Raw genomic sequence first — 56,258 nt, forward strand, 5'->3', positions numbered from 1 at the left:
TTGCCTGGGCGAGTGGCGGCTCTCCTGTATAGTTGGCCGGGAAGTAACTGAGGTAGTTGCGCGCCGACTGGATCGCTTCTTCTTCATTGGCAGCCAGTACGTCGCCGCATCCGCTAACGGAGCAATGCATCCGTGCGCCACCCAGCTCCTCCAGGCTCACTTTTTCCCCGATAACCATTTCTGCCATGCGCGGCGAACCGAGGTACATGCTCGCATTTTTATCCACCATAATCACGATATCACAGAAAGCGGGAATGTACGCTCCCCCCGCAGCAGATGGACCAAACAGGATGCACACTTGCGGAATTTTTCCTGAAAGCTTTACCTGATTGTAAAAAATGCGTCCAGCGCCACGGCGTCCCGGGAACATTTCTAACTGGTCTGTAATCCGCGCACCCGCAGAATCCACGAGATAAATGAGGGGAACACGCATTTTTTCAGCAGTCTCTTGAATACGAATGATTTTCTCAACCGTGCGCGATCCCCACGAGCCTGCCTTCACGGTCGAGTCATTCGCCATCACGCAAACAGTCTGGCCATTTACTTTACCAATTGCCGTCACTACCCCATCAGCAGGGAGATCTCCCGCCATTACATTGGCGAACAATCCGTCTTCTACCATGAATTCATCATCAAACAACATTTTCAAGCGATCGCGGACGAATAGCTTGTTCTGCTCTTTTAGTTTTTCATGGTATTTGGCGTCGCCCCCTTGCTTTACCTGAGCGATTTTTTCTCGTAGTGTCTCTTCCATCTGCTTGTTCATCGGCGTCCCCCTATTCACTCTCCACGATAGTTCGGTTTTCGTTTTTCTTTAAAAGCTTGCAGCCCTTCCAAACGATCTTTTGTGGGAACAAGCAATTGATAAGCGTTGCTCTCCACCATCAGACCCGAGGCCAAATCGACCTCCATCCCGCAATCAATAGCAAATTTGGCCTGAGCGAGAGCGAGTGGTGCATTGGCTGAAATGCTGTGTGCCAAGGAAAGTGATGTCGTCATCAGTTGCTCCAGAGGTACGACTCGATTGACCAGACCAATCGACAGCGCTTCCTGCGGGTGAACACGTCTGGCTGTAAAAATAAGTTCCTTGGCGATCCCTTTTCCGACGAGACGAGGCAGTCGCTGCGTCCCCCCAGCCCCTGGGATAATGCCTAAGGAGGTTTCCGTCAATCCCATCTGGGCCGTATCACTCATCACCCGAATGTCGCAAGCAAGAGCCAGCTCTGTACCGCCTCCCAATGCCAAACCATTAATGGCAGCAATGACGGGCTTTGGCAGCTTTTCCAGCTCACTAAACGTATCACGGATCGTTCTAATGTATTGCTGCACTTGCTCTTGAGGCATCGTACTCCGTTCTTTCAGGTCGGCCCCTGAACAAAACGCCTTTTCCCCTGCGCCTGTCACGATCAATACCCTGATTTCTGGATCGTGTGCAATCTCACCGATCAAGCGGCACAAGGTCGCAAGCGTCTCTAGGTTGAGGCAGTTAAACACCTGGGGCCGCTCAAGAGTAAGTACGCCAATCAAGCCCTCTTTATGCAAAGAAACCGTCATGCCGTTTCCCTCCTGATTTTTCGGTAGTTATACGGACCTTGCTGCCAGTGATGCCTTCAGAACTTTCGAAGTGAGCTCTCGTCCCAACTGTTCTTGGATGTACGCCCCGGCCAGTGTGACCAGATCCAGATCTACTCCTGTTTCATAGTCCATCCCGTGCAGCATGTACACTAAATCTTCCGTGGAAATGTTACCTGCCGCTCCCGGTGCATATGGACAACCTCCGAGTCCGCCGACCGAGCTGTCAAAGGTGCGTATCCCCTCGTGCAGTGCAGCAACCACATTAGCCAAGCCAGTTCCCCTCGTATCATGAAAATGCCCGGCTAAGCGCTCAGTCGTAACATCTTTCACAAGCTCCCCAATGATCTCGTGTACTTGCTTTGGCGTTGCGACACCAATCGTATCTCCCAAAGACACCTCATACACGCCCATTTCCAGCAGGGCATGTGTCACACGCCGACTGTTTTCCACCGGCACGCGTCCTTCGTAAGGGCAGCCAAACACTGTCGAAACATAACCGCGCACTCGCAGTCCCAATGCTTGTGCTTCTCGCGCCACTTCCCGCAGGATTGGAAATGTATCGTCAATGCTTTTATTAATATTTTTTTGATTGTGGGATTCAGAGGCTGACATGAACAATGCAATTTCGGTTAGTCCAGATGCCGCAGCACGCTCTAATCCGCGAAGATTGGGAACCAGCGCGCTAAACGTCACATCAGTTCGGCGAGTGATTCCTTGCAGGACCTCTTCGGCATCTGCCAATTGCGGAATCCATTTGGGATTGACAAACGAAGTTGCCTCCACTCGTTTCAAACCCGAGGCAGCGAGCTTGTTGATCAACTGAATTTTTGCCTCTACAGGAACAATCTCCTTCTCATTTTGCAGTCCGTCCCGAGGTCCTACCTCTACGATCTGCACGTTGTTCATACACTTCCCCTCCTCTCCTAGCGGGCGCTCAGTTTGTAATCATTTTAATACTATTCCAACTCGATGATAATGTCGCCATCGTTAACGAAGTCGCCGATATTTACTTTTACCTGGGCTACCTTGCCCGCTACCTGCGTCTGAACAGGCACTTCCATTTTCATGGACTCCAACACGATTACGTCTTGACCATCGCTTACTTGATCTCCCGATTGTACGAGCACTTGAATAACGGTACCTGCCATATTAGCTGCTACTTGTTTCATATCCATATCCACTTCCTTTTTTCTTATTTCGATACTCGCTCTTGCACAAACCAGGTCGTGTAGGCACCTGAGCGGAATCGCTCGTCTCCGAGGACCTCCTGCAAAAACGGAATGTTTGTTTTAATTCCAGTAATCAGAAAGTTTTTCGCAGCTTCTTCTGCCCTTTGCAAAGCTTCTTCTCTTGTCGCACCTGATACAATCACTTTGGCAATCATCGGGTCGTAAAATGGCGTTACTTGTGTCCCTGTTTCTACCCCGTCGTCAATCCGAACGAATTCTTGTTTAGGAGGTTGATACAACGTAATCGTTCCTGGAGAAGGCAAGAATGTTACCGGATCTTCGGCATACACCCGCAGCTCAATGGCGTGTCGCAACGCTTTTACGTCTGCCTGGGCAATTCCGAGCGGGCTTCCTTTCGCGATCGCAAGCTGCATCGCGACAAGATCCAGCCCTGTCATTTCTTCTGTCACCGGGTGCTCTACCTGCAGTCGTGTGTTCATTTCTAGGAAATAGAAATTTTTCTCTTCATCCACGATGAACTCAACCGTGCCAACTCCTGAATACCCGACCGCTTTGCCTGCCTGCACAGCGGCTGCACATAATAGCTCCCGTGTAACCTGGTCCAAAAACGGAGAAGGGCTTTCCTCCAACACTTTTTGGTGACGCCGCTGGATCGAGCATTCCCGTTCCAACAGATGAATGACTTCGCCGTGTTGATCAGCGGCGATCTGTACCTCGATATGGTGAGGGCGCTCCACATATTTTTCCACGTACATCGCGTCATTTCCAAAATAGGCTTTTGCACGGCCTCGTGCGGACTGATATGCCTGACATAATTCGGCTTCGTCCCGGCATATCTGCATACCGATTCCGCCCCCGCCTGCGCTCGCCTTTAACATAACCGGATATCCAATAGACGCAGCTACCGCAGCTGCTTCCTCGGGTGACTCTACAGGCTCCTCACAACCAGGTACAACAGGCACCCCTGCTGCTTGCATAATTTTGCGGGCTGTCAGCTTGTCTCCCATTTGTCCGATTACTTCAGGTGTAGGTCCAATAAATACCAAGCCTTCTTCCAAAACCCGCTTTGCGAAACCCTCGTTTTCAGACAATAGTCCATAGCCAGGATGAATCGCATCAGCATTTGTACTCTTGGCTGCTGCGATGATTGCCTCTACATTTAAATAACTGTGAGGTACAGGCGGCGGTCCGATATGCACCGCTTCGTCCGCTTCCCTAACGAATGGCAAGTCTTTGTCCGCATCGGAATAGACTGCGACTGTAGCTACACCCTTCATCCGGCAGGTACGAATAATTCGTCTGGCAATTTCACCACGGTTTGCAATTAGTACCTTACGCATGGCAACGCTCCCCTCTTTTACAAACCTGAACGCAATAAAAAAGCGTTTTCACAATTGTTTTCCGGTTTGCTGCATGTGCTGCTACTTCCTATTGTGCCATGAGATTGAAAAGAGTTCTAGGCTGAAATTTTAAAATTTTCCAAGGAAGTGAAAACATTTCCTGAGAGACAGCATGTTTCCCGGACTTTTTCATCGTCCTTTTGCAAGAAAAACTCTACGGAATTCGCCATAATGGTGTATACTAGGTATTAGTGGCCGAAGGTGGCCCAGGTAAAGAGCTGTGAGAGGAGTGGCTAACCAATGTTTGAAGTAAGACGTTTGCAAATCAACTACAAGACACTGGAGGAATTCCAAAAGTTTCGCGAATTTGGCCTGGAGGAGCTTTCGATGAAGGAAGACCTGGAGGCGAACATCGTGGAAAACGATTCGGAATCTCCTTTTTATGGTATTTATGACAACGATCTTTTGGTAGCACGGATGAGCCTCTACAAAATTGATGGAAAATACGACCGTTATTTCCAACCTTCGCAGGATTATTATGAGCTGTGGAAGCTTGAAGTCCTGCCTGATTACCGTGACAAGGATTACGGAACAGCTCTGGTTAACCACGCGAAAAGCTTCGGTGCACCAATCAAGACAAACTCCCGCTGTCGTGCTGACCAATTTTGGCTGAAAATGGGCTTCACACCTGTGAAGTACAATCTCATGCGTGATCGTGGGGAAAACCCGTACGTTTGGTTGCCAGAAAACGTCGGACTGCAAGACTAGCGCTCTACTCATAATGAAAGCAAAAAAGAAGCGGCTGCTAAATCTCCGCTTCTTTTTATGTAAAAAAGACTGCCTCTACTTTTCTACTCGCTCCAAATTGCCGTTTTCATCCATCTTGAATATGGCTTTGGTCGAGTCTTCTTCTTGCAAAAAGGCTAGCTTGCGGGCACGATCCATGATCTGTACCAAGGCACGATAATCATCGTTGACACCTTGGACCTGCTCCAGCTCTCTTTTCGCTTTTGCATGCGCCTCTGTCAATTCTTTTATTTCCAATTCTTTTCCTTCCAACTCTTGTTCCAACTGCCTCAAGCGACGTGACATTTCTTTTTGATTGACCAGCATTCGAATCACTGATTCAATCTGCTGCTCCTCGTCCTCTGCTTGTTTGGACACCTCCGGAGTAACAGGAATTTGCCGTTTAGGCGTCAGAGCCACGACCTCCGTGTCGGCAATTCCTTGAGGCGGAGCCACCCTGCCCATTTTTTTCAATTGCTGCCTTTGGCTTTTAGCAATGGAAATCGCGGCATCATAACGCTTACGAACGCAACTGTTCCACCGGAAACCGCAAGCGGCTGCCGTTCTTCCTAACCTTTGACCCACTTCTTCAAATGCGGCAAGCTGTGTGCCGCCTTCGCGTATGTGGCGCAAGGTGACTTCCGCCAACACTAGATCGTCATCTTCGGTCCATGCGTCTTGTCTGGAAGCTACCATATGAGTCCCTCCCGTTACCTTTAAAAAGGATGATGTAGTTCATCCTATGCTTTTCCCTACTCTTGTAGAATCGCTTTCTACTAGAAAAAGTATGTCCAAGCAAATAAATGTTTAAACGGGAGAAACCTTTTCGCGCCGAAAGCTACCGTTTGGTGAGAAACTTTTCCACCACGGCAACATGTGCTTCACTGCCCCAATTCCCTGCGCACTGATCTATTTCCTTTCTAATTCGTTCGGACTGAGGAAGCCCGGCACGCTTCCAGTGCAATATCCGCATATAAGCCTCGATCCCAACAAGTGGCTGCGTTGCGATCTTGCGTGCGAAGCGATTCACTTCCTCCTCCAGTTGCGCCGCCAGATACACTTCATCGACGAAACCGTACGTCTTGGCTTCCTCTGCGGATAGCCGTTCACCAGTTAAAAGCAAAGTGAGAGCCTTGGATTCAGGTAATATATCCAACAGGCGACTTCCTCCACCCCATCCGGTTGTAATGTGCATTCCGATCTGAACAAAACCAAATACAGCCTTGTCGCTTGCAAAGCGGAAATGGCAGGCTCCAGCAAATTCGCATCCTCCTCCCACTGCTGCCCCGTTGATCATCGCAATGACTGGCTTGGTGCTTTGATCAATTGCTGACAACAGCGCACCCACCTTGCTCAAAAGCGGATATGCCTGTTCGTATCCCCTGGCAGCAATGAATTGGTTTAAGTCTCCACCAGATACGAAGCTTTTGCCTGTGCCCGTAATGATAAGAACTTTTACCGTTTCATCAGCTCCGCAATCGCGTAGTGCCTCGTGTAATTCCTCGACCAGTTCTACACTGATCGCATTATGTACTTCAGGTCGATTCAACGTAATCGTGGCGATCCCATCTTGCTTTTTTACGTGTAAGGTTTCCATCATGGCTTCCCAACCTTTTCATCCATCCTATTTGACTTTATTTTACCGTCATTTGACGAAGAATCCTATTGGGATGAGAAAAAAACCGTTCATGATGTCCCTGAAAAGTAAAAAAAGGAGGCCGTGGCCCCCTCTTCTCTTCTTTACGACAACAAATTTTTCATGGCTGAGGAATTGAAGCCTACAATCAAGTTTTCCCCGTCGGTAAGGATCGGTCTTTTCAGAAGCTGAGGCTCTTCACTGAGCATTTCCAGCAATTCTTTTACAGACATGTCGTTAACGTCCACATCCAGGTTTTTAAAGCGTTGACTTCTCGTAGACAAAATTTCATCCAGTCCATTCGAGGTCATTTTGATGATATCAAGCAGCTCTTCCGCTGTTGGTGGGTTTTTAAACAAATGACGCTCTTCATAATTTACGCCGTTCTCTGCCAACCATGCCTTCGCTTTCCGACAGGATGTGCAGCTCGGATACGTGAAAAACGTTAATTTTTGAGTATGTGTACGTTCAGCAACTGCCATCGGTTACCCCTCCATCTCATCTATACGATCTACTTTCATTGAATACAAGTGTTACCAACAATTGTTCCATATGTTAGGAACCAATACTTGCAAAAAGTTAGCTAATAAAAAAACCTTCCTTAATTGGGATTATAAATCTGCCATTAACACTGTGTCAATAGTAGTTAATCTAAAAACTTGGCGAAAAATCCGGATATATACTGTCCCTGCACACTCGAACCTTAACAATCTAAGGAAATTCGGTTACACTTATAATGATTTGTTTTGACAAGAAGGGGGTAACAGCATGGATTACGATGCGCAAAAGTTAACCAGTGCTTTAGCTGACCCCACCCGTTTTTCCATTTACCAATTTGTCGCATACAGCAAAGACCCAATCACTGTCCAGGAAGTAGCCGATCATTTTTCCATTCATCCCAATGTTGCTCGGCTGCATTTAACCAAACTGGAGGATGTCCATCTGCTTACTGCCGTCACGGACAAAAGCGGCAAGGGAGGACGTCCCAGTCGATTGTATTCATTGTCTGACCAGGTGGTGAGCCTGCAGTTCCCACCGCGTGACTATCAGTTGCTGGCCGACATCGCGATTGAAAGTCTGCTCTCGCTCGGTGAACCGGGTAAAGCCGCTCTGATCAACATGGGACATAGAATCGGTACAGAGATGGCAAAACGGGCGGTTGCCCAAAGCGGATTACAGTTACAAACGGCCACTATGGAAGAAAAATTGCATTTGATTCATCGACTCGTCGTCGCCCAAGGATTAAAGCCTGATATTGAGCTTATAACGGATGGCGTTCTCCGCTTCCGTGTAAACAACTGCACATTTTCAGATTCAGCCAAAAAATACCCTAACTCTGTATGCCACATGCACAACGCCCTTTTGATGGGAATATTCGAAACGTACTTGGGGAAAATTGAATTACGTGAGGATGATTCCATGATAGGCGGATGTAAGTCATGTAATTATACGGTGATCCAATATTGACAAAACGTTTCCTGCTTTGGATAGACGAAGTATGACAAAATTCCGTCATACCTTTTTTGGTAAGACAAAATTCCGTCATACCTTACCGTTTACACACATTCGCCCGTCCTATATAATGGGGTAGGAATCTTGTAAATCTTACCGTTCTATGCAAAAGGGGGGACAAAAATGGATCGTATGTATCGCGTGCTTGGTTTCTGGACCATCGTAATCGCGCTGATGGCGTTTTGGGGCGGTTTGTACCCAATGGCGCTCATCTTCTTCGGTCTGACTGCTTTCTTCGTAGCGCTGAGCTACATGAGCTTGACTGAACGAGTGTACTTAAACATCTTCTTTGGCTTTATGTTCCTGTCTTTCGTAGGATTCACGTACTACACTTTCTTCTTGATGCCTGTGGGACCACAAGAACACGCTTTCTTGCAAATGATTATGTAATGAAAAAAGATGCTCGCACTGAGCATCTTTTTTGTATGATTATACGGTCGAACGAACATGGTTCTCTCTATCATTCGTAGAGGGATTTTTTGATTTCCTCGTCCAGTCCCTTGGCTTGCACCATGACGCGGAATCGTCCTCCTAATCCAGCGGGATCCATGACTTGCATGATCGCCCGGTTTCGTTTCATCGCCATACTGGTGAAAGGGTCTGTATCCGTATGAGCCACGGCCTTTTCAAGCAAGCCGCTTTTGATCAGAAAACGATCTTGCCGCATATACGCCCATTCACGCAGTCCTACGTCTTCCCCATACTTGCTCCATGCCGAAAAATTGACATGGGCTGTTATATCCTGCCCTCCCGTATGTATGTACGGGTTATCATGGGCCTGATGGCGGTAGTAGCACATCAGTGTCCCCTGCTTGCGGCTCGGATGATATAATTCTTCCTGCAAGTCACCATAATCAATCGTAATAACAAATCCTTTTTTCAAGAGGCGGGAAACAGCTTTTGCAGCCTGCTGTAACGAAAGATTGACCTCGATCCGCATTCCTGCAGGCAAAGTCATGTCCAAAGATTCCAGGTATCTACCAAGCTCTGGAGTTACTTCGTTTAACCCCTCCAGGAACCCGTCCCCGCCATCCGTGACCCATACCTCCTGCCAACCCGCCTTTGTTTTTTCAGCGATGTGCACAGGGAATGCATCCAGCCATTCATTCGAGACGATGACGCCTTCTATTTGCCTTTGATTCGCAGCCTCTTCCAACGAAGTAAACCATTCCTTGGCAACATCGTGCGAGGAGAGAACTTCCTGCTGAATCTTGCGATGATAGGGGCTCGCTTCAATCATGATAACGGTAAGCAGGGGATACAAATCGGGAACGGCCTCACGAAAGCGATCCAACATGTGCCCACAAAGCGCACCTGTACCACCTCCGATTTCTACCAGGGTCGGGGCCTTTATATTTCCTGCTCTCCACATCTTTATCACAGCATCCGCTACTGTTTCTGCAAACACAGAATGAACCGTGGCGCTCGTAAAAAAATCTCCTTCCTTTCCGACTTTAGGCTTGTCTGACATGTAGTAACCGTAGGTAGGGTGGTAGAGAGCCAGCTCCATATATCGTGAAAAAGGAATGGCTTTCTTACATTCTTTCTGCATTTCCTCTCGAATCAGCGTATTCAAGTCCATTGGGCTCTTCTCCTGCTATCCAAATTCAAGCTATTAAGGCTATAATACGAAAAGAAGTCATACAATGGGAAAGAGATAAGGGAGACACTTGAAATATTTCCCATCATGAAAGCAAAAGGTGAAAACATGCGCAAATTTCTGCTCATTCTTTTCCTCTTTATATGTCCACTGACCGTACTCGCTCAGGAAGAGACTACGCTTCCATTGGAGCAGTTGATCTTGCAGCAGCATTTCACTCAAAAAGAGCTGGAGCGGACTCTCACCTTGATCAAGGCAGAAGAAACTCGGACATATGGGGAGATTGCACGTATTGATCTTGAACTGCAGCGTCAAAAGCTTGTGATTGAAGCCATGCAGCGTCATGCTGGTGAAGTAGCTAGAGCCTATTATACAGGCGAACGGGCGAATCTTCTGACCCTATTGTTAAATGCGGAAAATTTCAATGATTTTTTATTGATGCTTGACTTTATCCAAATTTTATATGAACACGATATGAATCGGCTAGAGGCCTACCAATCTGAACGGTTCAAGCTGACTACACTGCAGTCCGACAAGCAAAGCCGCTTAACTCTTCTCAGGGATACCCGTCAAAAATACGAGTTACAATTGGCCCAGATGCTTGCCATTCAAGCCGAAAAAGAAAAGAATGTGCAAAAGCTGGACGACCCGACTACAGTCGAAGCTCTCATGGACCATCTCATAGACGATTGGGAAAAACGCGGATTGCCGGCCTTCCAGACCTTCTTCAGTATGCTGGCAAAAGTCATGGTGCAGGTTCCCGAGCTGGCTACACCGGATCGCATCCAGTCAGACGGTCTCTTTTCTCACACGTTGACGATCAAGCAGGATGACTTCAATCAGTTTCTGGTTGCAAAAGACGAGTTGTTCAAACAATCGCGCTTTTCATTTGAAGAAAATAAACTGATCGTTGAAGGCACTTACGATCACATGGAGCTTCGACTCGTTGGAGCGTATGAACTCGTCTCGCCTACGCAGTTGAAATTTCACATTAACGAGCTGTCTTTTGACGGATTTGCATTGCCCAAGTCCACCGTTGAGGAGATGGAGAAAGCGTACGATTTGGGTTTCTATCCGGAACTGATTTCACCTAACATTCAGGTAGAGGGTATCTCGATGGTCAACGAAGAATTAAAACTACAGCTAAAATTGAATCTTCCGTTTGGATTCGGAAAGAAATAAGGCCAGCTCATACGTTAGCTGGCTTTTTTTACTGAAACGGCCGTGTCGACGTGGACAGGCATCTCTTTTTGCAATCGAATCATATAGTTGATGGCTTCTTTTGTCAACGTCGGATCCTTTTCCTTGTTTTGAAGCTTGGCAAGGGTCTGGGGAACTGGATAAATTACATAATGTCGTTTACCGTTCTTGCGATAAAAATGAACATAGGTCGGAATCATCTCCGCGTCTTCAATGCTTGCTTCCCCGGATTCACTCTTGTGCAGGGTGAGCTTCAGAATCGTTCCCACATCTTTGTAATCCCATCTCTGCGCTGATATGAAATTCCCCAAAGAATACGTAATTAATCCAGTATGCTCGCTTCCATCTTCCAGCTTGACCGTTTTCCACTCGTAGGGCTGAACGACGTGAGGATGTGCGCCCAAGATTAAATCGGCCCCGTACAAAAGACATAGTTCGGCTGTCTTCTTTTGGGCATCGTTTGGTAAACGCTGGTACTCTTCGCCGAAATGAAGGGCTACTGCGACGAGATCCGCCCCCTTTTCTCGGGCTCGTGCAATGTCTTTTTTAATCAGCTCGGGTGAAATCAAATTGATTAAATAATCCTTGCCCTGCGGGATCGGAATGCCGTTTGTTCCATACGTATAGGAGAGAAGTCCAAGTGTAAAACCGTCCTTATGGAGAAGAAGCGGCTCGTCACGCTCCTCTGGACTGGCAAATGTCCCCGTGTGCAAGATGCCTGCTTCATCCAGGTACTTGATCGTTTGTCGTACACCCTGTTCTTTTCGGTCCAACGAATGGTTATTGGCAGTGGATACAGCCGTGAAGCCTACCTCCTTCAAGGTTGAAGCTAGTATTTCCGGTGAATTAAACATGGGATAACCGGAATACTTCGCTCCACTCCCGCTCATCGTCGTCTCCAAATTTCCAATGATCCAATCCGCTTGTCTGAACAGCGGCTCCACATTTGTAAAGAAAGGCCTGAAATCATATGTTTTCGTAGCTTCATTCCATGCTGCATCCATCTGCTCCTGATGTACCATGATATCTCCGACGGCCATGACCGTGATGCGCTGTTCAGGAAAACGCGAAGAAGGCTCGACCAACAAAGCCGGCTTTTCCCCTACGCTTGCCTTTGTGCTGTCCTCTATTTGCTGCGCCAGAGGTGATGGTAGGGCGGGATCAGTCGGGATCACGTTTGGAGCCGGAGCTGTATAGGGCATCTCCTGTTTGGCAACAGGCTGGACACAACCTGCTGCACTGGTGCACCCTAGGGCAAGGACTACCACCCATAAACACCATTTTTTCTTCATATTTCGTAGCTCCTTTTTATTTGTGACCCCTTCCTCTTCGCCGCCTGCCATCAATATCCTTTTCTATTCCAAAAGAATCATGTCACAAGACCTACCGCAGCATTCCTGTCACGAACGGATTGTACGTTTTCTCGTAATCAATTGTCGTTTTCGGTCCATGGCCCGGATATACAATCGTCTCGTCATCCAGCTCAAACAATTTGTCCTGGATGCTGATCATCAATGTCTCATAGTCTCCGCCAGGCAAATCCGTGCGCCCGATGCTTTGTGCAAAAAGTACGTCTCCCCCAAAGCAATGCTGCCCGATCACAAATGAGCAGCTTCCAGGGGAATGGCCCGGTGTATGCAAGACTTGAATTGTGAGGCCTGCCAGCTCTAGCGTTTGACCATCTTCCAGCTCATGCTCGGCCCGCTTGCAAACAATGGGCTCCGGTAAATTCCAGCGACTGGAACCATTCAGATCCGGATTCGTCAGCCACTCTTGCTCAAGCGGATGGATGTAGACAGGCGCTTTGGTCAGTTCACGCACTTGATTGAGGCCACCAATATGATCCAAGTGAGCATGTGTCAGCAGGATCGCCACCACTTGCTTACCAGAAAGGGCTTGCAAGAGGCTTGCGGGCTCCATCCCCGGATCGATCACGATCGTCTCATTTGTCTGCGGATTTGTTAAAACATAGGCATTCGTTTGGAATCCTCCCAATGCAAAGGTTTGAATCATTAGTTGTTGGTCGCTCATAGGAACCTCCCGGATTTTTTGATACGATAGAGTAAATTGCTTTTTTCGAGGTGAATGGTATGCGCTATATGTACGGCGTGGAACTTCTTGTACCGGCTGGTAAGCTGCCTGGTTTCTATGCTCAAGTCATACATAAAATTGGTGATCATGTCAATGTCTTTGACCGAGACAAACTGCTTTTTATCGTGGAAAACGACGCTGAACGAGAAAAGCTGGAAGCTGTATTGACCAAATCTTCCATGCTGGGGGACGTATTTCCCCTCCTGCTGCTTCCTCCCACTACGGAGTGGGAGCATCTGGACGATTTAGGCTTTGTCAGTCAAAATGAACATCTTTACTTGTATGCAGAAAGAGTTTCTTTGTTCACCGTCCCTCCCACATCTGGCTCTGCACAAGACCGTTGGGCCGCTTCTGAACAGTGGAGGGAGCATTTACTCGGCAGCGTTCCTCAAACAGCGGATGAATCAGCGATTTATATCATCGACAGCAGTTTGGCTGAGCTGGCCGAAGGAATTGCGCGCGCCTATCAGATAACGCTTACCTGGCTGCACCGTGGATCGTAAAAACTACTACCGATGACCTTGGACCGCTCATGCCAATGAGACCCGGATCCAAGGCTCGGATCCAACAGGTCGAAACTACATAGGCCGCCTTGCCCCCGAAAAAAGAGGGGAAGGCGGCCTGAGGTTAACGCGGCTGCAAATTTCTTATTTGCTTTCTGTATACTTCTTCAGGAATTCTTGCACTTTGTTCGGATCCGCTTTCTGCTCCAAACCCGTTTTCACTAAAGGCGTTAACGTCGATACTGCTTTAAATTTATGGTCGTTATACGTTTTGATCAGTTCATCCTGATTGATCGTATACAAGATCGCTTTTCGCAAATCTTCGCTTTTAGACACTTCTCTGTTATTCAGGTTAAACAAGAGGTACGCTACGCCATTGCTTTCGAGGGTTTGCAGCTTGAGCTTGCTGTCATTATTCACCAAATCGAACTTCGTTTCCGAAACGCCGTAGTACACATGGATCTCTCCACTTCTTAAAGCCGATAACGCGCTGTCCGCGTCTTTGATGAAACGCACGACGATCTTGGAAATTTTCGGCTCGAATTCCGAGCCTTTTCTGTAGCCAGGATTTTTATAGAATACCGCCTCGTAATCGTTTTTGTAAGAAAGAATATAAGGTCCGCTGGCTGTGAGCGTATTGTTGTACGTAGCGCCTTCCGTTACTGTCGCCTGATCGCCGTAGGAAACATCCTTATTGACATCGTACGTGGCCACGTCAAACGTATTGATGCTCTCTACCTGCTTCTTGGAAACAATCCCTGCCGATTGATGCGCCAAATAGTTCAATACTTGCGGGAACGGTTTTGTCGTTGTTACTTTCACAATCTGGTACTTCCCCGCTTGATTGTTCGCCTCTTCTTTACTACCCGCCAAGCCACTGATCGGAGCCTTTACCCCTTTTTCCAGCGCTTCTTTAATCGTGCTGGATGATCCGGACTGCTTCACGGAGGAGAGCTCATTCAGATCCGTAACAATCTCGACATTCTGGATATGTTCATGCAAGCTGTACGTTCTATGATCTGGAACGGAGTCTTTGTTTTTAGCGCGGCTTAATGAGAATACCACATCCTCTGCACCTACTCGTTCGAGCGAATCAACCGCGGTTTTCTCTTTCATTTTGGCAAAGGTAATGTCGTCTCTCAAAAGGAAATAATACTCGGAATTACCGTCAGCAATGGCGAAATTGTGGGACAGAGCGCCCTCTGCCGTAATTTGATCATCATCCGTCAGGTTCACCAGACGTACATACATATTGGTATTCAGCATATTAATCGACCCGTCATTTCCTTTAATCGGATCAAGAGAGGTCAGGCTCGGATTGCTCTGCTGCAAAATTAATGGCTCTTTATCCCGCTTGGACTCATCGACAAAATCGATCGCTTCCCAAACCATCGATCTGGATTTGGACAATCGGACGGAGCTTTCTTTCAATACGTTTTTATTCAAAGCCTGGCTCTTCAAGGATACGTATAACGGAGCGATATAGGCTTTGTCAAACACGAGCCGCTGCTCCAGCTTTTTATACGTTTCCTTATATTGCTCCGGTGTTTGCGATCCTGCCGTATCAATTAAGTTGTCCAGCTCAGGATCGCTGATCGGCCCTTTGTTGTAGTCTCCGCCCGTTTTAAACAAGGATCTGACTGCATAATCCGGATTACCCGTTACAGTTGTCCAGCTTGAGATAGCGATGTCATAGTTGCCAGCCTTTTGCTGAGCTGTATAGCTTCCGAAATCAGGCTGCATGTTCAATTTTACACGAAATCCTGATTTCGTTAGCTGATCTCGAATCACGTTGGCATCTGTTTCATTGCTGCTCATCGTAAGCAGTTCGATATCTGCCCCCTTTGATGTGACTGGCTCCTTGGTGACATCCTTCACAACATCCTTTTTCGTTGCGATTTCGCACCCTCCCAGCACAAGCAATGTGCTTAGAAACAGTGCAGATACGACCTTCTTATTCATCTAAAATCCTCCCTGTCCTCGTTAAACAGCTATCGTTAACCCACTCAAAATAAATGAGGAATTACTGGTAGTAAATCAGTCCTTGGGCAAACTCTTCCACCCTATGGCAGGCCACAAAATGGTCTGCTTCAACTTCTTTCCACTCTGGATCTTTCGTTTGGCAAGCATCCTGGGCAAAAGGACATCTAGGCGCAAACCGGCAGCCCGGCTCTGGATTGATCGGAGAAGAAATTTCTCCTTTCAAAATGATCTTGCTTTTCTGCTCCTTCACGTTGACCTGCGGAATCGCCGAAAGCAGAGCCATGCTGTATGGATGAAGAGGTCTTCTGAAAAACACAGGCTTTGGCGCCTTCTCGATAAGCTGGCCTAGATACATGACACCCACATGATTGGAGATGTGTTTGACGACAGACAAATCGTGTGAAATGAACATATAAGTAAGTCCCAGCTGCTGTTGCAGTCGTACCATCAGATTGAGGATTTGCGCCTGGACAGATACATCCAGTGCGCTAACCGGTTCATCGCATACGATAAAGCTAGGGTTTATCGCCAGCGCTCTCGCAATCACGACCCGTTGTCTACGCCCTCCATCAAATTCATGCGGATACGCATTGCCTGCACTCGGGGGCAGCCCGATCAGCGCCATCAGCTCAGCTACCCTGGCTTTTCGTTCCTTGACCGTGGGGTACAGGTTAAAGGAGGTTAAGGGCTCTTCAATGATTTGAGAAACCGTCAATCTCGGATTCAGGGAAGCGTACGGATCTTGGAAAATAATCTGCATGTGCTGCCTCATTTGCCGCATTTCCTCTTTAGTGAAAGCAGTAATGTCCATGCCCTTGAACAGGATTTTGCCTGCTGTCGGTTCCTGCAATCGTAGAATGACTCTTCCCAAGGTACTTTTCCCACACCCGGATTCCCCGACAATCCCTAACGTTTCGCCCTGCTTTACGCTAAACGACACATCATCTACTGCATGGAGAGAGCCTCTGGGAACGGTAAACTGTTTTTTCACATGCTTGATCTCGAGCAGGTTGTGCGCACTCATACTTTCACCTCATCCCATACGGAGAAATGGCATTTGCTTAGATGCTCTTCTCCCTGCAACATAGGTGAGATCGTTTCACAAATGTCCGTCTTGTATTTGCATCTCGGGTGAAAGAAGCAGCCTTGTGGCAATGAGGCCGGATTGGCCATGCTCCCTTCCATCTGAAACAACAGGGTCTGGTCTTCTTCAAGCTTTGGGATCGATTCGAAAAGCCCGATCGTATACGGATGCTTTGGCCGGGTGTATACCTCTTCCACCGTACCGATTTCGACAATTTCCCCGGCATACATGATCGCCACCCTGTCGCATGTCTGGGCAACAACGCCCAAATCATGACTAATAAAAAGCATCGACATGTTGTACTGCTTTCGTAGCTGCTTTATAAGCTCGAGCACCTGCGCTTGTATCGTTACATCCAGAGCTGTGGTTGGCTCGTCAGCAATCAGTAATTCAGGATTGCATAAAAGCGCCATCGTGATCAGCACCCGCTGCTTCATCCCTCCTGAAAATTGATGAGGGTAATCATTGTAGCGGTCTGCTTTAACTCCGACTGTTTCCAACAGCTCGATGACTTGTCTTTTGGCTTCTGTTTTGCTCACTTTTTTATGAGTGATGACCGCCTCAGCCAATTGATCACCTACCCGCAAGATCGGGTTCAGCGCTGTCATAGAATCCTGAAAAATCATGGAGATCCCATTGCCACGGAGCTGCTTATTCTCTTTTTCGGTGTTATGGATTAAATTTTTCCCTTTGTACAGGATTTGTCCATCTACAACGATGCCGGGCGGGTCGGGAATCAGCTGAATAATGGACAAAGCTGTTGTCGTTTTGCCTGCACCCGTTTCTCCGACCAGACCGAGGCTTTCCCCCTTTTTGATTTCCAGATTCACGCCATTGACGGCCTTCACTACACTGTCTTCCGTCACATAATGGACGTGGAGATTTTTTATTTCCAAGATGTTTTCCACTGTCTTCGCCAGCTCCTATTTCAACTTCGGATCTAAGGCATCTCTAAGCCCATCTCCAAAAAAGTTAAAAGATAATACCATCAGAATGATTGCAATCCCCGGGTATACGGCCAGATACGATTTGGATTCCAGATACGCGCTGCCGATTTTCAAGATATTGCCCCACTCCGGGATATGCGGTTCCACCCCCAGCCCCAAGTAACTTAGACTGCTGGTTGAGATGACGGCTACACCAATCGTCAAGGTTGCTTTGACAATGATCGGCGCCAAGGAATTCGGAATGATATGTTTAAAAATGATCGAATGATCCTTCGCTCCGCATGCTTTCGCTGCCTCAATGAACTCCAAGTTCGAAACGCCGAGCACTGTCGCACGCATCGTCCTCGCATAGGTAGGGATATAGGCGATGCTAAGCGCTATGATCAAATTGGTCGTATTGGCTCCGAAAGCCGCCACGATCGCAATGGCCAAGAGCATTCCCGGAACCGCATATAAAATATCCAACGCTCTCATAATGAAGTTATCCACATGCTTGCCGTAATAGCCGGACAGAGTACCCAATAATCCACCTATGACTACTGGGATTAAAGTCGTAAGAATACCCACGAGCAATGAAATTCTTCCGCCGAATACAATTCTGGAGAATACACATCTGCCGAAATCATCGGTTCCAAAGGGATACTCCAGACTTGGGGCAAGCAGGAGTGTCGAATAATTGTTTTCGGTCGCAAGCGAATATTCGAAGGTGAAATAACTGCAAATGGACACGGAAAGCAAGACGGTGATAAAGAGAAGGCCGAGCACTGCCATGGAATTTCTAAATAATCTGCGCAAAATATCAACCCATGTCACAGGCACTTCCTTGTTGCCATGCTTTATTTTGTACAGCAGCGTAAGTCCTAGGAGCAACGAGAATAGATTGCCGGTTACGGAGGAGATAAGCAACAGGTATGCAAGTATTTGCAGCTTGCTAGGAACTGCTCCGTTCTTCACAAATCGTGCAACGACAATCAGCGTAATGATATGCAAAATGCCAATGGCGAGTAGAATGCCCATACCTAGTAGAAATAAGTCGGCAACATACGGCTTGAACAGATTCATCGCCGAGATCATGATGACGCAATAATTCGTCAGAGACATATAAATGGATAGGGTATATTCCAGCGACTTTTCTTTTTTGAGCATATCGAGAGCAGCGATCGCAATGAAAATATTGCCGATCAGCAAAGCGATAACGAGTGAAAATCCCAGAAATCGGGTCGATGCTTTGATCTCATTCCCTTCCAAAACATCCTTTTTGATTTTCACGGAGATCAGCAGTTGTAACAGTCCAAAAACCAAATAGATGCCAGCTAATGCCAGGAAAGAAATATCTATGGTCCCCTCAAATAGATCGTAGCCAGCCAACACAAACAAGATGGATAAGACGAGAGAAGAAGACCAGGCAAAATTAGAGAGCTTGTATTCCTGAAAAGCTTTCAGCTTACGCTTTGTTTCTCGTTTCACATAGTGTTTACTCATCATGCACCCGCTTTAGTAATCGCTTATTTTTGACCGAATCCGGGGATCGAGGAAGGCGTACAACAAATCCACGATCAAATTGACGATCGAGATGGTGATAGCCACATAGATCACCCCGGCAAGAATACCCGGTATATCCGGAACAAACTGTTTATCTACGATATAACTGCCAATACCGTTGATATTAAATACCTTTTCTGTTACGGCGGCTCCGCCAAGCATCCCGCCAAACTGCAATCCGATTACTGTGACAATGGGAATTAGCGCATTGCCTAAGGCGTGCTTCAGGATGACTCTTCGCTCGCTTAAGCCTTTGGCTTTGGCAATAACGATATAATCCTGGTGAATCACCTCAAGGGTGGAAGACCTCGTCATCCGGGCTACCGATGCTGCAAGGCCAGTCCCCAGTACAATAGCCGGATTGATTACGGACAACCAGTTGTCTGGATTATAGGTGGCCGGCAGCCAATGCGCCTTAATGGAAAAGTTTAAAATAGCAACAAGACCCTGCCAAAAATCCGGAATCGAGAGTCCCAGTAATACGAGTACCATAAAGCCGTAGTCGCAAAAGGAATGCTGCCTCGTTGCCGACAGGAGACCGGATGGTACAGCCATCAGAATGGCAATGACGAGCGAAATGACCGTTAGTTCCAGTGTGATCGGAAGCTTGCGGATAATCTCTGTCGAAACCATTTCGTTACCAGCGAACGATTTCCCGAGGTCAAACGTGATCAGTCCTTTAAAAGAGTTCCACAATTGAATGAGATAAGGCTGGTCGAGTCCATAAACCTGATTGAATTGCGCCAGCTGCTCCGGTGTCGCTGTCTGCCCCAAGATGTTCGCCGCAGGATCAAGAGGCGATAAGTACAGAATCGTAAATACGAGAAAAGTGACACCGAAAATCACAAACACCATCATGACCAAACGATCAAACACGTACTTCAAATAAGGCTTGCTGTAAGTAAAAATAACCAAATACATCAGCCATCCCAAAAGGATGGAAACTGCCAAAAATACCGGATTCGAGAGTAGCGCTTTGAACGTACCTCCGTATGTAATCTTGCTTGTCCCTCTCGCTTTCATTACTTCCTCTACTTCTTTCGCAACCTCATCTTGAAAAATTTGTCCCGCCAGCTTTTTTATTTCTCGCTGCAGCTGAATTTCACTCACCTGTTTATGGAAAAATGCATACTTGTTCGCAAGCTCTATTCTTACCTCCTCCGCGAGCCTGGCTTCACGTCCTTCTTGTCGCAAGCGAAAAAACGTTTCCTCTCTGATCTTCACAAAAGGATCGGTTTTCTTTCGAATAAGGTAGACAATGGCGACGATCAGGTTTAGCGGTAATCCCGAAAGGAACAGCAATACCTTGTACAGAGGGTTTCTCCAGATCTTTTCATAAGTAATGCCAATGCTGTGACGTAGGTTTGCAGTGCCAGTCGTTTTCATTTGTCCCTGCACAAGACGCTCCGTATTCATAAATGCCATGCAACAACCTCCAAATATGATCGTGAAAAAAAGACAACAGGAAACAAACTTGGATCAGTTTGCTTCCCGTTGTCGAGTTAGCTTGATTGATTATTCAACTGGCTGTATGCTTTGATTTTTAAAAGAGGGATTTATCTGTGTCCAGTCTATCTGGTTCACTAATATCATATAATTCACAGTTGTTTAGTCTGAATTATTACCCTTGGTTTATTTTATTAAAAAAATTTACAACAGTCAACACTATTTTTACAACATCCTATTCTGACCGGCTGAATAAACAAAAAAACCGCCTTTCCCCCATTACAAACAAAGGTGTAGGCGGTACCTTCTCATGACTACAGACTATCAAACCGAAACCAGACGACCTTGTTGTCGGCAATACCAAAGGTGGCCATGTTCTTGCTACCTTTATACACCACTTCTTTTTCTCCAGTAGCCTCTCCATACAGCTTTTTTAATTGCTCGGTGCTGTCGTACATCGTAAGTCCACGGTTTGTCTTCAGCTTTTGGGCATCCTCTTGTGCGACTCCTCCAACCATAATAGACTGAAGCTCGCCCTTCTTCACCTTGACGATGAGCTGAGTGCGATTAATCAGTAGCATGCCCATCACTGCCTCGCCCTCACCTTTTGCCATTTGATCCACTGTATAGCTTTCTCGCGATATCATATCCATGAAATCTGCCTTATCAGGCTTTACTTGATCCATCGCTTCCTTGATGTTTTGTCCCACATAAATTCCGTTTACACCAAATTCCTTTTGATTTTCAGGATCAAAGGAACCTGCGGCCTTTGGCTGTACAGAACAAGCCACAAGCATCATTACTGCTACTGCAAAAATAATCATCCTGTACAACGATATACTACGATTCATTGTGCTCACCTTTTCTAGCCCGGTATGTACATCGCTATCTTACCTTACTTGATGGCTAGGAGCAAGGTTACTCTCTTTACTCACGTGGTCCGCTCACTTTTTGTCGGGGGCGATTCGGCGGCAGGTTATTATTCATATTTTGCTTGAATCCCTCTACTATTTTTAACAAAGAGGCAAAAAATGGAGAACCAAAAACAGCTACAATTCCCCACAGCCATGTACCGACCTGCCATGAATTTTCGACATAGGCAGAAGAAGCACCGGTCAGAATCAGCGCAGGGTCCAATCCAAGGACACCAAAAATTCCCCCTGCCGCAACTACTGAGATGAGCAGGTTGAAAAATCGCTTGTGATGCATGAGCCGCGCAGCATGATTATGGTCTTCCCAGCAATCATGCTTCGGTTCGTAATCCGTTGCCAAAAAGGGAATGACCGATTTGCAAGCTTCGGTTACTCCAGCGGCCGCACTTGAGACTGCGGTAATATAAATTAAAAAGGCGATAGATGAATCCATACTGACCATTGTTTCCCCTCCCCTCTTACATATGTATGGGGAATCGGGGACAACTTGCTGAAAAAAAACGTTTTCTCCTGTATCCGCCGCACTCGTTTTCCTGTAACATGAGAGACGTAACCTACATAATGGAAAGGTGGTTATATCCTATGCAAGATCAATCATTTGTATGGAACCAGTACGATCTGATTCGTGGTATCACATTGGCTACGCTTGCAAACACCTCTGAAGACGCTGCTGACATCGTTCCCGAAGGATTTTCCAACAATATTCGCTGGAATCTGGGACACATCCTACTCAGCCAGGATTTCCTGTTGTTCGGTCCAACTGGTACACCATTGCCACCATCCTATGGTGCTTTGTTCGCCCCTGGTACAAAACCAGCCGACTGGCAAGGTGATGTTCCCTCTCTGGAAACCTTGGCAGCGCAATTCAAAGAACAGTCTGCTCGCATCAAGGAAACGCTGCACTCTCGTCTGAATGATCCTCTGCCCGGGCCATTTGCACTCGGCGACAAAGGCACGATCCACACTTTTGGAGAAATGCTGCTCTTCACTCTGTACCATGAAGGCATGCACATGGGCTGTATTTCCGGCTTACGTAAAGGAATCGCTTCTGCTACCTAATCATTTCATCCAACAGACAAAAACCGCGGGAAAGCTCTCGCGGTTCTAATCGTTCAAACGTATATTGCTGCATTTTTGCGAAGCACCATTCGGTTTTCCCACAAAGGAAGGTATTGTTCTGCAAGTTGCGCCATCATTTGGTTAAACTCCCGTCCCCCATTCCTGGGTCCGCTCATGGAGAGAGCTAGCAATAATGCGGTCCAGCAGCTGTGTATAGGTCATACCTGCTGCAGCTGCGCTCTTCGGAAAAAGGCTGCCCGCGGTCATTCCCGGTAAGGTGTTCACTTCCAGCACGTAAGGCGTATCCTGATATAAAATGATATCGACCCTTGCATAGACCTTGCATTGCAGCAGCCGGTAGCTGGTTAGCGCCGCCTCACGTACACGCTGCAGGGTAACGGGAGGAAGCTGGATCACCTTCTCCTCAGCGCCACCCACCTCGTATTTCGCTTTGTAATCGAACCACTCCGAATGCGCGGAGCGAATACCGATAATCGGTAGTACCTCGCCATCCACGATCGGGCATGTAAGCTCCGTCCCTTTCATATAGGGCTCAATCAAGATCGCCTGGCCCAAGCCGAAAGCTTCCTGAACAGCCGGCAGCAGCTCCTTCTCATTTTGTACGAGCTGAACGCCGATACTCGATCCCCCCGTATTCGGCTTCACAATAATCGGGTAGCCCAGCTGCTCCACCGTCTGCGGATCATAATCGTCCATCCCCTGCCAGCAAAGACCTGCAGGCGTATGCACACCCGCTGCCTTCAGCAGAATCTTGGACAGCTGCTTATTCATGCTTAGGCTGCTTGCCAGGACACCGCTTCCTGTATAGGGAATGCCCAGTGTCTCCAGCGCTCCCTGCACCGTGCCGTCCTCTCCATATTGGCCATGCAGCGCAAGTAGTGCGAAGTCGATGCCTGCCTGCTGAACCTGCGTGATTAAATCCGCTCGCTGCTCGATCAAAATGGGAATCACCTCATAGCGACTTCGATCCAAATGTGTAATCATCTCTTGACCTGTCCGCAGAGAAACCTCACGCTCAGAGGAAATACCGCCCATCATAACGCCAATCTTCATCATGACACCTCATTTTCTTAAAGATTATGTGGTTACGGATTGTTCGTTATGGCTAAAGAAACCAACGCACCTGTTTGCAGATGATTTGAATACCCCGCTCGATATTTTCATCCGTTACGCGTGAAAAACCTAGCCGCAACGTATTCGTTCCTTCGCCTTTTTTAATAAAAAACTTGTCTCCGGGTGTAAATATAACGCCCTGTTCTGTGCAAGCTTCGAGCAGCTGGCGTGTATTTACGCCTGTCGGAAAGGTGAGGAACAAGTGCAAGCCTCCGTCACCAGACAGCTGTGCCTCAGGAAGATGTGCTTCACAGCATGCCTTTGTCAGCTCATATTTGCGCTTATACTCTGTACGTGCTTTTTTTACATATTTATCGAAATTTCCGTTAAGCAAGTATTGGTATAAAATTGATTGATCGATTGTTGATGTATGAATGGTGCGTGCACGCTTCATGCTTTCCAGCGTGTCGATCAGCGCTCGGTCCCCAAGCACCCAGCCTACTCTTAGGCCTGGGAAAAGCACCTTGGAGAAGCTGCCGATATAGATGACTCCGTTCCCTTGCCCTGCTGTCGCGATTAAAGGCGCTACATGTGCTCCCGAGTAGCGCAGCTCCTCATTGAATCCATCCTCGATCACCGGAATCTGATAGCGCATCAGTAATTTCATAACGGCGCTGCGCTTAGCCGGCGACATGACAATACCAGTCGGATTGTGGTAGGAAGGAGTCAAATAGGCCAGGTCGAAGCTATTTGTCTGCTTCTGCAATACCGCCTCAAGCTGCTCCACATTAATACCATCACGCTCCATCGGAATGCCGGTAATCTCAAATCCTTGCAGCTTCAAATTATTGATCGCGGTATGATGGGTCGGATTTTCACAAATGGCCGCACCACGGCGCGCAGAAGGACGCAAAGCCGACAGCACAATATCAAAGCCTTCTGTAAATCCGCTTGTAATCAGCATATCCTTGCCGCTGATATCGACACCCTTATGCTCCATATAACGCATCAAGTAATCGATCAGCGGCCTGTAGCCCTTGGCATAGCCGTAGTTGAGCAGTACCTGTCCTTCGATTGCCATCCGATCCAGAAAGGCTCGCCTCACATCCCCCAGATCAAACAGATGCTCATCCGGAGCGATGCTTGTAAACGAGATGGTTCCTTTTTTAGCGCGAATACCCTGCTTCATCCTATCCAGCTCTACAGCTGATACAGCATACTCGTTCATTCTGGCCTTCCAGTCGATCTGCCAGGTGACGGACCCGTCAGCTTCTACCTGATCTGTAGCAAACTGGCCCACCATAGCAGCCACATAGCTGCCTTTGCCAGGAATCGCATACGTAAATCCGTCATCCTCCAAGCCTTCATAGGCTGCAATGACTGTATTGCGACTCACCTTTAAAAGACCGCTCATTTCTCGTGTAGAGGGCAGCTTCAGGTTCGCCTGTAGCGCCCCTCTTATGATCAAACGTTTGACGTATTCTTTCACTTGTATCGCGACCGGCCGGTCACCGACGAGCTCGAAATCCTGGAACATCCTTCATCGCCCCCCTCCATAATGATGGCATGGTAAACGAGAGAAAAAAAGAACCACCGCACTGGATTTTTCATCCTTCGGTGGTTCCTCCACTTTTTATGCTAGGTGCATCCTCATAACTGGACCGCGTTCCCCCCCATCCTTAAAGCGTTACGGAGTTTACGATTTGATCCAATCGACCGTTTTTTGATCCAGCTTTTTGATGAGCGCAACAAGTAATTTCACCGTATTCTCGACATCATCATGATGAAGAATCGAAGCCTGGCTGTGTATATACCGCGCCGGGATCGCGATCACAATCGAAGGTACTCCCCTCCCGATCAGATGGGGGCCGCCAGCATCTGTCCCCACACCCGGAGCTGCTCCGTACTGATAAGGGATTCCTTCTTCTTCCGCAGTATCAAACAACAAGTTGCGCAATTTCGTATTCGGTACAAGTGTTTTATCATACAGGGCAATCACTGGACCACCGCCGCATTTAATCTCTGGTAAATACGGTGAATCCGCAAGCCCGGGAGTATCTAGCGCCATGCCTGTCTCCAAGGCAATAAACAGATCCGGTCCAATCATGGTTGTACTGGTCCCTGCCCCGCGAAGTCCCACTTCCTCTTGTACGGTGGCACCAGCGAAAACCGTGTTTGGATGATCGACAGCTTGCAGGCTTTTTACCAGTTCAATCGCTGCCAGACAACCGCCTCGATTGTCAAAAGCTTTGCCCATATACATCTGGTCGTTGGCCATCACGGTAAAGGGACAAATGGGGACGATCGGATCGCCTGGCCGAATGCCTAATTCTTTGGCGCGTTCTGTACTGGTCGCCCCAATATCGATATACATTTCCGTGATTTCGACCACTTTTGCCTTGTCACTGGCAGAGGAGATATGTGGCGGCTTTGAACCATGATTTTCGGTCCATCGGCTGTCCCCGTTTTTCGACCAACGATGCTACCCAGATTATCGGTGGATAACTCTTCTGTGTAAGGCTCTAAATAGGTGCGCATCAGTTCCCGTACTTCCTGTTCTTGTCCAGGAACCCCTGACGCCTCTGACAGTTCCTTTAAAATCTGTACCCACTCGCTCAACTCGATCTCCTCCTTTATCTATTCGCTCGCTACAGAATTTGCGGCAAATCATCCCGATATCATTTTCTGAAAAGCTTTTGTTTACAGGAGGTTGTTTTTGGCTACAAACATCTTTATATCATAGAAGGAAAATTAGATCATATACAGATGTTGTTTGATAAGCCGATTGAAAATGTGTGGCTAAATGGGTACTATATTAGCCAGCTTGTTGCCTTGGGCTTTTTTCAATAGGGTTTTTATCCTATTCGAAAACCGCATTGTAATTTATCCACCTACTGCTCGATGCTGCCCACTCTTAGGATCTTTGTTCATACAGCTTAACGATTTCAATGATGGTGTTCACAGCCTGCACCATGTTGTCAGCCGAAACATACTCGAACCGCCCGTGGTAATTTTCCCCGCCTGTGAATATATTCGGTGTTGGCAACCCCATGTAGGATAGCTGGGAGCCATCCGTACCACCGCGAATCGGCTGAATAATCGGCTCGATTCCGAGGTTTTCTAGTGCTTGCTTAGCGATGTCCACTATTTCCATTACAGGCTCAATCTTTTCCCTCATGTTGAAGTATTCGTCTTTGATTTCGAGCTCTATTCGCTTATCACCGTATTTTTTCTGTAATTCTTCTACGATACGAGCCAGCTCGGACTTTCTCTCCTGAAACCGATTACGATCGTGCTCCCGGATCAAATAACGAAGCTGTGTTTGCTCGACATCACCCTGAATAGAAGACAGATGATAGAAGCCTTCATAGCCTTCCGTTTTCTCAGGAGTTTCATCAGCCGGCAGCAAGCCATGCAGCTCCATGGCTATTTTAGCAGCGTTGACCATTTTACCTTTGGCCGTGCCAGGGTGAACATTCTTCCCTTTGCACGTAATGATGGCTGTAGCAGCGTTAAAGCTCTCGTACTCGAGCCCGCCAAGAGGACCACCATCCATTGTATAGGCATACGCTGCGTCGAAGGCGGACACATCAAACTTGTGTGGGCCTTTGCCGATTTCTTCATCCGGGGTGAAAGCCACTCTTACCCTCCCGTGTTTCAGTTCTGGATGTCGAATCAGATAAGCCATAGCAATCATGATTTCTGCAATACCGGCTTTATCGTCAGCCCCAAGTAAAGTGGTACCGTCTGTCGTTATTAACGTGTGGCCTTTGTAGCCAGCCAGCTCTGGAAATTCGCGCGGCGAAAGGACAATATTCAGTGCTTCGTTCAAGACAATGTCTTGTCCGTTATAATTTTCGATGACTTGCGGGTTCACGCCGGCACCGGTAAAATCGGTAGCCGTATCCATATGAGCAAGAAAACCGATTGTTGGAATCTCTTTGTCTGTATTGGCCGGAAGGGATGCCATTACATAACCGTTCGAATCCACCGTAACTTCCTGCATACCTATGGCTTTCAGCTCTTCTACGAGCATTTGGGCAAGCACTAGCTGCCCTGGTGTTGAAGGGCAAGTTTCGCTGTCCTCATCGGACTGTGTATCCACTTGAGCGTAAGAGATGAATCTATTGATGATCTCCGTTTTCATAGTCTTATCTCAACTCCAATACAATTCGTAATGTAACAAAGCACGCCTGTTGATTAACCTAAAAATGGTAGAAAAAGGTTTGTCTTTTCGATAGAATCGTTTGTACCATCAAACCTATTCAAAGAAAGAGACGATCCCATTACAAATTCTACCACGCTCCCTGTCGAATCTTCAATTTGTACTGGGCCATACTCGAGCAGCAGAGTGGAAGGTAATCAAAAATAACCCCGTAGCAAATGTTCTAAAGCCCAAAGTCGTTCACAAGGAAGTTTTGCCCTACGACGAATCCGAGGTTCAGGCACTATTGATTGAATTGCAAAAAGAACCATTTCATTGGCGAATGATGATTACTCTTGCTCTTACAACAGGATTACATCTTGGCGAGCTTCTAGGGTTAAAGTGGAAGTATATGGATTTAGACAATGGGATTATCGATGTCGCATAGAGTATGACTACCTCTGCAAAAGGCGAGGACGTTTTAAAAATTCCAAAAACTAAAAACAGCAGACGGAAAGTATCCCTCCCCACTTCTGTCTTATCAAAGATGCAAAAATACGTTCTCCATCGTCGCAAGGAACGGTTAAAAGTTGAACCCTCTTGATTAGCCAAGGTGTTCATGCCAAAGTCATTTCTGTGATATTCCAAAATTATAATCAGTACAATAAAACAAAAGCATTAATAATCTTTTTCATTTTTCAACCCTATACTCAAAGAATAAAACCGCCCCCAATAAGGGAGCACGCCCTATTATTTTGCCTTCTGTTATAGTCTGCTGAAACCCTTTTAAATAAAGCTTCTCAGCGTTATCTTTATGTTCTTTTATCGTATTTTCTACTCCTTGATGTTAGAGTTTCACATCACTTTCACATCAATGGGGACTCCCCCCCTTGTGGACACATATCTCTAGGAACTGTTCAAACAGATGCGGTTCGTGATTTCTGAATCCAACTGGAAAGACTCAGTGAAGCAGGCGAGAGACGGTGGAGAGCGCTCAAATTTGAGCAGGCTCCATACGTAATAGAGGACCCTTGCTCATCGCTTGCACCCCTTCACTGCTTGTCGGGTACTGTGGACCCCTCCTCAACTAACTCATACTTTTGACCTGTCATCAATTCAGCTAAGAGCAATTTACAGCGGTCAGGCAGGTCGGTCTTGAGGGGGTCAATCTCAACTTTTTCTCCATCAATAAGCATGTAGTGTGCCCTGATCTTTAATTCTGGCCGTTTCTTAGACATTCCGCTTTCTCCTTTTCTGCTTTTGTGTTACTGAGTAGACTTACTACTCGATTCTCTCTCAAGTTTGGCAATGAGTGCCTTTGTAAAGTGTTTTGCCAAAACTTTCGCTAGTATCTCAGGATGGATTACGATACAAACTGATTCCGTACTATCCTGCCTTTTGTTAACCATCTATATCCACCCCTCTCTTTTATTTCACATCAAGAAAAAGCCGCCCGTAGGCGGCTCTTGGAATCTCCCCACTTAACGGAATTTACCGTCCAGAAACCAACGTGGAAATCCGTTCGTTGCTTATTTCATCCTCTAGCTCTTGCTGGTTGACGTAATTGCTGAGTTAAAATTGGCAGTGCATCATTCTTGATGACCCGAATCATTTGTTCTCTAAAGTCAGATATTCCATTCACTGACCCTTCAACACGGACATCAAATTTAAAGTTTTGGATTACATTAGAAGAACCAAGCTTGCCAAGATCATGATTAGCGACTACCTGGGATCCACGAGGTAAGTTGAGCAGCTCAGGTCCTTTTTCACCAACCCAAGTAAGTCCGGATTGTGTAACGGTACCGCCTGTTGCTAGCCCAGGGAAACGGAAAGACTCTTTCACTTTGTCTAGAGAATCCTTGATTGCTTTGCCAATGCCCTTTGACCCTTTTTCAAGCTCTTTGAGGTCATCATGCCAGTCATCAAAGAAATCGTTTGTCGGCGTCTTAAAATCGCCGTCTCTATCAGTGAAGTCATCTCTGTCATACTTGTTCTTTTTACCTCCACCACCACCACTGTCAGTATCAGGTTTTGTAGTATTAAGCCAGCCAGGGATTTCACTTACGTTTCCTTCGTCATCCACGATTACCGGATTGTAAGGACCTGTGTCACCGATCTCGACCCAATGCCCATTATCATTCTTGAAGTAGTTTTTTCCGTCAGCCTGACGAAAGGCTATCTTTGCAGCTGTAGCGCTTTTCAGCTGAGCTTCGACTTCCTTCAATTCGTTTTTGATCCCTTGAAGTGCTGTTTGCTCTTTCAACAACTCTAGATACAACTTTTTGGCTTCGTCGCTGTTTTCTCCCTTTGCGGCAGCCATCTTGTCATAAGCGTCTTTCAGCAAATCAACCGTTTCTGTTGAAGCATTTAGTTGGATCTTCAACAGTTCCATTTGAGCGTCCAATTTTTGAGCAGCGTCAGCTGTGGTTGTCCCGAGTGTGGAAGCAAACAATTCAAACTCTTGCTTCGAGATCGCTAATTCTAGGCTGGTTGTTTCCTGGACCTTGGTCAAAGCCCCTTCAATTGCTGTTGCCATTAGATCGGCTTCGGTTTTGACCTTGGTGTTCATTTCTTTCCAGTGTGCAACTGCAGCATCCTTGGCTTCCTGCGTCTTTTTCTTTACGATGTCTGCCTGGGCTTTTGCTGCATCAGCGATGGCCTTCTCATTTTGACGCATACCAACTGCTAGACCTTCAGCAATGTAGCCACCATATTCAGCCATCAACCTGGAAGGCGAATTGATCCCAAAGAAGTTGCGGATTTTTTCAGCGATCGTAGAAGAAAACTCTGTTACCTTTCCAGAAATCCAAGAAACCATGGAGTTGATACCTTGCCAAAGACCCTCGACAATGTATTTTCCATAATCGGCCATTAGACGTGAAGGAGAAGCGATTCCAAAGAACTCTTTAAACCCACTGGACACCCAGGAAGCAAATTCAGCTACCTTCCCTTTGATCCACCCAGCCATGCTTTGAATGCCTTCGCCTAATCCTTGAACAATGTTTCGTCCTATCTCAGCTATGTCGATTGACTTTGCGCCTTCAACAAAGCGTTTGATAACTTCTCGTCCAGCAGCAACTAAGGCAATTCCTATGACGGCAAGGGCACCCAACAATGCGTCGACGATGTTCTTCCCAAGTTCGTCCATTGCGCTAGGACTCATTTCTTTTGCACCATCAGCAAGACTAGTGATCATACCGGTTCCAGCATTTTTAATTTCAGGTTTGCTAGAAAGACCAGTGAACCAATCTTTAATTGCCACCCACCATTCATCTAGCTTTGCTGAAAGTTTGCTGGGAATTTCACTGAACCATTTACTGATAGAATTCCACCAATCATTTAACGAACTATTGAATTTAGAGGGAATACTTGAGAACCATTCAGCGATAGCAGTAGTCCATCCAGATAAACTGTTAGAAATACTACTTACTTGATCCGTGAACCATGTCACGAGAGTATTCTTCCATTCAACCAAGCTGTCACTGATTTTTGATGGTACACTTGAAAACCATTCTGAGATGCCATTCCACCATGCAGAGAATTGGCGAATGTTTTCCTGATTCTGTTCTTTTGCCCATTGGCGAATGGCTTCTCCCCAAGAAAGCAATTTTCCATAAATTTTGTCGGGGATACCTGCAAACCATTCCGCAATGCTGATCCACCATTCTGTCAATTTTGCTGGAATGGTTGTTTTTTGTTCATCAAACCAATCAGTAAAGGCTTTTTTCCACTCACCAAGTTTTTCTTGGATAGATGAAACACTATCCGTAAACCACGTGACTAATGATGAGCCGATCTCGTTGAGTTTGCTTGAAGTCGCAGTCTTTATCCCTTCCCACAACCTACTCCAATCGCCACTAAAGATAGCTGCAAACACTTCAACGGCACCCTTGATCAAACCCAAAGATATGTCGATGGTGGTTTTAATACCTTCCCATGCTTGGCTTATCAACGAACTAACGTATGGCCATGCCCACTCCATTAACTGAACAATGTTATTGATAATTGGCGTAATAACTGCTGAAATCCCATTCCAGACGTTTGTAAACGCGGTCTTTAATTGTGGCCACATTTCTTGCCACCAAGAACTCAATTCTGTGAACTTTTTAGAAATGTATCCTGTGACCTCATCGACTGCTGGTTGGATAAAATCTCGAATTTTACCCCAGACCTGGACAGCGTATGCTTTGATGGTGTCCCAGTTCTTGTATAAAAGCACTCCTGCAGCCGTCAAACCGGCGATGGCAAGTGTTACTGGAAGAATGGCTGCGGCCACAGTTCCAAGCGTCGGTCCGAGCGCACCTAATCCACTTGCAGCTAATCCAACGACAGCCAACACAGCCCCAAACGCCCCAACCAGCGTCAACAACGAGCCGGCTATTGCTGCTGTGATGGTTATAACTTGTTGCATGGATGGACTGAGATCATTGAACCATTCAATTACTCCTTGCACAGCTTCGGATAGTGTTCTAATGACGGGGATAAGTGCATTACCGATTGTTATCTGCGCCGTTTCTAGTGCGCCATTCAGCTGTTCCAGAGCGCCTTTCAAGTTGTCTTTCATTTTTGCTGCAGCTTCAGCTGAAGCCCCAGATGAGTTTTCAAGTTCTTTGGTTAATGCACGGAATTTCTCGGGCCCTGCCTCTACAACTGTCATCATCCCGGACATAGCCTCTACACCAAAGATTGTCGCTAAGTATGCAGCTCTTTGGGAGTTGCTGAGTCCAGACATTTTTTGCTGTAATTGACCAACGATGTCGGCAAATGGGAGCATATTTCCACTGGTATCGTTGATCTTTACACCTAACAGATTCAGAACCTCTGAAGCCTCATCTGTTGGTTTTGCCAATCTTGTGAGTGACATACGTAAGGTGGTTCCAGCTGTTTCCCCACGAATTCCGGCATCAGACATAATCGCTACAGCCGCACTAACCTCTTCCAAAGACATGCCCAGCGTGTGTGCTGGCGCAGCTGCGTATTTCAGTGCATATGCCATTCCTTGAAGGTTTGCCGCAGAGACATTCGCTGTTTTAGACAAGACGTCTGCTACATGCGTAGACTGACTCGCCTCTAAACCAAAGGCTCGCAAAGAAACAGCCATCGTGTCAGCAACCAGTGCCATATCCTCGCCGGATGCTTCAGCAGCAGAGATGACACCAGGCATTGCAGCGATAATTTCATTTGCCTGAAAGCCCATAGCTGCCATCATTTCCATACCTTCAGCAACTTCACTTGCTGATTTACTTGAAGCAGCTCCTAGCTTCATAGCTGATTCTGACATTGCATCAAGGTCAGCTGCGCTTGCTTCGGCAATAGCTCCAACCCTGTCCATCTTCGCCTCAAAGTCTGCTGCTGTGCCTACTGCATGCCCTAACGCCGCTGTAACTGCTGCACCAGCGAGGCCGAAGGATGTTGCTATCTCCATACCTGCCGATTGCATGCGGTTTCCAACACTCTGTAATTCCTTTGACCACTTCTGCATGTGTGACGGCTGATCAGCCAATTCTTTATTGACTTTGTTCAGCTCGGCATGCATCCGGAACATTGCTGCTTCAGCTTTATTTAATTGCGTTGCAAGCTTTTGGGTAGCTGCAGAATCCTCGCCCTTTTCTCTGGCCGATTTTTGGAATTCTTGCCGTAACAGACTGACTTTTTGTCCTTGTAAAGCAAGCTCTTTTGTTAACTGATCGCTTTTTGTCTTTAATTGCGCTTCCTCGTTTCCAAATGCCTTGAGTCCTGCGGAAGCCTTATCGAACTCACTTGCAACGAGTTTCATTTCGCGCTGGATTTGAGCCATGGACTTATCCAAGCCCGTGTCATCTAGCGAGATCCTGGCGACTAGATCGCCAACTTCGATGTTAGACACTTTAATCACATCCCTATTGAGACTCGCGCTTTGCGTTGGGAGCAAAAGAAAAAGCCCTACCACACGCAAAGTGCGGTTAGGGCTTCGTGAGCCTCAATTCTGGGATTCATTGATCCTCTAATCTGAATTACGAAGAATACTCACAAGTGCCACATCTCGGGCATTTTATCTCAGCAATACCGTTAATTTTACCTAGGAGTTTTTTGCATTTTTTGCACCTGACTTCTTTGAGAATTATTATTTTGCTCATTACATTACCCCCCTTTCATGAAAAATTACCCCGCGGTGTAAACGAAGGGGCCGCGCCGGTCCCTGGGAAAAGCTTGTTCAACTTTGAGGGGAGGGGGGGCTAACGCCCTCCCATAATCCTTTCGAGATCCATTTGCAAACACACAAGGCTTACTTTCGCCTCGTTAACGATCCTCTGCCGCTCTGCTGCGTTTAGAGTCTCTGCCCTTCCATCGGTCGCCCGTCTTCCAGTAGCCCTGTAATGCTCTTGCAGGGCATTATACAACTCCATAATGCCTGGCGGTGCACTGTTGGAGAGTCTGGCCATGAGTGCAGCTCCCGCCTGTACTTCATGTCGCCTCGTCATTATCATTCTGCCTCACCCCTTCCGTTTGTTAGCATGTATTACTGCCGGAAGCCGCGGGTGCGCTCGACAAGGAGTGAATTTATTATTTCTGCCACAGGATTCCTGTCGTATATTTTATGTGTCAGGCCCAAACTCTCGCGATGTGCCGACGGCAATTCTTTGATTTGTTCGTTGATCGCAGAACGATAGCTATACCACTTGTGATACAGTTTGTTCAGTTCGTCAATTCCACCTATCAAAGCTTCATAGTGCGGCTTAAGGGATTCGTACAAACCTTGCGCCCTTTGTTCGAGTTCCTGTTTCGAATCAAGGAACAAGGCGACGCGTTCAGCTTCCAGTGCCTGAATGCGAGGATTCTTTGCGAGCACCTGAATCGTATCGTCGGTTAATTTGATCGTTCGCTTGATCGTCTCTACTTCACCCTGAAGCATGGCGATCTCCGCATCATCCGAGAATGAGGCCAGCGCTTCCAAATACCGCTCATTCGCTTGTTCCAGCATCTTTCGGCTCTCCTTCTGCTGTTCCTGTAGTTCTGCCACTTTCGCGGCTGCACGTTCTTTTTCTAATTCAATATCCTTCATGATTTCAGGCTTTGTTCTCATTGTTTAATCTTTCCCTTCGTTAGTTGAATTGGTCGTTCCCAGTCAATGCCCTGTAACCGATAGTCATGTTTGTCCGTTGTGCAGAATGTGCCATCTTGACCAGGATTGTTAAGTAAAGATATTTCGTACAGTTGGATTTTTCGTAACTCTTGAAAAATAATCTTGTCATCTCCAAGGGCTTGAAGCTGCTTGATTTTTTCCTCGTCAACCGGTATTCGAACACGGTCCTTTTTTTGGATATGGTAGGCGATGCTGCAATGACGTAGGGCGTTCCGCTTAACTCTCTTATAGCAACTCAATGCCGCCTGGTTTGCTGGTATAAGACGGAAGAATAGGCCACGCTCATTAACGTACAGATCTAGTGTTCCATCGTCCGTGCGCCCAAGTTGCTTGTCAAAAGAATGCCCTTCTAGCATTCCAACGAGTCCATCCGTCATAATACCTTTCGGATTAATACGTTCAAATGTGTATGTCCCACCATCCTCGTCATAATTCCAGCAAGGATAGTTTTCAAACGGTATGGAAAGTCCATAAATTGCTTTTCCCAATCAATCTCCCTCTTTTCTAGATTTCTAAATTTTTCCGGTAGTCTTCTTAAGAGAATGAAGAACAATGAGAATGAACCTTTACTCCCCCAACGATTATGGTACAATTGTTACGGTTAATTGCTTAAATTTACGGTGCCGTCACCATTCGCAGTGGTGTCGGCATTTTTCTTTCTACATGCTCGTTCACATCAATGCTCACAACTTTAAGAGCAACAACCAGCCCCTTAACGTCTATCACCTCCCTTTTCTTTGAATCGGACTATCCCTCCTTGAATCACCCCCTTTTGGTGATCCGCTTGTTAGTTCTTTTAGCTCTCTTTTCATGGTGTCTATTTCTTGATTCAGTTTTGCTACTCTAGCTTCGATTTTTTGTAACTCCCTTTCCGTTACAAAAGGTTTTTCGGCAGCCAGTAGTTGTAGCTTGGTAAATTCATTTACGGCCTTCAAATAGATCTTTTTAAGCTTTTCATACCGCTTCTTTCGCGAATCAAAGAGTTTCAACTGATGTCACCTCTCCTTTTTATTTTTTTGCTCATGACCCATGACTTCACTTTCTTCCTTTTGTTACAAATCCAACATATCGCCTTGCCTGCATTAAAGCCTGATCAAACGTCACTCGTTCAGCAATAACCTTTTGTGAGGATGACGTTCTCAGTTCTGAGTTCCAAGGTTGCCACGTCTCTCGCCAAGCGCTCCATACTCCGTTCTCCACAGTTACAAACACATGGCTTGTCCTACTGTACTGCCTTTCATACACTTCACCAGTTATGAGAACCAGGAACCCAGCCACACGCGCCTTTTGATCTCTTCGATCACATTCATTTTGATAAATGACTTCATCAATAGTTGGCATGTATATCACCTGATTTAGATAACTATTTGTATTTGCTTACGCATTAAACGCATTTACGCATTAAGTGGTTTAAAGCCTTGATATTACTGGTTTTCTTAGTGCGTAAATTGCTACGCAAAAAGCTACGCATTAATTAGCCAATTGCTTTCCTGATTGATTCAATCGGTAAATTTGCTTAGGTCTACCTTTGCCAGTGCTAACTGTTTCCACATAGATCAGTCCGTTTTCAACCATCTTTTTTAGAGCACTTTTCATACTTTCCGCATTATTGCGTTTAAAAACACCACTATAAATATCTGTTGCACTCATTCCTTCTTCCCTAGTCTGTAATGCCTCCAATATGCGTTTTACAAATGGGTCATGTTGCAATGTTTGTTCTCCGAAAATAAACTGCACAGACTTGTAGCAATACTCCCAAACAGCTATTGCAGCCCTTAGATGCTCTACTCGAATCGTATGGGTCTTGTCCAAAAGAGCGTAAATGCACGATAAGCGCATTACGTAAGGAATAACCCTGCTTGTGGCAGCCCCAATAATTCCAGCAGCGTCACGCTGTAAAGGCTCGTAAATACGCTCCCATAGGGCATTTGCAGCCTTATCTCTTTCCATTGGTTGGTGGTCATATAGGGCATCGTGCGAATTTGCATAATTAACAGTTTCGCGGATTTTTTGAACAATCGGGCCAACGTCCACCTTATGAAATTCACCGCCGGACGGCAGGGACTTAGATTGTTGAACGTATAGCCACAGGAAGCGGTTTACAAAGCCGTTATATATCTCGTTGCCAGTTAACAGCTTCCGTAATTCTTCTGGCGTAATATGTCCCAAGATGGAAATGTGTGTATTGGTTGCGCTCATTGGATTCTTGGTAAGTGTTCGAATATCACCGCTGCCGTCCCAGGCATTACGGATGATCGCAGAAAGTGTATTCCCATCTCGGCGCAATACGTTTAACACTCCCCCAAACTCGCTCTCCACAATTAGGAGCCGTTTATCCTCCACTCCTGGATCTGTGATAACCTCTTCGTACTCGCCAGTTGGCTTTTTCTTCTTCCCCTCCCCATCATAAATGGGTACTCGTTCCGTTTTCGGGTCGCGGACTGCATAAATCACACCCTCACCACTGGAAAGGCCAGAAGCCGTACGGTAAACCAACTCAGGATCGACTGCTCTCATTAACTTCATAACTGGTTCCAACGATGTCCCTTTTTTACCCCGGAAGGTTGGACCGACAAGAACACTGAACACTTTCATTCGATGTTCACCGCCAGACACAACGAAATGCGGCTCAGTCCCTACAATGTTTGCGAATATGGTCAGAAAATTAATGAGTAAAGCAGCTGGGTCAGCTTCGGTATGCGGTTCGATCAAACGGACAACTTCCCCGGCTAGCCCATGTAGAGCAGCTTCCCCCAACTTTCCGTCCCACTCGGCAGGAGTCTCGAGCAAAAAATCAAATTCCTGTTCATCAACTCCCCCAGACTGTGGTAAAGTGGAGCTAAAGGTGGATTCCACATTTGCGGCTTTTTTTGTACCTTTGTAATGTTCGGTCACATCGGCCAACGCCTTGTTGATTGTCTTTTGCCGGTAGTCGTCCCGTTCCCACTTGTCCCTCATAAGCCCACTTCCCATGATGAGCCGTTCGATCTGCTCCGGATCTTTGGTATAAAAGGCTAGCATATTACAAAGCGCTTGGTCTGCCTCGCTCTGGCTGTTGTAGCCACTCCAATCTCCCGAATATAGAGATGCGATTTTTTCACCGCTCTTTGATTTTAGCGCTACGCTTAGAATGTCCTGATCTTCCATTGTGGTCGTCTGCAGCTGTCTCTGGGGTAGTGGCTTGTTGAATAATCTTTCATACAGAGTATCTATTTCAGGTTGGCGCTCCTCAATTGTTTGCGGAGTTTTTCCTACATGATCACCAGTAACTACAAAGAACCTAAGACGGTCATACATTTCATAATCACTAATTCTGTTTCGTTCCCCTGGCATTTTCGCCTTAACAATCACATGGACACCATTCTTACTTTGGCTTCGTTCGGTGTAGCTGTTTAGGTTTATAAGGATGTGCTTTGCTTCATTCGTAAGTTTCCCATCTACTACACAGTTATCAAGATCAATGCCTAGAAACGGATCATCGGTGCTAAATACATATCCAAGGCCGTCATACTTGCTATTAGAACGTTGGAAAACATCAAGCGCATCATGGAAGCTTGTCCATTGTCCGGGCATTTTTACGGATGCTTGCCTACCATTAGTTTGATATGGGATTTTTGTCTGTTTTTCACCGCGCTTCTCCAATTTCCACAAAACCCACTGTGGGCGCTGTCGTAATTCTTCTGGTATTTTTTCAATGCCCATCCAGCCACCACCACCTACGCATGTTTCGATTCTGCCAACTCCCCACGCAACCATTTTTCAATAATGTCTCGATGAAACAGAATGCGACCTCTTATTCTTACGTGTGGAATCTGTTTATCTCTTACCATGTTATAAACACAAGCCGTTGAAACATCGATCAACTCTGCAACTTCATTGACCGACAACGTAATTTTTTGCATCAGCTTCTTCCTCCGTTTGATTGATGTAGATTTCTTCGACATGGTGGACTTCCGAAACAATCTTTTGCAGTTCACGCACAGCCATTTCTCTGGTATAGACATCATCGCAAACTAGGCGGCAAGTAACCTCGACAAGATCGTTCTTTATCCCAGTGAGATGGCGCAGCATATGAATATCCATAATTCTTTTCCCCCTAATTTCACCAGATGGTTTGTTTTCTTGATTACTCCCTACCGTCGCTTCACTATTGGTCAAGAGATCCGATTCTGGTCCGATATAAACTTGACTAAAAGTGACACCATAAAAGCGTATAAGATCAAAGATCAAATCAAATAATGCTTCTCTATTGTCAAACTCCCAACATTTGATCAGATGTACAGGTATCCCTGTCTTTTCGGAAACCTCTTGCTCCGATAATCCGAGTTTCTCCCTCGCCTGACGTAACGTGATCTTATTTGAGTCATTTACTGTCAATTGCAACATTGCCCCAATCTCTCCTTTCCTTTATGGACAGCAGCTTTCAGCAGCCGTAGTTTAGTTCCAGCAGAGAGTCGCTGCCATGTTCCGCATTTAATCCGCATGGCCTATTTCCTCTTCTCCATATAGTGTTTGAGCCTCCGATTGTCCACATGGGGGGCTTTTAAGACGGATTCGGTTACCGACATCAGGATGCTTTCTTTCGGCAAGCCGAGCCACTCTCTCATCTGCTCGGTCATTTCAAGCGCCTCTCTCAAGCCCACTCGCTCCGAAAAGGTTTTGCATTTCCCATTTGGATGCACCTTAGCATGGATACGGTATAGGCCATCTTCCCCTGCTTCAGCTAAAACCCAAACATGCTCAGGGAATCCTTTGAATGGGGAGTCTAAGGGTGTTCCTACATTACCCATGTGCTTCCCTCCTGTTCCTTTGTATGGCTTAGAGGAGTATCCTGATGACTCTCCGACGCCGCTTTCCTACGTGCAAAAAGAGCGACCTCTGAACCGAAATAAACGTGATTAGATGAGATACCGTACAAGCCGATAAGCCTAACGATCGTATAAACTTCCGCTTTTCCGCAGTCAATCTCCCAGCGTTTTAGTGTACGGACAGGAATCCCTAATCGCGCAGATACTTCATCTAGTTCCAAGCGGCAGTTCAATCGCGCTTCACGTAATGACAGTTGAAACATGAGTTTTTCCCCTTTCATCAAAATATTTGGTTTTCAAGGAACTGAAACGGATAGTAGTTACTAATTAGCAACCCGACTGATCTTCTCAATAGCAAAAATGTCATCCCATTCAATCTGTAGAGCTTCGATAATTTTTTTTGCTGTTCCAGGACTAGGATTGCGCTTCCCAGAACAAATTTGAATAATTGTTGCTTCTCCAAGACCAATAGCTTTTGCAAACGACCGCCTAGAATGACCAGTTTTTATGATCAATTTGTCTAGCAGTTCAGGATTATTAAGCCTAACACCCATTGATTTCCCTCCTTCACAAAATAACTTGATTAACAGTCAAAATAACCAATAGTCTGGTTATTTCGTTGTGAACAATATACTTCTGTTATAGATTCTTGTCAACACATAATAACCAATTGTTTGTTTATTATGAGTGCATATGGTGCTATAATGATTGCAATACAGGAGGTGCGTCATGATAAATTGTAATTTGGCAGTTTTGATGGCAGAAAGAGGGTTAAATATACAGGATGTGGCAGACAAAACAAAGCTTTCAAGAACCACTATTTCGGCTCTCTATAATAATTCTGGCAAAGGGATACAGTTTGATACGATGGATGCTCTGTGTGAATTATTAAAAATAACACCTGGGGAATTGTTTTCTTATGCAGCAGTAGAGGCTAAATTCACGATTGACAAAATTGACAATATTACTATCGCTGAGAAGCGGGATAGAGATAATGATTTTATTGATTCCACTGAAATCCAGTGCAATATGACAGTTATCGGTGAAATAAAAATTGGAACATCAAATTATAATGGGGAATTCATTTTAAAAGTTGAGTACCAACTGGATCGTAAATCAGAAATAAGAAGCCTTGGTTATCATTTTGCTCAACCAAACTATCTTGAGACTTTTTTATCTTCTTCTCAATACTGGGTTAAAAGTTACGTTACAGACATTCTTAATGATCTGATATTGGATGAAGGAGTAGAGCATTTTGAAAAAATTGAGGGTATCACCTCGGTCACAATTTACCCTAGAATATAGAATTTCTAATGCCTATGCATTACTCAAAAGGCGTGGACTTGTTCAGCAAAATGAGTTAATGCAAAGAAGCTCCCCCCCTTAGATAGGGACTCCCCAAAGACATCGCCTGTTCGTTCGACCACAACGGAGCGATGCAGTGTTTTTACTGCCCCCATTTTTGGGGCGAGCTATTTAATGCGTAATTAATGTTCATTTAATAACGTGATCAAAAAAACGTTGAAACCCTTGGTATTTCTGGTTTCGTTTGGTTATTGCGTTTAATGCGTTTAATGCGTTAGATGTATTCAATAAAGGAGTGTGATCATAATGGCTAACATCCAGAAACGCGGAGATAATTCTTGGTTCTTCACTGTGTATTTAGGGAAAGGTGCTGATGGAAAATATATTCGCAAGACCAAAACCATCACAGTTGATGATGGAGCTCTACTGAAAACAAAAAAGAAGCTTCAGGACTATCTCGATAGTGAATATGCCAAGTTCCGACAAGAGGTTGAGGCTGGTGAATACATTGCTCCTGAGAAGATGACACTTGTTTCATTTGTGGATGAGTGGAGGGAAAAGTATGCAGTGAAGCATCTGGAGACTAAAACAGCTAATCAGTACATGTCATGCCTAAAGAATCGAATACTACCAGCTCTGGGGCATTTGCGACTCGATCAGGTTAAGCCCCTCCACGTCATGGACTTTCTTGAATCTCTGAGCAAAGATAATTCTCGTCAAGATGGTAAAAAAGGTTCCTTGTCCTCCAGCTCAATCCAGTATCATCACCGTGTCTTGAAGAACATTTTTAACCGTGCTGTCGAATGGAAAGTGATTAAATCAAATCCAGTTGCCAGTGTTCAAAAGCCCAAAGTCGTCTACAAGGAGAATTTGCCGTATGACGAATCGGAGGTGCAAACATTACTCGTAGCATTGCAGAGAGAGCTATTTCACTGGCGTATGATGATTACCCTTGCACTTACAACTGGATTACGACTTGGTGAACTGTTAGGACTTGAATGGAAGCACGTTGATTTAAACAACGGAGTTATTGAGGTCTTACAAAGTGTTGCCTCTTCCACGAGGGGAGATATTGTATTAAAGGAGCCTAAAACCAAAAACAGTAAACGAAAGGTATCTCTCCCTGCCTCTGTATTGACAGAGTTACAACGGTACTCCCTTCATTGTCGCAAGGAGCGGTTGAAGATTGGAGATGCTTGGCAAGGGGGAGAGCATTCTTTTGTATTTTCTCAAGCCAACGGGACACCATTCTACCCAAGAAGTCCCTACCACTGGTTTAGAAAGTTTACTAAAAAACATGGCCTCCGACACATTCGCTTTCACGATCTCCGGCATACGTCAGCTACCCTTCTCATAAGTCAAGGTGTCCATGCTAAAATCATTTCAGAACGCCTTGGACATGCTACCATCTCAACCACAATGAACATCTATGGACATGCTCTGCGCTCTGCTGATCAGGCAGCAGCAGATACATTCGAAAACATCCTTTCTGTGACTGCGAAAGGATAACTCTTAATGGTCATCTACTCATGAAAAGCACTGGAGAAACATATTCCCATAGTGCTTTTATTCTTTTTATTTATCTTATTTTCGATGATCATCAACTCTACTCGATTTAATTTTCACATCAATTTCACATCAATAGCATCTAACACAATCTGTTTCTCTTTTATCGGCAAACTTGTGATACATAAAAACAATGATAAAATAAAACTTTCTTTACACTGTTACTTTTTCACCACTAAAAACAGAACGATAAAACCGCCCCCAATAAGGGAGCGGTCCTTGTCAAGCCCGATTGCTTTATGGGGTCCTACCGGTTATTCTCTTTGGCACTTCAACCTCCATGATAGAGATAGGTTACCTAAGAAATCGGTTCTCGCCACTCTCGACTTTCGTCGGCTGCTTGATCATGGTTATCCACGGATCTTCGCCTCCTGCAAGGCTATAGGCCGTTTTTACATGAATCATCGGGCTCGACAAAAACTAGTATGAACCATTTACCGGATTCTATGCACAGTCTATTTTACAATAAATCTGCAGCCAGTTGTGCAAGCACGCTGCGCTCTCCTTTTTCCAGCCTGATATGGCCTGCCAGCTTTTGATCTTTGAACACTTCAACTACATAGGTCAATCCGTTGTTGCTTTCATCCAGGTAAGGATGGTCGATCTGTTCCGGATCCCCCATCAGAACAATCTTGGACCCATCTCCAACCCTGGTCAGAATCGTCTTGACCTCGTGCTTAGTCAAGTTTTGCGCTTCGTCAATGATGATGAATTGCCCCGGAATGGAACGCCCTCGAATATAAGTCAATGCCTCCACCTGCAAGCTCCCCATTCCTGCTAAAATTTTATCCAGATCGCCTGGGCGCTTCGTGTTGAATAAGTATTCCAAATTATCATAAATCGGTTGCATCCACGGACGCAATTTTTCTTCTTTTTCGCCGGGCAAGTAACCGATGTCTTTTCCGAGTGGAACGATGGGTCTCGCTACCAACAGTTTTTTATATTTTTGTTGATCCTCGATTTGCAAAAGTCCTGCGGCCAGCGCCAGCAGGGTTTTTCCCGTTCCGGCCTTGCCCGTCATGGTAACGAGCGGAATATCATCTCGAAGCAAGAGTTCGGTTGCCATTCGCTGTTGTACGTTTCGGGCGCGAATCCCCCATATTGGATCATCATCTGACACCAACATCTCCAAAGTTTTCCCATCATTGTCTACTTTCCCGATCGCAGAAATGGATGGGTTGAGTTCATCCTTTAGCACCAGGAATTGATGGGGATAAAAACGATAGCGTGGGAAACAGGAGGCTAATTGCAGTTTTCTCGTGGCATAGTACGTCTTTATAATCTCGGATGCGACCATCATTTTTTGATACCCGGTGTAAATACTGGAATACTCTCCGACTACCCGATCCGAGAGAAAATCTTCTGCGGAGATGTTCAAAGCATCGGCTTTGACCCGCATCAAAGCATCTTTACTCACGAGGATGACTGGACGAGGTTGCGGCAATAGATTTTCTTCCTCCTGCAAATTTAGAGCCACTGCCAAGATTCGATTATCATTCGTCATTTCCGTAAATTGCTTTTGTAGCTTGTGTAGCGAGGAGTGATTCAGCTCTACCCGGAACAATCCACCCGTTTCCAAGGTAATGCCTGTGTGCAGATGGCCTAGCTCGCGAAAACTGTCCAATAGCCGCGATACGTACCGAGCATTGCGGCCAATTTCATCCATATACCGCTTTTTGGAATCGACTTCTTCCAACACCACAGCGGGTATGACAATCTCGTTGTCAGCGAAGGAAAACATCGCCCGTGGATCTTGCAGGAGTACGTTGGTGTCCAGTACGTAGATTTTCTTCAAAATCTCGCCTCCTATTACCCATCTTATATACCCTATGCAATTTTTGGAGGGATGCTAAGGTGTGGCGACGTGATGTACTAAAGTCTATGTTCGGCGTTCTACAGATAGACGGCCCAATGGCAGAATGAAATCAGACAAGCAGGAACACAATACTTGTAACCCTGCCCTCCGAAGTAAGGAAGGCAATACTGGGAAAGGGAGAATGCCTGTGAAACGGATTGTAATCGGCTGCCTCGGTATTTGCTTGCTGCTTACTGCATGCATGACGAGCAATAAACCGCCGGCGAATCAGGCTGCGCCACAGCCCAATCAACAAGCCCCACATACCCAACGCGTAAAACAAACTGCCCCACAGCCAGCTTATAACCAATCATCGCAGGCGACAGCAGACCGCCTTGTACAGCTTGCTACCCGTGTGAAAAAGGTACATGGAGCAACAGCAGTCGTCATTGGCAAATACGCTGTCGTGGGCATTGATGTAGATGCCCACCTCGACCGCCCAGAAGTAGGTGTCATCAAATACTCAGTTGCCGAGGCTTTAAAAGAAGATCCACAGGGAGCAAACGCCATCGTTACAGCTGACGTTGATATTGTCCAACGACTGAGGGAAATGGCTGCTGATATTCGTCGTGGTCACCCTGTATCTGGATTTGCAGAAGAACTGTCCGATATTGTTGGGCGCCTCATGCCGCAATTACCCCGCAATGTTAAACAGAAGGAAGAGCCTACGACCAAGGAAAATGAGCAACGCATCAACAAGGACGGTAGGGCTACTCCACACGGAAACAACAAAATCGATGTCAATCGAACCACAACACCTTAAGACTACAACACAAGAGGAGGCATCCTCCTAGGCTTTATGCCCGGGAGAATGCCTCTTTTGTTTCCTCTAGATGTGCCCTAGGCAGCAAACTGTCCAGCGCCTGCTGTAGGTCTTCTTTTAAATCGACAACGTCCTCCAAGCCTGCGGAAAGTCTGATTAATCCGTCTGTAATGCCACGAGCTTCTCTCTCTTCGACAGGCATTGCCGCATGAGACATTGTTGCCGGATAAGAAAGAATGGTTTCGACTGCTCCCAAGCTAACCGCTACAATCGGTAGCTTTACCCGATCAAACAGCGCTTTGGCCCGCTCTCGGCTACCCACGTCAAAGGAAAGGACAGCACCATGACCGCTTGATTGACTTGCTTGAATAAGATGTCCCGGATGCTCGCTCAAGCCTGTGTAGTACACGCGATTCACTGCAGGATGAGTAGAAAGCCATCGTGCCAGTTCGTCTGCCGTGTTGGTACTGACATCCAGTCGTGCCTTGAGTGTTTTTAACCCTCTCATCACTAACCAGCAATCCTGGACCCCCAAAATGGCTCCCATGCCATTCTGGATGAAGTAGAGCTGCTCCCCTAATGCTTCGTCACGGGTAACGGCGAGGCCCGCTACAACATCACTGTGCCCTCCGATGAATTTGGTCGCACTGTGAATCACGACATCGGCCCCAAGCTCTAGTGGCCGTTGATAATACGGTGTCATAAACGTATTGTCTACGATCACGAGCAAGCCCTGTTCTTTTGCAATCCGACAAACCGCTGAAATGTCTGTCACTTTCAGAGTAGGGTTGGACGGCGTTTCGAGGTAGACTCCTTTTGTGGACGAAGTAATCGCCGCACGTACCTCTTCTGTCTTGCTGGCATCCACGAAGGTCACCGAGATGCCCATTCTCGATAACACTCTGGTCAAAAACCGAAATGTTCCACCGTATACGTCCTCCGCCACAATCACATGGTCACCGGCAGAAAATAGCATGAACACGCTGGAGATTGCAGCCATCCCGGAAGCGAATGCAAAGCCTCGTGCTCCTCCTTCCAGACCAGCAATGGCGTCCTCCAGTGCCTGTCTAGTCGGATTGCCGGATCGTGCATAATCAAATGTGCCAGGACGATCCAAATCAGCCTGATGGAACGTAGACGCCTGATAAATAGGTACGGACGATGCCCCAGTCACTGGATCAAAACAAGATGTACCGTGTAATACTTTGGTTGCAAAGTTCATCGCACAGTCCCCCCTACTACAAGGCTTGCGTCCAAAGCTTGGCAAAGATCTGCGAGTAGATCATCGGGGTGCTCAATACCTACGGACAAGCGCAATAACCGATCGCATACTCCGACATACTCCCGTATCTCTTGCGGGATGTCAGCATGTGTCTGTGTCGCAGGATATGTACACAACGACTCTACACCGCCCAAACTCTCTGCAAAGGATACGATGCGCAAGCTTTGCAAAAACAGCCCCACCTGCTCAGACGATCTGACCCGAAAGGATACCATCCCGCTAAACCCGCTTGATTGTCCTTTTTGCACATCATAGCCTTCATGATCCGCCAGGCCTGGATAAAAGACCTCTGCCACGGCAGGATGCTCGCGCAGCTTGCTGGCTACTGCAAAAGCATTGGATTGATGTCTGTCCATACGCAGAGCAAGTGTCTTCATGCCACGAACAAGCAACCAGCTATCTTGAGGTCCTAGCACAGCTCCGATCGAATTGTGCAAAAACCTTACCTTTTCAGACAACTCTTCCCCTTTTGTGACAATTAAGCCTGCGAGAACATCATTGTGTCCACCCAAGTATTTGGTTGCACTGTGCAGTACGATATCCGCTCCGAGCTCCAACGGGCGTTGACAATAAGGGGTCATGAAAGTATTGTCTACAATCGTCAAGAGTTGATGGCGCTTTGCCAACTGAGCCACTTCTCTGATATCTGTAATCTGCATAAGCGGATTCGTGGGTGTTTCGACAAAGATCGCTTTCGTTTCCGGACGGATCGCTTCCTCCAATTTATGTCGGTCACGCAAATCAATATAAGTGAATGTCTGGCCGTAGCGTGACAGAACTTGCTCAAACAACCTGTACGTTCCTCCATACAAATCCAGAGAGACTATCAAGTGGTCGTTTTGGGAAAACAATCCCATCACCGTATGAACTGCTGCCATTCCAGACGCACAAGCAAATCCTGCGTCTCCTGATTCTGCGCAAGCGATGGTCTCCTCTAGAATTGACCTTGTTGGGTTTGCGGTTCGCGAGTAATCGTACCCTGTGCTCTGTCCCAAAGCGGGATGGCGATAAGCGGTGGCATAATAGACTGGGAAGCTGACTGCCCCCGTCTTTTCATCTTTTCCTACGCCTGCCTGAACTAATTTGGTTTCCAAATGCATATGATCTCTCTCCCTCCAATGGTGTACGAGGGGCATGAAAAAAAGCCCCTTTCCTCTGAAAGAAGGCTTTGATTACGTTTCCGTAAGCAAGACCTTCTCATCTTTCAGAGTTTGTAAACTCTGCAGGAATTAGCACCATTATCTCCCTGTATAAATTACAGGTGATTGGTTGCCGGGCATCATCGGGCCAGTCCCTCCGCCGCTCTGGATAAGAAGATTGCTATTCAATTTGATTGCTTAATACTAACGGATAGGCTGCTTTTTTGTCAACAAGATTTTCCACAGATCACAAACAAGCTTAATTTGCGTTTTTAAGAGCAGTCATGACTTGATTGTCCAGCTTCGCAGCCGCATTTTTATCGTACGTTTTTTCGTATTGAGGTTCTACAGAAATACGGGAACCATAAAACATAATGTCACGAACCGTTTCTATCGTTACTTCCACCATGGCCAGCTTGAGCGGGACGCCTTCCATCCTCTCCGCTTGCAAAACAGCCTTGCCGTTGATGGCAAAAGAGGAGCCGGCTCCGATCAGATGAAGCACCACCTGTGGGTCTTTTGCGATATTTGCCAAGATGCGGGAACGATTGTCTACAGCGAATCGAATGGACTCTACGTTAGGGGCAAAGGTCCACGATAAGGAGCTAAGTGACGGTGCGCCCGACTCGTGATCAATGGTACCCAACGTTACAAAACGCTCCTTTTGCAAGAGAGCAAATAATTCTTCAGAGAGTGATTGGGAAACTGTTTCAGCCATTCCGATTCCTCCTTGTAAAGTTTGGTATGTCTATTGTACCCCCCTGTCAGGGTGATAGGCAAACGTTACCTTGACACCTTGGTCCCTTGATTCTAGCGTGCCTTTTCCTTAAACTGGTAGGAAAGCGAAGCCCGAAACTGAAAAGGAGGTTGGACGAATGTCACCTACAGATCGCATTCTTGCACAAATTGATCAGATGTTACGAGAGCTTCACGAAGTCCGGGAACTGAATGAACGCATGCACAAGGTTGCCATGTTTCTAGAAGATATCCGTTTGGCTGATGTCATACAAAATTATACAGCCCCGCGCAAGCTGCTTTGGATCAATTTCCTAGCAGGCCTTGCCCGGGGTCTGGGTTTAACAATCGGAACAGCGATTGTGCTTGCGCTTCTTGGGTCGCTTTTGACCCAATTTCTGTCCATCCCGATTATCGGGGATTTCATTCGACAATTAATTGAGTACATACAGTCCTATCAAAAACCGTAGGTAAGAAACTTATGACCTACTTGTCATCGTCGTGGTCGTCATTGTCGTCCTGATCATTTGACGTTTGTCCATGCTTCTTCCAATAACCGTACGCATTTCCGTTGGGATGCTTATCGTCATGCTTCCCTTTCTCTTTTTTCTCTTTCTTCTTTTTGTCGTCGTCATCATCGCCATCCTCATCACGGTCATGGTTGCCCGGTGTGACGATTACTTTTGTACTATGCAAAATGTCAGCTTGCCCTACAAGCTTATTGTCCTGATATAGTTCAAAATGAACGGTTTTCGCACTGTACGAACGGTTCTTGAACGACAAAGTAATGGCAAATTCGCCTTTGTCGTTCGGTTTCACCTCTTGTTTTTTTCCATCTGGGGCGATTACCATGAGTTTAGTCTTCTCTTTTTTGGTCCAGCCGGCAACTGTACCCTTTACTTGCACGGTTTTGTTTTTCGGGTCGAGTAGTGCTGTTCCTGTGATCGCATACTCTTTTTCTTGTTCCTTCGCAGGGGCATTTACTACTTCCACTTCAATTGACTTAGAGTCAAGCTTTTTACCATCCTTATAAAGCTCAACAAGTGCTTTGCCAGTACCTGCTTTTACATCCTTCAAAGTAACGGAAAAGCTCCCTACACCATCCCACAGCTTCTTTACACTCGCTTCTTTTTTCACACCGTTGTATGTAACGTATACCTTGTCAGCACCCTGCTTGACAACGCCTTTTACTTTTAGCTCCTCTTTCTTCGCGTCAAGCACTGAAACCGTATGAATAATCATGTCCGCTTCTTCTACGGCCTGCGGGATCAGCTCGACCTTTTCACTATCCACCAATTTCGTACCCGCATACGCGTTTACTGTCACGTATTGCTTGCTTGCACTGTCCAAAGCCGCAAAGGTGACGGTAAAGGAGTGTTCACTCGTAGGCACTACCTCAATCGTATCACCGTTTGGCTTGGTGATGACGACCTTGGTTACCTCAGGGGTCACAATCCCTTTCACATACACCTTGTTATCTTTGGATTGAGCACCTACGCTGACAATCTCTTCATTGGTTTCGGTTAAGCGCACTTCCAACCAAATATCACTGTAGTATTCGTTGTAAATACGCTCCCACTCTTCTTTGTTTTCTTCCATATACGTTTGCAGCTTTGTATTCAATTTGATTTCATCCACAATGATATACAGATGATCCGCCTGCGTCTTTAACAGCATATTCAATGTGGTTGGATCGTTTTTGGCGAGTTCCTTTAGATTGTAACGCGTTACTTGCTTGCCCTCTTCATTCATGACTACCTTGGAAGCACTCGGCGAGCCAATCGAGGTTGCATTCGCTAAAAACGGCGTAAGTCCGCCAACGATGGTTGCCGCAGCCACAACTGCTAAAACAGGCTTGGTCATATACTTTTTCAATGGTGAATCCCCCTTCTATACTGCTGATATTCCCGTGTTGCCTTGGGCACAATTACTGACGCCAGGATTATGGAAAAAGTTGCATCGGGAATCAAAACAAGACTTAGGACCTATAATCACCCCACATGCTTGCTGGGACAACTCCCTCTCCTTGCCTAGATATAAAAAAATCTCCTCTCAGACTTAGTCCAAAAGAAGATTTCTTTCATTATTGATTGTATTTGGGTTCACTTTCGATCGCAATCAAGAGCGATTCTATCATCTCGGCAGGATACCGGCTTTCCCATTCATCGGATTCGGTTTTGCCGACTAGCACATACCAATTCCCTTCCTTGCGATAACCAAGTTCACGGATCTGATAGTCTTCCTGCAGCAGCTGGCGGAAAAAAGAAGACGTATCCAATGCCGATTGGTCATGAGGCCTGGCGTCGGCGACCACCTGAATCTGCAGCCAGTTTAAAAGGGCATCTTCACGCTTCATGTGATTGCCTCACTTTCTTTGGGTTTGCTCCGGCTTGATCCGAACTTTTACAATGACCAGAATCGCAATCGCGACCAGCATGGCACTCTTAACCGGTAGCTGTACATCCAGGATGGCGAAAATAAGTGCTCCTGCGAATAAGAGGACGTACAACAAAACCGTTTTGAGAATCGGCATACGAATACGCGTAGCAAAGCCAAGGTAGTAAACAAGAATAAGTTGAACGAATAAGATCCATGCCCGATTATGGTCGGCCCAAAGTCGGAAGCTGTCAAAGGCTGACAGTTGATCCGGATTTGCTGGTACATATGTAGAAGCTAGTTGTATCCAGTCCATTATTATTATTATCCCTCCTGTTGAGCGTAAGACTGTCCTGTCCTACGCAAGCCGTGCAGATAGACTTTTTTCCATTTCATCTCTTTGACAGTCGCCTCTTCCCATTCTTAAGACGCTTCGCAATGTACAAAAGCTTTCCGAAATTGGATTCACTCCTACCTCAATATCTACCATTTTACTTTATCAGGTGGCTGGTGCCCTGTCAAAAATGGAAACGGTACGATTTGGCGACACTTGTCGCTGGCACGCGTGCTGCTGGACATGATATGATGAGGGCACTTACATAGAAAAAGGTGGGAAAATAATGAGCCTGTACGATATTGCTGTCAAGACGATTTCTGGGGAAGAAAAAACACTGGCACATTACAAGGGGCATGTGCTTCTGATTGTGAATACGGCAAGCAAATGCGGATTGACCCCGCAATACAAAGGCTTGCAAGAATTGCATGAGCGCTATCAGGAGAAAGGTCTTGTCGTCCTCGGGTTCCCATGCAACCAATTCGCCGGGCAAGAACCGGGGACTGAAGAAGAAATCAGTGAGTTTTGCGATCGGACATACGGTGTTACCTTCCCATTATTTGCAAAGTTGGATGTAAACGGACCTGATACACATCCCCTTTATCAATTTTTGAAATCAAATGCTCCTAACGGAGAGAATGAAGAGATCGAATGGAACTTTGCCAAATTTCTCGTGGACCGAAACGGCAAGGTCGCAGCACGCATCGGTGCTCGCGTCCAACCAGAAGAGCTGACCGCCGATATTGAAGCCCTCCTGTAAACAAATCATTTGTCCTAGAGGGAAACCAGGAACAATTCCTCGCCCATAAAAAATACCGTACGTAAAAAAGCCGCCTCGTCCCCTTACCTGGACAAAGCGGCTTTTTTCTACTTCTTGTCTTTCACTCTTACGCTTGTGGCTGAGCTTCCCAGCGTCTTTGTTTCTCGTAGCGCTCGCGATCTGATTTGTTCAGATACTTTTTGCGCAGACGAACAGACTGAGGAGTCACCTCACAAAGCTCATCATCATTCAAATACTCCAACGCCTCTTCCAGCGTCAAGAGACGTGGTGTTTTCATTTTTACTGTTTCATCCTTCGTTGCAGAACGTACGTTGGTCGCATGCTTTTCTTTACATACGTTAACAGTCAGGTCGTTGTCGCGGTTGTGTTCACCAACGATCATGCCTTCATATACTTCTGTACCCGCTTGGATAAACATGATCCCGCGGTCTTCAACAGACATCAGGCCATACGTTGTTGCCGTTCCGGATTCGTGGGAAATCAGAACACCTGCGTGACGTCCACCAACTGGTCCCTGAACAAGCGGACGATAGCTGTCAAAGGAGTGGTTCAAAATTCCGTAACCACGAGTGATCGTCAAGAACTCTGTACGATAACCGATCAAGCCACGGGAAGGAATAATGAATTCCAAACGAACTTGTCCGAAGCCATTGTTTATCATGTTCACCATTTCAGCCTTGCGCTGACCCAGTGTTTCCATGACCGGACCTGTATACTCTTCAGGAACGTCAATCACCAAAAACTCAGCCGGCTCCATTTTTTGGCCGTCAATGAGACGAACGATTACTTCTGGTTTGGACACACCCAGCTCAAAACCTTCACGGCGCATATTCTCCACCAGGATGGACAGATGCAATTCGCCGCGTCCAGATACAACAAATGCATCTGGTGAATCTGTTTCTTCAACACGAAGAGATACATCCGTCTCAAGTTCAGCCATCAGACGATCGCGCAGCTTGCGAGAGGTAACGTGTTTACCTTCGCGACCAGCAAACGGGCTATTGTTGACCAAGAATGTCATTTGCAAGGTAGGCTCATCAATTTTCAGGAGTGGCAAAGGATCTGGATGATCCACATGACATACGGTTTCCCCTACGTTAATATCAGCCAAACCAGCAATGGCTACGATATCTCCTGCTTTTGCTGTTTTTTGCTCAACACGCTGCAAGCCAGAAAAACCGAACAGCTTTTGAATGCGCATTTTTTTCACTTCGCCGTCACGGGTCGTGACAGAAACCATTTCGTTCAGATTCATCGTTCCGCGATAGATACGGCCAATTCCGATACGGCCCAAGAAATCGTTGTAATCTAGCATCGTTACTTGCATTTGGAGGGGGGCATTTTCGTCTGCGTCAGGTGCAGGCATGTGCTCAATAATGGTATCGAACAGTGGGCGCAGATCGCCTTCCAGCTTGTCTGGTTCCAAACCAGCAATCCCTTGCAGGCCAGAAGCATAGACGATAGGGAATTCGAGTTGATCTTCTGTTGCGTCCAGATCAATAAACAAATCGTATACTTCATTAATTACTTCTTGTGGGCGGGCATTGTCGCGGTCTACTTTGTTCACGACAACGATAGGAGTCACTTTTGCTTCGAGTGCTTTTTTCAAAACGAAACGAGTTTGTGGCATACAGCCTTCAAACGCATCGACGATCAAAAGAACACCGTCTACCATGCTCATGATCCGCTCAACTTCACCACCGAAGTCTGCGTGACCAGGTGTATCCAAAATATTGATTGTGAACTCTTTGTATTTTACCGACGTGGTTTTAGCCAAGATGGTAATCCCGCGCTCGCGCTCCAGGTCGTTAGAATCCATCATTCTCTCTTCTACCTGTTGGTTACTGCGGAATGTGCCCGATTGAATCAAGAGTTTGTCAACCAGTGTTGTTTTCCCATGGTCAACGTGGGCAATAATGGCGATGTTGCGTATGTCAAGACGCTTCATGTGAACCTCCTAGTTTAAGCATACCATTCATATTAACAGGTCGTGAAACGCGGCACAATGGGTAGTTTTTACGGTAGCGCTTCCTGAGTAGTGTACTCCATTTTCGTCATACTAAGTGATGGAGGTGTCTACCCATGAAACTGAATTGGCTTATCGGTCTTGCCGGTCTACTGGCCGTTGCAACTACCATGTCCGGATGTGCGAACTGGGGTACAGGGACTTCTAATGGGCCACACACTCAAAATATGACCTATCAAAAAACACCTGCTACTCGTTCCAGCATTGCCCATGATTTCAATGCTTACACAAAGGGACCCAATGCACATAACTACGTAAATGGGTATACAGTCAATGGCTTCAATCAAAACTTGGCAGAACAATTAACAAAAGCAGCAGATGATGTTCCTGGGGTCGATAGGGCCACTGTAGTGGTGAGCGGTGCCGATGCCATCGTAGGAATTCGCGTACGTACTAATTTAGGTGAACAACAGGCCAGGGTAATCGAACAGCAGGTGCACGCAGCTGCTCGTTCCGTGGCACCCAATATCCACATTCGCGTCACCTCTGACTCAGCCATGTTCGATCGTCTACGTAATATCAATTCGGCCATCTATAATGAAGCTACTCAACGGACAAGCGATGTTTACGTAAATCCAAACGCTACCAACAAATTAACAAATACTTCAACAGAATTCCGCGGGCTTCTTCATGACTTGGGGAATACAGGCAAAACCCCGTCTCCATACAGCCGCTGACAGAGCCCGGCCAAATCCCCCACGTAAAAGAGGTGCGGACTCTATCCGCACCTCTTGAATACTTACATTTGTTACTTACTTGCCAACTCAGCCACTTTAATCTCTGGCTCAACTACTTGCAGTTCACCTGTACCGCGAACCAGTTTCTTCGCGTAGGTTTTTTCCGGCTTCAGCACGGATACCAAATAGTCAATGGCAACTTGCGGGTCAACTGTCTCACCACAAGTGTAGCAATCCAGAGCAGCAAAACCACGCTCGGGATAGGTATGAATGGACAGGTGGCTTTCCGAGAGAAGAACCAGTACGGTAGCACCCTGAGGAGAAAACTGCTTAGCTTGCACGCTTAGTACCGTAGCACCACATGCCTCAGCAGCTTCAATCATTTCCCTTTTCAAAAATTCTGCGTCGTTCAACAAGTCAAACTGAACTCCCCATGTGTCAACAGCAACGTGTCTTCCGAAAGTCGAGTATTCCATCTTTCGGTTCCCCCTTCCTAGCAAGTGTAATGTTAAACATCGCTAGGACCTGCGTCATTCACTAACGGGGGCGGTTTCCCTCTTGTTATCCACCCTTTAAAGTGAATCCTGGTTCCTAATCCTGTTTCCAACGAAAACAACCATACCATGCATTCGCCTAATTTGACAATACCTTTTTTCAAGAAAATAAAAAATGGGCTGCGAACGCACCCATTTTCCCTGATTTATACTTCTAATTCAAACAAACGTCGCGATAATATAGCTAATCGAGTATCAATTGCTGGAAGTTTTTCGGGGGCAGCACCCTTTGCCCAATTACGCAAATCCAGCCAACGGTCTGTTTCCAAACGTAAGGATTCAATTTCCTGTTCGCTCCCCACTTGCTGGAACAAAGATTCCAGTTCATGAGTAATGCTAGGCGAGGTATTTTCAAAAATGGAAGTCTCCTCATCCCCGGAAAGCTCCTGAATACTGACGACAGACCCTTGATCGTAGTGGTATACGACCGTAAAACCATCATAAATCCGATGGACAATACCGTAGCCGCGGAACGTTTTCATTGCTTTGCGCATCGCATTTGCCAATTGCCGATCCCGAATGAGATAGGAACTGTCACACGAATAGCGATTGCCGACACGCAAGAAACTCAGTTGAATCTCCCCGTTATTGTCGGTCAGGATAACGTCACGGTCACCATTGTCACATACTTTGACATCGACTGAAATGTGTTCATTGGTGAAGAGCGAGACGAATTGGTTCAGCTCTTCTTCATTCACCGTAAAATAGGCCTTGGCGTAATTGGTTGCTAAACGCTGTGCCATAAATATCTCCTCAATTCTTTTGGTTTGCAGTGGCCGAGTACGACCTAACAATTATCCAAATGAGAGGAGATACGCTAAGTGTCAACGAAGGAACGCTGTAGAACCTGGCCTTGCCCCGCGAATCGAAAGTCGATTTGGGTAATGAAGGCGGATCACCTACTTTTTGTATTTAACGAAAAAAAACCATCCTTGACACTTCTTATTATACAACAGACGCCATCAAAAGTCTTGAACAAAAAGCGGATTAATTTTCGCAAAAAGGCTGAATATCGTCACTTAGCGGCACGGAGAAGGAAAGAACTCTCTGATTCATTCATATGCTTGCAATTTCAGAGAAATTCGATGTACTTTATGCTCCAACGGGAGGATTCATCGCTTTACGAATGGCCGCTTGTTCTTCCTCTGATAAATGATACACAGAAGTACCTGCGATAAGCGGCTTCGCGTACACGCGCGATTCTTCCCTTCCAAAAATGCTCGTAATCACAACACCATTTTGTGCATCATCCACGATCGCCATGGAGAAACTCAGATCGCTGCCGACATC

At 46.4% G+C, this 56,258-nt stretch carries 59 protein-coding genes, 1 pseudogene and 1 riboswitch (2 of these 61 cut by a window edge); of the genes and pseudogenes, 13 read left to right on the forward strand and 47 right to left on the reverse strand.

The genetic code is table 11. The features are described from left to right. The 5 genes in view from ACIFQN_RS20390 to ACIFQN_RS20410 are tightly spaced (at most 50 nt apart) and all read right to left on the reverse strand, a layout consistent with a single transcriptional unit that may run on beyond the window. Positions 1-766: the 5' portion of an acyl-CoA carboxylase subunit beta gene (locus ACIFQN_RS20390; RefSeq protein ID WP_429834841.1), read on the reverse strand. Its footprint begins 773 nt before the window's first position; the window shows 766 of its 1,539 coding nt (coding positions 1-766); the start codon lies at positions 764-766; its stop codon lies off the left edge, out of view. 14 nt (positions 767-780) lie between these two features. Further along, positions 781-1,554 carry an enoyl-CoA hydratase-related protein gene (locus tag ACIFQN_RS20395; RefSeq protein WP_429834842.1) on the reverse strand — a complete coding sequence of 258 codons (774 nt, stop codon included), beginning with the start codon at positions 1,552-1,554 and terminating at the stop codon, positions 781-783. Between the two features lie 27 nt (positions 1,555-1,581). Further along, the gene (locus ACIFQN_RS20400; protein WP_429834843.1) at positions 1,582-2,481 is read right to left on the reverse strand and encodes a hydroxymethylglutaryl-CoA lyase; all 900 of its coding nucleotides are present in this window, start codon (positions 2,479-2,481) and stop codon (positions 1,582-1,584) included. 50 nt (positions 2,482-2,531) lie between these two features. Beyond that, on the reverse strand, positions 2,532-2,744 hold the full coding sequence (locus ACIFQN_RS20405; protein ID WP_429834929.1) for an acetyl-CoA carboxylase biotin carboxyl carrier protein subunit: 213 nt from the start codon (positions 2,742-2,744) through the stop codon (positions 2,532-2,534). 23 nt (positions 2,745-2,767) lie between these two features. Continuing rightward, a complete protein-coding gene (locus ACIFQN_RS20410; protein WP_429834844.1) occupies positions 2,768-4,105 on the reverse strand; it encodes an acetyl-CoA carboxylase biotin carboxylase subunit in 1,338 nt (445 codons plus the stop codon). Between the two features lie 300 nt (positions 4,106-4,405). Here ACIFQN_RS20410 and ACIFQN_RS20415 point away from each other — a divergent pair, with 300 nt between their 5' ends. After that, positions 4,406-4,873, forward strand: a complete 468-nt coding sequence (locus ACIFQN_RS20415) for an N-acetyltransferase (protein ID WP_429834845.1) — start codon at positions 4,406-4,408, stop codon at positions 4,871-4,873. A 75-nt stretch (positions 4,874-4,948) separates the two neighbouring features. On the opposite strand, the gene ACIFQN_RS20420 is transcribed toward ACIFQN_RS20415, so the two are convergent. The 3 genes from ACIFQN_RS20420 to ACIFQN_RS20430 form a co-directional block, all read right to left on the reverse strand. Beyond that, positions 4,949-5,587: an RsfA family transcriptional regulator gene (locus ACIFQN_RS20420; RefSeq protein ID WP_429834846.1), complete on the reverse strand. Its 639-nt coding sequence runs from the start codon at positions 5,585-5,587 to the stop codon at positions 4,949-4,951. A gap of 142 nt (positions 5,588-5,729) precedes the next feature. Then, complete coding sequence (locus ACIFQN_RS20425; protein ID WP_429834847.1) at positions 5,730-6,491, reverse strand: enoyl-CoA hydratase/isomerase family protein; 762 nt, start codon at positions 6,489-6,491, stop codon at positions 5,730-5,732. Between the two features lie 140 nt (positions 6,492-6,631). Further along, the gene (locus ACIFQN_RS20430) at positions 6,632-7,009 is read right to left on the reverse strand and encodes a Spx/MgsR family RNA polymerase-binding regulatory protein (RefSeq protein WP_429834848.1); all 378 of its coding nucleotides are present in this window, start codon (positions 7,007-7,009) and stop codon (positions 6,632-6,634) included. 286 nt (positions 7,010-7,295) lie between these two features. Between ACIFQN_RS20430 and ACIFQN_RS20435 the strand changes: the two genes are divergently transcribed. Together ACIFQN_RS20435 and ACIFQN_RS20440 are read left to right on the forward strand one after the other, a co-directional pair. Further along, entirely contained in the window at positions 7,296-7,994 is a 699-nt protein-coding gene (locus tag ACIFQN_RS20435; protein WP_429834849.1) for a helix-turn-helix transcriptional regulator, read from the forward strand. Positions 7,995-8,162: 168 nt separating this feature from the next. Next, complete coding sequence (locus ACIFQN_RS20440; RefSeq protein ID WP_429834850.1) at positions 8,163-8,429, forward strand: DUF2626 domain-containing protein; 267 nt, start codon at positions 8,163-8,165, stop codon at positions 8,427-8,429. 70 nt (positions 8,430-8,499) lie between these two features. Here ACIFQN_RS20440 and ACIFQN_RS20445 read toward each other — a convergent pair whose 3' ends face one another. Then, a complete protein-coding gene (locus ACIFQN_RS20445) occupies positions 8,500-9,621 on the reverse strand; it encodes a class I SAM-dependent methyltransferase (protein ID WP_429834851.1) in 1,122 nt (373 codons plus the stop codon). 126 nt (positions 9,622-9,747) lie between these two features. Here ACIFQN_RS20445 and ACIFQN_RS20450 point away from each other — a divergent pair, with 126 nt between their 5' ends. Beyond that, a complete protein-coding gene (locus tag ACIFQN_RS20450; RefSeq protein ID WP_429834852.1) occupies positions 9,748-10,821 on the forward strand; it encodes a hypothetical protein in 1,074 nt (357 codons plus the stop codon). Positions 10,822-10,835: 14 nt separating this feature from the next. On the opposite strand, the gene ACIFQN_RS20455 is transcribed toward ACIFQN_RS20450, so the two are convergent. Further along, a complete protein-coding gene (locus tag ACIFQN_RS20455; protein WP_429834853.1) occupies positions 10,836-12,131 on the reverse strand; it encodes a CapA family protein in 1,296 nt (431 codons plus the stop codon). Between the two features lie 91 nt (positions 12,132-12,222). After that, positions 12,223-12,870, reverse strand: a complete 648-nt coding sequence (locus tag ACIFQN_RS20460; protein WP_429834854.1) for an MBL fold metallo-hydrolase — start codon at positions 12,868-12,870, stop codon at positions 12,223-12,225. 59 nt (positions 12,871-12,929) lie between these two features. On the opposite strand from ACIFQN_RS20460, the gene ACIFQN_RS20465 reads away from it, so the two are divergent. Continuing rightward, entirely contained in the window at positions 12,930-13,433 is a 504-nt protein-coding gene (locus ACIFQN_RS20465) for a hypothetical protein (RefSeq protein ID WP_429834855.1), read from the forward strand. 144 nt (positions 13,434-13,577) lie between these two features. Here the strand turns inward: ACIFQN_RS20465 and ACIFQN_RS20470 are convergent, their stop codons facing one another. The 7 genes from ACIFQN_RS20470 to ACIFQN_RS20500 form a co-directional block, all read right to left on the reverse strand. Further along, the gene (locus ACIFQN_RS20470; protein WP_429834856.1) at positions 13,578-15,395 is read right to left on the reverse strand and encodes an ABC transporter substrate-binding protein; all 1,818 of its coding nucleotides are present in this window, start codon (positions 15,393-15,395) and stop codon (positions 13,578-13,580) included. A gap of 61 nt (positions 15,396-15,456) precedes the next feature. Continuing rightward, complete coding sequence (locus ACIFQN_RS20475; protein WP_429834857.1) at positions 15,457-16,440, reverse strand: ABC transporter ATP-binding protein; 984 nt, start codon at positions 16,438-16,440, stop codon at positions 15,457-15,459. After that, the gene (locus ACIFQN_RS20480; protein ID WP_429834858.1) at positions 16,437-17,408 is read right to left on the reverse strand and encodes an ABC transporter ATP-binding protein; all 972 of its coding nucleotides are present in this window, start codon (positions 17,406-17,408) and stop codon (positions 16,437-16,439) included. The genes ACIFQN_RS20475 and ACIFQN_RS20480 overlap by 4 nt, the downstream gene beginning before the upstream one ends. 15 nt (positions 17,409-17,423) lie before the next feature. Beyond that, positions 17,424-18,932: an ABC transporter permease gene (locus tag ACIFQN_RS20485; protein ID WP_429834859.1), complete on the reverse strand. Its 1,509-nt coding sequence runs from the start codon at positions 18,930-18,932 to the stop codon at positions 17,424-17,426. A 9-nt stretch (positions 18,933-18,941) separates the two neighbouring features. Further along, positions 18,942-20,405, reverse strand: a complete 1,464-nt coding sequence (locus ACIFQN_RS20490) for an ABC transporter permease (RefSeq protein ID WP_429834930.1) — start codon at positions 20,403-20,405, stop codon at positions 18,942-18,944. 344 nt (positions 20,406-20,749) lie between these two features. Beyond that, a complete protein-coding gene (locus tag ACIFQN_RS20495; RefSeq protein WP_429834860.1) occupies positions 20,750-21,286 on the reverse strand; it encodes a hypothetical protein in 537 nt (178 codons plus the stop codon). 76 nt (positions 21,287-21,362) lie between these two features. Beyond that, positions 21,363-21,809, reverse strand: coding sequence for a hypothetical protein (locus tag ACIFQN_RS20500; RefSeq protein WP_429834861.1), 447 nt, complete (start codon positions 21,807-21,809; stop codon positions 21,363-21,365). 140 nt (positions 21,810-21,949) lie between these two features. Between ACIFQN_RS20500 and ACIFQN_RS20505 the strand changes: the two genes are divergently transcribed. Continuing rightward, positions 21,950-22,426, forward strand: a complete 477-nt coding sequence (locus tag ACIFQN_RS20505) for a DinB family protein (RefSeq protein ID WP_429834862.1) — start codon at positions 21,950-21,952, stop codon at positions 22,424-22,426. A gap of 141 nt (positions 22,427-22,567) precedes the next feature. Here ACIFQN_RS20505 and ACIFQN_RS20510 read toward each other — a convergent pair whose 3' ends face one another. The 4 genes and pseudogenes from ACIFQN_RS20510 to pepT form a co-directional block, all read right to left on the reverse strand. Then, positions 22,568-23,500 (reverse strand): D-alanine--D-alanine ligase, encoded by a 933-nt coding sequence (locus tag ACIFQN_RS20510; RefSeq protein WP_429834931.1) that lies wholly within the window; start codon positions 23,498-23,500, stop codon positions 22,568-22,570. A gap of 52 nt (positions 23,501-23,552) precedes the next feature. Continuing rightward, complete coding sequence (locus ACIFQN_RS20515; RefSeq protein ID WP_429834863.1) at positions 23,553-25,037, reverse strand: PLP-dependent aminotransferase family protein; 1,485 nt, start codon at positions 25,035-25,037, stop codon at positions 23,553-23,555. Between the two features lie 159 nt (positions 25,038-25,196). Beyond that, positions 25,197-26,119: pseudogene (locus tag ACIFQN_RS20520) on the reverse strand (M42 family metallopeptidase). 295 nt (positions 26,120-26,414) lie between these two features. Next, complete coding sequence (gene pepT / locus ACIFQN_RS20525; protein ID WP_429834864.1) at positions 26,415-27,647, reverse strand: peptidase T; 1,233 nt, start codon at positions 27,645-27,647, stop codon at positions 26,415-26,417. A gap of 100 nt (positions 27,648-27,747) precedes the next feature. On the opposite strand from pepT, the gene ACIFQN_RS20530 reads away from it, so the two are divergent. Then, the gene (locus tag ACIFQN_RS20530; protein ID WP_429834865.1) at positions 27,748-28,092 is read left to right on the forward strand and encodes a tyrosine-type recombinase/integrase; all 345 of its coding nucleotides are present in this window, start codon (positions 27,748-27,750) and stop codon (positions 28,090-28,092) included. 604 nt (positions 28,093-28,696) lie between these two features. Here ACIFQN_RS20530 and ACIFQN_RS20535 read toward each other — a convergent pair. The 14 genes from ACIFQN_RS20535 to ACIFQN_RS20600 all read right to left on the reverse strand — a co-directional run bounded on the left by ACIFQN_RS20535 (position 28,697) and on the right by ACIFQN_RS20600 (position 40,129). Continuing rightward, positions 28,697-28,882, reverse strand: coding sequence for a hypothetical protein (locus ACIFQN_RS20535; protein ID WP_429834866.1), 186 nt, complete (start codon positions 28,880-28,882; stop codon positions 28,697-28,699). Between the two features lie 296 nt (positions 28,883-29,178). Further along, the gene (locus tag ACIFQN_RS20540; protein WP_429834867.1) at positions 29,179-33,453 is read right to left on the reverse strand and encodes a phage tail tape measure protein; all 4,275 of its coding nucleotides are present in this window, start codon (positions 33,451-33,453) and stop codon (positions 29,179-29,181) included. A gap of 184 nt (positions 33,454-33,637) precedes the next feature. Further along, the gene (locus tag ACIFQN_RS20545) at positions 33,638-33,760 is read right to left on the reverse strand and encodes a Com family DNA-binding transcriptional regulator (RefSeq protein WP_429834868.1); all 123 of its coding nucleotides are present in this window, start codon (positions 33,758-33,760) and stop codon (positions 33,638-33,640) included. Positions 33,761-33,859: 99 nt separating this feature from the next. Then, the gene (locus tag ACIFQN_RS20550; protein ID WP_429834869.1) at positions 33,860-34,111 is read right to left on the reverse strand and encodes a hypothetical protein; all 252 of its coding nucleotides are present in this window, start codon (positions 34,109-34,111) and stop codon (positions 33,860-33,862) included. Between the two features lie 32 nt (positions 34,112-34,143). Then, entirely contained in the window at positions 34,144-34,707 is a 564-nt protein-coding gene (locus tag ACIFQN_RS20555) for a hypothetical protein (RefSeq protein WP_429834870.1), read from the reverse strand. Further along, positions 34,704-35,255 (reverse strand): HK97 family phage prohead protease, encoded by a 552-nt coding sequence (locus ACIFQN_RS20560; protein WP_429834871.1) that lies wholly within the window; start codon positions 35,253-35,255, stop codon positions 34,704-34,706. The genes ACIFQN_RS20555 and ACIFQN_RS20560 overlap by 4 nt, the downstream gene beginning before the upstream one ends. Positions 35,256-35,489: 234 nt before the next feature. Beyond that, positions 35,490-35,756: a hypothetical protein gene (locus ACIFQN_RS20565; protein WP_429834872.1), complete on the reverse strand. Its 267-nt coding sequence runs from the start codon at positions 35,754-35,756 to the stop codon at positions 35,490-35,492. Between the two features lie 46 nt (positions 35,757-35,802). Continuing rightward, positions 35,803-36,108 carry a hypothetical protein gene (locus tag ACIFQN_RS20570; protein ID WP_429834873.1) on the reverse strand — a complete coding sequence of 102 codons (306 nt, stop codon included), beginning with the start codon at positions 36,106-36,108 and terminating at the stop codon, positions 35,803-35,805. Positions 36,109-36,237: 129 nt separating this feature from the next. Next, positions 36,238-38,469, reverse strand: coding sequence for a DUF3987 domain-containing protein (locus ACIFQN_RS20575; RefSeq protein ID WP_429834874.1), 2,232 nt, complete (start codon positions 38,467-38,469; stop codon positions 36,238-36,240). Between the two features lie 14 nt (positions 38,470-38,483). Beyond that, on the reverse strand, positions 38,484-38,669 hold the full coding sequence (locus tag ACIFQN_RS20580) for a helix-turn-helix domain-containing protein (RefSeq protein ID WP_429834875.1): 186 nt from the start codon (positions 38,667-38,669) through the stop codon (positions 38,484-38,486). Further along, the gene (locus ACIFQN_RS20585) at positions 38,641-39,153 is read right to left on the reverse strand and encodes a helix-turn-helix domain-containing protein (protein WP_429834876.1); all 513 of its coding nucleotides are present in this window, start codon (positions 39,151-39,153) and stop codon (positions 38,641-38,643) included. The genes ACIFQN_RS20580 and ACIFQN_RS20585 overlap by 29 nt, the downstream gene beginning before the upstream one ends. A 101-nt stretch (positions 39,154-39,254) precedes the next feature. Beyond that, on the reverse strand, positions 39,255-39,557 hold the full coding sequence (locus tag ACIFQN_RS20590) for a hypothetical protein (protein ID WP_429834877.1): 303 nt from the start codon (positions 39,555-39,557) through the stop codon (positions 39,255-39,257). Continuing rightward, on the reverse strand, positions 39,545-39,838 hold the full coding sequence (locus tag ACIFQN_RS20595) for a helix-turn-helix domain-containing protein (RefSeq protein ID WP_429834878.1): 294 nt from the start codon (positions 39,836-39,838) through the stop codon (positions 39,545-39,547). Before ACIFQN_RS20595 ends, ACIFQN_RS20590 begins: the two co-directional genes overlap by 13 nt. Before the next feature lie 60 nt (positions 39,839-39,898). After that, the gene (locus ACIFQN_RS20600) at positions 39,899-40,129 is read right to left on the reverse strand and encodes a helix-turn-helix transcriptional regulator (protein ID WP_429834879.1); all 231 of its coding nucleotides are present in this window, start codon (positions 40,127-40,129) and stop codon (positions 39,899-39,901) included. Positions 40,130-40,304: 175 nt separating this feature from the next. On the opposite strand from ACIFQN_RS20600, the gene ACIFQN_RS20605 reads away from it, so the two are divergent. Both ACIFQN_RS20605 and ACIFQN_RS20610 read left to right on the forward strand, forming a co-directional pair. Further along, positions 40,305-40,880, forward strand: coding sequence for a helix-turn-helix domain-containing protein (locus ACIFQN_RS20605; protein ID WP_429834880.1), 576 nt, complete (start codon positions 40,305-40,307; stop codon positions 40,878-40,880). 306 nt (positions 40,881-41,186) lie between these two features. After that, positions 41,187-42,389: a tyrosine-type recombinase/integrase gene (locus ACIFQN_RS20610; RefSeq protein WP_429834881.1), complete on the forward strand. Its 1,203-nt coding sequence runs from the start codon at positions 41,187-41,189 to the stop codon at positions 42,387-42,389. Between the two features lie 517 nt (positions 42,390-42,906). Here ACIFQN_RS20610 and ACIFQN_RS20615 read toward each other — a convergent pair. Next, a complete protein-coding gene (locus tag ACIFQN_RS20615; RefSeq protein WP_429834882.1) occupies positions 42,907-44,241 on the reverse strand; it encodes a PhoH family protein in 1,335 nt (444 codons plus the stop codon). Between the two features lie 202 nt (positions 44,242-44,443). On the opposite strand from ACIFQN_RS20615, the gene ACIFQN_RS20620 reads away from it, so the two are divergent. Further along, positions 44,444-45,064, forward strand: coding sequence for a YhcN/YlaJ family sporulation lipoprotein (locus ACIFQN_RS20620; RefSeq protein ID WP_429834883.1), 621 nt, complete (start codon positions 44,444-44,446; stop codon positions 45,062-45,064). 34 nt (positions 45,065-45,098) lie between these two features. Here ACIFQN_RS20620 and ACIFQN_RS20625 read toward each other — a convergent pair whose 3' ends face one another. The 3 genes from ACIFQN_RS20625 to ACIFQN_RS20635 all read right to left on the reverse strand — a co-directional run bounded on the left by ACIFQN_RS20625 (position 45,099) and on the right by ACIFQN_RS20635 (position 48,203). Next, on the reverse strand, positions 45,099-46,286 hold the full coding sequence (locus ACIFQN_RS20625; RefSeq protein WP_429834884.1) for an aminotransferase class I/II-fold pyridoxal phosphate-dependent enzyme: 1,188 nt from the start codon (positions 46,284-46,286) through the stop codon (positions 45,099-45,101). Next, entirely contained in the window at positions 46,283-47,446 is a 1,164-nt protein-coding gene (locus ACIFQN_RS20630) for an aminotransferase class I/II-fold pyridoxal phosphate-dependent enzyme (protein WP_429834885.1), read from the reverse strand. Before ACIFQN_RS20630 ends, ACIFQN_RS20625 begins: the two co-directional genes overlap by 4 nt. Before the next feature lie 94 nt (positions 47,447-47,540). Continuing rightward, positions 47,541-47,661, reverse strand: a riboswitch (SAM riboswitch). Positions 47,662-47,744: 83 nt separating this feature from the next. Beyond that, a complete protein-coding gene (locus ACIFQN_RS20635) occupies positions 47,745-48,203 on the reverse strand; it encodes a pyridoxamine 5'-phosphate oxidase family protein (protein WP_429834886.1) in 459 nt (152 codons plus the stop codon). Between the two features lie 157 nt (positions 48,204-48,360). Between ACIFQN_RS20635 and ACIFQN_RS20640 the strand changes: the two genes are divergently transcribed. Beyond that, positions 48,361-48,690, forward strand: coding sequence for a DUF5665 domain-containing protein (locus tag ACIFQN_RS20640; RefSeq protein WP_429834887.1), 330 nt, complete (start codon positions 48,361-48,363; stop codon positions 48,688-48,690). A 16-nt stretch (positions 48,691-48,706) separates the two neighbouring features. On the opposite strand, the gene ACIFQN_RS20645 is transcribed toward ACIFQN_RS20640, so the two are convergent. The 3 genes from ACIFQN_RS20645 to ACIFQN_RS20655 form a co-directional block, all read right to left on the reverse strand. Then, positions 48,707-50,095 carry a hypothetical protein gene (locus tag ACIFQN_RS20645; protein WP_429834888.1) on the reverse strand — a complete coding sequence of 463 codons (1,389 nt, stop codon included), beginning with the start codon at positions 50,093-50,095 and terminating at the stop codon, positions 48,707-48,709. A 208-nt stretch (positions 50,096-50,303) separates the two neighbouring features. Next, positions 50,304-50,576 carry a hypothetical protein gene (locus tag ACIFQN_RS20650; RefSeq protein WP_429834889.1) on the reverse strand — a complete coding sequence of 91 codons (273 nt, stop codon included), beginning with the start codon at positions 50,574-50,576 and terminating at the stop codon, positions 50,304-50,306. 9 nt (positions 50,577-50,585) lie between these two features. Further along, the gene (locus ACIFQN_RS20655) at positions 50,586-50,912 is read right to left on the reverse strand and encodes a YlaH-like family protein (RefSeq protein ID WP_429834890.1); all 327 of its coding nucleotides are present in this window, start codon (positions 50,910-50,912) and stop codon (positions 50,586-50,588) included. A 304-nt stretch (positions 50,913-51,216) separates the two neighbouring features. On the opposite strand from ACIFQN_RS20655, the gene ACIFQN_RS20660 reads away from it, so the two are divergent. Next, complete coding sequence (locus tag ACIFQN_RS20660; protein ID WP_429834891.1) at positions 51,217-51,690, forward strand: glutathione peroxidase; 474 nt, start codon at positions 51,217-51,219, stop codon at positions 51,688-51,690. Positions 51,691-51,817: 127 nt separating this feature from the next. Here ACIFQN_RS20660 and typA read toward each other — a convergent pair whose 3' ends face one another. Continuing rightward, positions 51,818-53,659 carry a translational GTPase TypA gene (gene typA / locus ACIFQN_RS20665; RefSeq protein ID WP_429834892.1) on the reverse strand — a complete coding sequence of 614 codons (1,842 nt, stop codon included), beginning with the start codon at positions 53,657-53,659 and terminating at the stop codon, positions 51,818-51,820. Between the two features lie 134 nt (positions 53,660-53,793). Between typA and ACIFQN_RS20670 the strand changes: the two genes are divergently transcribed. After that, positions 53,794-54,414 (forward strand): YhcN/YlaJ family sporulation lipoprotein, encoded by a 621-nt coding sequence (locus tag ACIFQN_RS20670; RefSeq protein ID WP_429834893.1) that lies wholly within the window; start codon positions 53,794-53,796, stop codon positions 54,412-54,414. A gap of 71 nt (positions 54,415-54,485) precedes the next feature. Here the strand turns inward: ACIFQN_RS20670 and speD are convergent, their stop codons facing one another. The 3 genes from speD to ACIFQN_RS20685 form a co-directional block, all read right to left on the reverse strand. Continuing rightward, positions 54,486-54,890 (reverse strand): adenosylmethionine decarboxylase, encoded by a 405-nt coding sequence (gene speD, locus ACIFQN_RS20675; RefSeq protein ID WP_429834894.1) that lies wholly within the window; start codon positions 54,888-54,890, stop codon positions 54,486-54,488. A 224-nt stretch (positions 54,891-55,114) separates the two neighbouring features. Next, a complete protein-coding gene (locus ACIFQN_RS20680) occupies positions 55,115-55,711 on the reverse strand; it encodes a hypothetical protein (protein WP_429834895.1) in 597 nt (198 codons plus the stop codon). A gap of 349 nt (positions 55,712-56,060) precedes the next feature. Continuing rightward, positions 56,061-56,258: the end of a DUF4446 family protein gene (locus ACIFQN_RS20685; protein ID WP_429834896.1), read on the reverse strand. It continues 309 nt past the right edge of the window; only the last 198 of its 507 coding nucleotides appear in the window; its start codon lies off the right edge, out of view — the gene reads right to left on this strand; it ends in the stop codon at positions 56,061-56,063.

The organism is Brevibacillus sp. NRS-1366 (assembly GCF_050467985.1).

What these genes read in the sequence shown, in the direction of transcription:
- ACIFQN_RS20395 (WP_429834842.1), bottom strand. Translation starts at nt 1,554, where the DNA reads ATGACGGTTTCTTTGCATAAAGAGGGCTTGATTGGCGTACTTACTCTT.
- ACIFQN_RS20400 (WP_429834843.1), bottom strand. Translation starts at nt 2,481, where the DNA reads ATGAACAACGTGCAGATCGTAGAGGTAGGACCTCGGGACGGACTGCAA.
- ACIFQN_RS20405 (WP_429834929.1), bottom strand. Translation starts at nt 2,744, where the DNA reads ATGAAACAAGTAGCAGCTAATATGGCAGGTACCGTTATTCAAGTGCTC.
- ACIFQN_RS20410 (WP_429834844.1), bottom strand. Translation starts at nt 4,105, where the DNA reads ATGCGTAAGGTACTAATTGCAAACCGTGGTGAAATTGCCAGACGAATT.
- ACIFQN_RS20415 (WP_429834845.1), top strand. Translation starts at nt 4,406, where the DNA reads ATGTTTGAAGTAAGACGTTTGCAAATCAACTACAAGACACTGGAGGAA.
- ACIFQN_RS20420 (WP_429834846.1), bottom strand. Translation starts at nt 5,587, where the DNA reads ATGGTAGCTTCCAGACAAGACGCATGGACCGAAGATGACGATCTAGTG.
- ACIFQN_RS20425 (WP_429834847.1), bottom strand. Translation starts at nt 6,491, where the DNA reads ATGATGGAAACCTTACACGTAAAAAAGCAAGATGGGATCGCCACGATT.
- ACIFQN_RS20430 (WP_429834848.1), bottom strand. Translation starts at nt 7,009, where the DNA reads ATGGCAGTTGCTGAACGTACACATACTCAAAAATTAACGTTTTTCACG.
- ACIFQN_RS20435 (WP_429834849.1), top strand. Translation starts at nt 7,296, where the DNA reads ATGGATTACGATGCGCAAAAGTTAACCAGTGCTTTAGCTGACCCCACC.
- ACIFQN_RS20440 (WP_429834850.1), top strand. Translation starts at nt 8,163, where the DNA reads ATGGATCGTATGTATCGCGTGCTTGGTTTCTGGACCATCGTAATCGCG.
- ACIFQN_RS20445 (WP_429834851.1), bottom strand. Translation starts at nt 9,621, where the DNA reads ATGGACTTGAATACGCTGATTCGAGAGGAAATGCAGAAAGAATGTAAG.
- ACIFQN_RS20450 (WP_429834852.1), top strand. Translation starts at nt 9,748, where the DNA reads ATGCGCAAATTTCTGCTCATTCTTTTCCTCTTTATATGTCCACTGACC.
- ACIFQN_RS20455 (WP_429834853.1), bottom strand. Translation starts at nt 12,131, where the DNA reads ATGAAGAAAAAATGGTGTTTATGGGTGGTAGTCCTTGCCCTAGGGTGC.
- ACIFQN_RS20460 (WP_429834854.1), bottom strand. Translation starts at nt 12,870, where the DNA reads ATGAGCGACCAACAACTAATGATTCAAACCTTTGCATTGGGAGGATTC.
- ACIFQN_RS20465 (WP_429834855.1), top strand. Translation starts at nt 12,930, where the DNA reads ATGCGCTATATGTACGGCGTGGAACTTCTTGTACCGGCTGGTAAGCTG.
- ACIFQN_RS20470 (WP_429834856.1), bottom strand. Translation starts at nt 15,395, where the DNA reads ATGAATAAGAAGGTCGTATCTGCACTGTTTCTAAGCACATTGCTTGTG.
- ACIFQN_RS20475 (WP_429834857.1), bottom strand. Translation starts at nt 16,440, where the DNA reads ATGAGTGCGCACAACCTGCTCGAGATCAAGCATGTGAAAAAACAGTTT.
- ACIFQN_RS20485 (WP_429834859.1), bottom strand. Translation starts at nt 18,932, where the DNA reads ATGATGAGTAAACACTATGTGAAACGAGAAACAAAGCGTAAGCTGAAA.
- ACIFQN_RS20490 (WP_429834930.1), bottom strand. Translation starts at nt 20,405, where the DNA reads ATGAATACGGAGCGTCTTGTGCAGGGACAAATGAAAACGACTGGCACT.
- ACIFQN_RS20495 (WP_429834860.1), bottom strand. Translation starts at nt 21,286, where the DNA reads ATGAATCGTAGTATATCGTTGTACAGGATGATTATTTTTGCAGTAGCA.
- ACIFQN_RS20500 (WP_429834861.1), bottom strand. Translation starts at nt 21,809, where the DNA reads ATGGTCAGTATGGATTCATCTATCGCCTTTTTAATTTATATTACCGCA.
- ACIFQN_RS20505 (WP_429834862.1), top strand. Translation starts at nt 21,950, where the DNA reads ATGCAAGATCAATCATTTGTATGGAACCAGTACGATCTGATTCGTGGT.
- ACIFQN_RS20510 (WP_429834931.1), bottom strand. Translation starts at nt 23,500, where the DNA reads ATGAAGATTGGCGTTATGATGGGCGGTATTTCCTCTGAGCGTGAGGTT.
- ACIFQN_RS20515 (WP_429834863.1), bottom strand. Translation starts at nt 25,037, where the DNA reads ATGTTCCAGGATTTCGAGCTCGTCGGTGACCGGCCGGTCGCGATACAA.
- pepT (WP_429834864.1), bottom strand. Translation starts at nt 27,647, where the DNA reads ATGAAAACGGAGATCATCAATAGATTCATCTCTTACGCTCAAGTGGAT.
- ACIFQN_RS20535 (WP_429834866.1), bottom strand. Translation starts at nt 28,882, where the DNA reads ATGTCTAAGAAACGGCCAGAATTAAAGATCAGGGCACACTACATGCTT.
- ACIFQN_RS20545 (WP_429834868.1), bottom strand. Translation starts at nt 33,760, where the DNA reads ATGAGCAAAATAATAATTCTCAAAGAAGTCAGGTGCAAAAAATGCAAA.
- ACIFQN_RS20550 (WP_429834869.1), bottom strand. Translation starts at nt 34,111, where the DNA reads ATGATAATGACGAGGCGACATGAAGTACAGGCGGGAGCTGCACTCATG.
- ACIFQN_RS20555 (WP_429834870.1), bottom strand. Translation starts at nt 34,707, where the DNA reads ATGAGAACAAAGCCTGAAATCATGAAGGATATTGAATTAGAAAAAGAA.
- ACIFQN_RS20570 (WP_429834873.1), bottom strand. Translation starts at nt 36,108, where the DNA reads ATGCCAACTATTGATGAAGTCATTTATCAAAATGAATGTGATCGAAGA.
- ACIFQN_RS20575 (WP_429834874.1), bottom strand. Translation starts at nt 38,469, where the DNA reads ATGGGCATTGAAAAAATACCAGAAGAATTACGACAGCGCCCACAGTGG.
- ACIFQN_RS20580 (WP_429834875.1), bottom strand. Translation starts at nt 38,669, where the DNA reads ATGCAAAAAATTACGTTGTCGGTCAATGAAGTTGCAGAGTTGATCGAT.
- ACIFQN_RS20585 (WP_429834876.1), bottom strand. Translation starts at nt 39,153, where the DNA reads ATGTTGCAATTGACAGTAAATGACTCAAATAAGATCACGTTACGTCAG.
- ACIFQN_RS20590 (WP_429834877.1), bottom strand. Translation starts at nt 39,557, where the DNA reads ATGGGTAATGTAGGAACACCCTTAGACTCCCCATTCAAAGGATTCCCT.
- ACIFQN_RS20595 (WP_429834878.1), bottom strand. Translation starts at nt 39,838, where the DNA reads ATGTTTCAACTGTCATTACGTGAAGCGCGATTGAACTGCCGCTTGGAA.
- ACIFQN_RS20600 (WP_429834879.1), bottom strand. Translation starts at nt 40,129, where the DNA reads ATGGGTGTTAGGCTTAATAATCCTGAACTGCTAGACAAATTGATCATA.
- ACIFQN_RS20605 (WP_429834880.1), top strand. Translation starts at nt 40,305, where the DNA reads ATGATAAATTGTAATTTGGCAGTTTTGATGGCAGAAAGAGGGTTAAAT.
- ACIFQN_RS20610 (WP_429834881.1), top strand. Translation starts at nt 41,187, where the DNA reads ATGGCTAACATCCAGAAACGCGGAGATAATTCTTGGTTCTTCACTGTG.
- ACIFQN_RS20620 (WP_429834883.1), top strand. Translation starts at nt 44,444, where the DNA reads ATGCCTGTGAAACGGATTGTAATCGGCTGCCTCGGTATTTGCTTGCTG.
- ACIFQN_RS20625 (WP_429834884.1), bottom strand. Translation starts at nt 46,286, where the DNA reads ATGAACTTTGCAACCAAAGTATTACACGGTACATCTTGTTTTGATCCA.
- ACIFQN_RS20630 (WP_429834885.1), bottom strand. Translation starts at nt 47,446, where the DNA reads ATGCATTTGGAAACCAAATTAGTTCAGGCAGGCGTAGGAAAAGATGAA.
- ACIFQN_RS20635 (WP_429834886.1), bottom strand. Translation starts at nt 48,203, where the DNA reads ATGGCTGAAACAGTTTCCCAATCACTCTCTGAAGAATTATTTGCTCTC.
- ACIFQN_RS20640 (WP_429834887.1), top strand. Translation starts at nt 48,361, where the DNA reads ATGTCACCTACAGATCGCATTCTTGCACAAATTGATCAGATGTTACGA.
- ACIFQN_RS20650 (WP_429834889.1), bottom strand. Translation starts at nt 50,576, where the DNA reads ATGAAGCGTGAAGATGCCCTTTTAAACTGGCTGCAGATTCAGGTGGTC.
- ACIFQN_RS20655 (WP_429834890.1), bottom strand. Translation starts at nt 50,912, where the DNA reads ATGGACTGGATACAACTAGCTTCTACATATGTACCAGCAAATCCGGAT.
- ACIFQN_RS20660 (WP_429834891.1), top strand. Translation starts at nt 51,217, where the DNA reads ATGAGCCTGTACGATATTGCTGTCAAGACGATTTCTGGGGAAGAAAAA.
- typA (WP_429834892.1), bottom strand. Translation starts at nt 53,659, where the DNA reads ATGAAGCGTCTTGACATACGCAACATCGCCATTATTGCCCACGTTGAC.
- ACIFQN_RS20670 (WP_429834893.1), top strand. Translation starts at nt 53,794, where the DNA reads ATGAAACTGAATTGGCTTATCGGTCTTGCCGGTCTACTGGCCGTTGCA.
- speD (WP_429834894.1), bottom strand. Translation starts at nt 54,890, where the DNA reads ATGGAATACTCGACTTTCGGAAGACACGTTGCTGTTGACACATGGGGA.
- ACIFQN_RS20680 (WP_429834895.1), bottom strand. Translation starts at nt 55,711, where the DNA reads ATGGCACAGCGTTTAGCAACCAATTACGCCAAGGCCTATTTTACGGTG.